This is a genomic window from [Clostridium] polysaccharolyticum, from assembly GCF_900111595.1.
Lineage (GTDB): Bacteria > Bacillota > Clostridia > Lachnospirales > Lachnospiraceae > Clostridium_AI > Clostridium_AI polysaccharolyticum.
In genome coordinates, this window is sequence record NZ_FOHN01000024.1 from 1 (window position 1) to 44,857 (window position 44,857).

At 34.8% G+C, this 44,857-nt stretch carries 37 protein-coding genes, 1 other RNA gene, 1 pseudogene, 1 riboswitch and 2 other annotated features; of the genes and pseudogenes, 24 read left to right on the top strand and 15 right to left on the bottom strand.

Annotated elements, in window-relative coordinates:
* Positions 1–182, top strand: a pseudogene (locus BMY85_RS12380) (transposase); the annotation flags it as partial.
* A gap of 425 nt (positions 183–607) precedes the next feature.
* Here BMY85_RS12380 and BMY85_RS12385 read toward each other — a convergent pair.
* A complete protein-coding gene (locus BMY85_RS12385) occupies positions 608–2,353 on the bottom strand; it encodes a DUF885 domain-containing protein (protein ID WP_092478592.1) in 1,746 nt (581 codons plus the stop codon).
* A 218-nt stretch (positions 2,354–2,571) separates the two neighbouring features.
* Positions 2,572–2,810, top strand: a binding site (T-box leader).
* Between the two features lie 72 nt (positions 2,811–2,882).
* Between BMY85_RS12385 and metG the strand changes: the two genes are divergently transcribed.
* The 4 genes from metG (at position 2,883) to rsmA (ending at position 7,586) form a co-directional block, all read left to right on the top strand.
* Positions 2,883–4,841, top strand: a complete 1,959-nt coding sequence (gene metG, locus BMY85_RS12390) for a methionine--tRNA ligase (RefSeq protein WP_092478593.1) — start codon at positions 2,883–2,885, stop codon at positions 4,839–4,841.
* 193 nt (positions 4,842–5,034) lie between these two features.
* Entirely contained in the window at positions 5,035–5,166 is a 132-nt protein-coding gene (locus BMY85_RS16110; protein WP_278280417.1) for a hypothetical protein, read from the top strand.
* Positions 5,167–5,940: 774 nt separating this feature from the next.
* Positions 5,941–6,708: a TatD family hydrolase gene (locus tag BMY85_RS12395; RefSeq protein WP_092478594.1), complete on the top strand. Its 768-nt coding sequence runs from the start codon at positions 5,941–5,943 to the stop codon at positions 6,706–6,708.
* Positions 6,709–6,722: 14 nt separating this feature from the next.
* On the top strand, positions 6,723–7,586 hold the full coding sequence (gene rsmA, locus BMY85_RS12400; protein WP_092478595.1) for a 16S rRNA (adenine(1518)-N(6)/adenine(1519)-N(6))-dimethyltransferase RsmA: 864 nt from the start codon (positions 6,723–6,725) through the stop codon (positions 7,584–7,586).
* 386 nt (positions 7,587–7,972) lie between these two features.
* On the opposite strand, the gene BMY85_RS12405 is transcribed toward rsmA, so the two are convergent.
* The 3 genes from BMY85_RS12405 to BMY85_RS15940 form a co-directional block, all read right to left on the bottom strand.
* Positions 7,973–8,704, bottom strand: a complete 732-nt coding sequence (locus BMY85_RS12405) for an amino acid ABC transporter ATP-binding protein (RefSeq protein ID WP_092478596.1) — start codon at positions 8,702–8,704, stop codon at positions 7,973–7,975.
* On the bottom strand, positions 8,694–9,350 hold the full coding sequence (locus BMY85_RS15935; RefSeq protein ID WP_242939738.1) for an amino acid ABC transporter permease: 657 nt from the start codon (positions 9,348–9,350) through the stop codon (positions 8,694–8,696). Before BMY85_RS15935 ends, BMY85_RS12405 begins: the two co-directional genes overlap by 11 nt.
* Positions 9,351–9,428: 78 nt before the next feature.
* On the bottom strand, positions 9,429–10,184 hold the full coding sequence (locus BMY85_RS15940; protein WP_242939739.1) for a transporter substrate-binding domain-containing protein: 756 nt from the start codon (positions 10,182–10,184) through the stop codon (positions 9,429–9,431).
* A 178-nt stretch (positions 10,185–10,362) separates the two neighbouring features.
* Between BMY85_RS15940 and BMY85_RS12415 the strand changes: the two genes are divergently transcribed.
* Positions 10,363–11,700: a DUF6128 domain-containing protein gene (locus BMY85_RS12415; RefSeq protein WP_092478597.1), complete on the top strand. Its 1,338-nt coding sequence runs from the start codon at positions 10,363–10,365 to the stop codon at positions 11,698–11,700.
* Between the two features lies 1 nt (position 11,701).
* Here the strand turns inward: BMY85_RS12415 and BMY85_RS12420 are convergent, their stop codons facing one another.
* Positions 11,702–12,256 carry a GNAT family N-acetyltransferase gene (locus BMY85_RS12420; protein WP_092478598.1) on the bottom strand — a complete coding sequence of 185 codons (555 nt, stop codon included), beginning with the start codon at positions 12,254–12,256 and terminating at the stop codon, positions 11,702–11,704.
* A gap of 23 nt (positions 12,257–12,279) precedes the next feature.
* Positions 12,280–12,969, bottom strand: a complete 690-nt coding sequence (locus BMY85_RS12425) for an anaerobic ribonucleoside-triphosphate reductase activating protein (RefSeq protein WP_092478599.1) — start codon at positions 12,967–12,969, stop codon at positions 12,280–12,282.
* Positions 12,970–13,109: 140 nt separating this feature from the next.
* Between BMY85_RS12425 and tadA the strand changes: the two genes are divergently transcribed.
* The 6 genes from tadA to BMY85_RS12455 all read left to right on the top strand — a co-directional run bounded on the left by tadA (position 13,110) and on the right by BMY85_RS12455 (position 20,453).
* Positions 13,110–13,598, top strand: coding sequence for a tRNA adenosine(34) deaminase TadA (gene tadA, locus BMY85_RS12430; RefSeq protein ID WP_092478600.1), 489 nt, complete (start codon positions 13,110–13,112; stop codon positions 13,596–13,598).
* 72 nt (positions 13,599–13,670) lie between these two features.
* Positions 13,671–13,932, top strand: an RNA gene (ffs, locus tag BMY85_RS12435) — signal recognition particle sRNA large type.
* 187 nt (positions 13,933–14,119) lie between these two features.
* Entirely contained in the window at positions 14,120–16,444 is a 2,325-nt protein-coding gene (locus BMY85_RS12440) for a cyclic nucleotide-binding domain-containing protein (protein WP_092478601.1), read from the top strand.
* Between the two features lie 327 nt (positions 16,445–16,771).
* Positions 16,772–17,191 (top strand): hypothetical protein, encoded by a 420-nt coding sequence (locus BMY85_RS12445; protein ID WP_092478602.1) that lies wholly within the window; start codon positions 16,772–16,774, stop codon positions 17,189–17,191.
* A gap of 219 nt (positions 17,192–17,410) precedes the next feature.
* Positions 17,411–18,016 carry an ABC transporter ATP-binding protein gene (locus BMY85_RS12450; RefSeq protein ID WP_177180780.1) on the top strand — a complete coding sequence of 202 codons (606 nt, stop codon included), beginning with the start codon at positions 17,411–17,413 and terminating at the stop codon, positions 18,014–18,016.
* Positions 18,003–20,453, top strand: a complete 2,451-nt coding sequence (locus tag BMY85_RS12455; protein WP_177180781.1) for a hypothetical protein — start codon at positions 18,003–18,005, stop codon at positions 20,451–20,453. Before BMY85_RS12450 ends, BMY85_RS12455 begins: the two co-directional genes overlap by 14 nt.
* Before the next feature lie 83 nt (positions 20,454–20,536).
* Here BMY85_RS12455 and BMY85_RS12460 read toward each other — a convergent pair whose 3' ends face one another.
* The 3 genes from BMY85_RS12460 to BMY85_RS12470 form a co-directional block, all read right to left on the bottom strand.
* Positions 20,537–21,670, bottom strand: a complete 1,134-nt coding sequence (locus tag BMY85_RS12460; protein ID WP_092478605.1) for an MBL fold metallo-hydrolase — start codon at positions 21,668–21,670, stop codon at positions 20,537–20,539.
* Positions 21,671–21,734: 64 nt separating this feature from the next.
* Positions 21,735–22,118: a hypothetical protein gene (locus BMY85_RS12465; protein WP_143066387.1), complete on the bottom strand. Its 384-nt coding sequence runs from the start codon at positions 22,116–22,118 to the stop codon at positions 21,735–21,737.
* 154 nt (positions 22,119–22,272) lie between these two features.
* Positions 22,273–22,848 carry a DJ-1/PfpI family protein gene (locus BMY85_RS12470; protein WP_092478607.1) on the bottom strand — a complete coding sequence of 192 codons (576 nt, stop codon included), beginning with the start codon at positions 22,846–22,848 and terminating at the stop codon, positions 22,273–22,275.
* A gap of 212 nt (positions 22,849–23,060) precedes the next feature.
* On the opposite strand from BMY85_RS12470, the gene BMY85_RS12475 reads away from it, so the two are divergent.
* Both BMY85_RS12475 and BMY85_RS12480 read left to right on the top strand, forming a co-directional pair.
* The gene (locus BMY85_RS12475; RefSeq protein ID WP_092478608.1) at positions 23,061–24,437 is read left to right on the top strand and encodes a tetratricopeptide repeat protein; all 1,377 of its coding nucleotides are present in this window, start codon (positions 23,061–23,063) and stop codon (positions 24,435–24,437) included.
* Between the two features lie 36 nt (positions 24,438–24,473).
* Positions 24,474–26,126 (top strand): putative manganese-dependent inorganic diphosphatase, encoded by a 1,653-nt coding sequence (locus tag BMY85_RS12480; RefSeq protein WP_092478609.1) that lies wholly within the window; start codon positions 24,474–24,476, stop codon positions 26,124–26,126.
* A 12-nt stretch (positions 26,127–26,138) separates the two neighbouring features.
* Here the strand turns inward: BMY85_RS12480 and BMY85_RS12485 are convergent, their stop codons facing one another.
* A complete protein-coding gene (locus BMY85_RS12485; protein WP_092478610.1) occupies positions 26,139–26,501 on the bottom strand; it encodes an Ig-like domain-containing protein in 363 nt (120 codons plus the stop codon).
* A gap of 222 nt (positions 26,502–26,723) precedes the next feature.
* Here BMY85_RS12485 and BMY85_RS12490 point away from each other — a divergent pair, with 222 nt between their 5' ends.
* From BMY85_RS12490 to BMY85_RS12505, 4 genes are all read left to right on the top strand, one after another.
* Positions 26,724–27,314 (top strand): flavin reductase family protein, encoded by a 591-nt coding sequence (locus BMY85_RS12490; protein WP_092478611.1) that lies wholly within the window; start codon positions 26,724–26,726, stop codon positions 27,312–27,314.
* An 86-nt stretch (positions 27,315–27,400) separates the two neighbouring features.
* Complete coding sequence (locus tag BMY85_RS12495; protein ID WP_092478625.1) at positions 27,401–29,266, top strand: ATP-dependent nuclease; 1,866 nt, start codon at positions 27,401–27,403, stop codon at positions 29,264–29,266.
* Positions 29,267–29,764 carry a shikimate kinase gene (locus BMY85_RS12500; RefSeq protein WP_092478612.1) on the top strand — a complete coding sequence of 166 codons (498 nt, stop codon included), beginning with the start codon at positions 29,267–29,269 and terminating at the stop codon, positions 29,762–29,764. It begins immediately after the preceding gene.
* A 122-nt stretch (positions 29,765–29,886) separates the two neighbouring features.
* Entirely contained in the window at positions 29,887–31,185 is a 1,299-nt protein-coding gene (locus tag BMY85_RS12505) for a UDP-N-acetylglucosamine 1-carboxyvinyltransferase (protein WP_092478613.1), read from the top strand.
* Positions 31,186–31,269: 84 nt separating this feature from the next.
* On the opposite strand, the gene BMY85_RS12510 is transcribed toward BMY85_RS12505, so the two are convergent.
* From BMY85_RS12510 to metK, 3 genes are all read right to left on the bottom strand, one after another.
* Positions 31,270–33,090 (bottom strand): Ig-like domain-containing protein, encoded by a 1,821-nt coding sequence (locus BMY85_RS12510; RefSeq protein ID WP_177180782.1) that lies wholly within the window; start codon positions 33,088–33,090, stop codon positions 31,270–31,272.
* A gap of 62 nt (positions 33,091–33,152) precedes the next feature.
* Positions 33,153–34,232 (bottom strand): HD-GYP domain-containing protein, encoded by a 1,080-nt coding sequence (locus tag BMY85_RS12515; RefSeq protein ID WP_092478615.1) that lies wholly within the window; start codon positions 34,230–34,232, stop codon positions 33,153–33,155.
* Between the two features lie 250 nt (positions 34,233–34,482).
* Positions 34,483–35,682: a methionine adenosyltransferase gene (gene metK, locus BMY85_RS12520; protein WP_092478616.1), complete on the bottom strand. Its 1,200-nt coding sequence runs from the start codon at positions 35,680–35,682 to the stop codon at positions 34,483–34,485.
* A gap of 93 nt (positions 35,683–35,775) precedes the next feature.
* A riboswitch (SAM riboswitch) is annotated at positions 35,776–35,872 on the bottom strand.
* A gap of 155 nt (positions 35,873–36,027) precedes the next feature.
* Between metK and BMY85_RS12525 the strand changes: the two genes are divergently transcribed.
* From BMY85_RS12525 to BMY85_RS12545, 5 genes are all read left to right on the top strand, one after another.
* Complete coding sequence (locus tag BMY85_RS12525; RefSeq protein WP_092478617.1) at positions 36,028–37,566, top strand: HAMP domain-containing sensor histidine kinase; 1,539 nt, start codon at positions 36,028–36,030, stop codon at positions 37,564–37,566.
* A 20-nt stretch (positions 37,567–37,586) separates the two neighbouring features.
* Positions 37,587–38,276: a response regulator transcription factor gene (locus BMY85_RS12530; protein WP_092478618.1), complete on the top strand. Its 690-nt coding sequence runs from the start codon at positions 37,587–37,589 to the stop codon at positions 38,274–38,276.
* A gap of 66 nt (positions 38,277–38,342) precedes the next feature.
* Positions 38,343–39,197, top strand: a complete 855-nt coding sequence (locus BMY85_RS12535; protein ID WP_177180783.1) for a class I SAM-dependent methyltransferase — start codon at positions 38,343–38,345, stop codon at positions 39,195–39,197.
* Positions 39,198–39,299: 102 nt separating this feature from the next.
* The gene (locus tag BMY85_RS12540) at positions 39,300–39,998 is read left to right on the top strand and encodes a LiaF transmembrane domain-containing protein (protein WP_177180784.1); all 699 of its coding nucleotides are present in this window, start codon (positions 39,300–39,302) and stop codon (positions 39,996–39,998) included.
* The gene (locus tag BMY85_RS12545; protein ID WP_092478621.1) at positions 39,995–40,870 is read left to right on the top strand and encodes a DUF4097 family beta strand repeat-containing protein; all 876 of its coding nucleotides are present in this window, start codon (positions 39,995–39,997) and stop codon (positions 40,868–40,870) included. The genes BMY85_RS12540 and BMY85_RS12545 overlap by 4 nt, the downstream gene beginning before the upstream one ends.
* Here the strand turns inward: BMY85_RS12545 and BMY85_RS12550 are convergent.
* Together BMY85_RS12550 and BMY85_RS12555 are read right to left on the bottom strand one after the other, a co-directional pair.
* Entirely contained in the window at positions 40,848–41,903 is a 1,056-nt protein-coding gene (locus BMY85_RS12550; protein ID WP_092478622.1) for an AI-2E family transporter, read from the bottom strand. The two genes, BMY85_RS12545 and BMY85_RS12550, sit on opposite strands and share 23 nt — an antisense overlap.
* 105 nt (positions 41,904–42,008) lie before the next feature.
* Complete coding sequence (locus tag BMY85_RS12555) at positions 42,009–42,710, bottom strand: RluA family pseudouridine synthase (RefSeq protein WP_092478623.1); 702 nt, start codon at positions 42,708–42,710, stop codon at positions 42,009–42,011.
* Positions 42,711–42,807: 97 nt separating this feature from the next.
* Positions 42,808–43,050: a binding site (T-box leader), on the top strand.
* 92 nt (positions 43,051–43,142) lie between these two features.
* Between BMY85_RS12555 and proS the strand changes: the two genes are divergently transcribed.
* Entirely contained in the window at positions 43,143–44,579 is a 1,437-nt protein-coding gene (gene proS, locus BMY85_RS12560) for a proline--tRNA ligase (RefSeq protein WP_092478624.1), read from the top strand.
* Positions 44,580–44,857: the final 278 nt, after the last annotated feature.

Consider the following 44,857-nt stretch of genomic DNA (forward strand, 5'->3'; position numbering starts at 1 on the left):
TTTCAGCTGAAATGGTATCCAGAATCACAGACCGTATCCTGCCCGAGATTAAAGAATGGCAGTCAAGACCACTGGAACCTGTTTATCCGTTTATATTTATGGATGCCATTCATTATAAAATGAGGGAAGACGGAAGGATTATAAACCGTACTGCCTATGTTGTCCTTGGTGTAACGCTGGAAGCTTAAAAAGTATCTGTAACGCAAAATATACCGTCGGCAGTAAAAGTATTGACGGAAGAGCATAAAAATATACCCGAGGTCGGGTTTGGGCAGCGCCCAAGAAAAAAGGAAGGACGCTGCCTGTATTTATAATACAAAAAAATAGGACTATTTGAATAAAACAGAAGAAAAGGGATATACTTAAGATAACAGCATAATTCGACAAGGCAAACGTACCTATCTGAATGTTATTAAGATGATGTTCTTGAATTACTAGACACAAAAATAGTTACACCCTCGAAGAATTTTAAATGCAAACTAAAACTGGACACTATAGGAGTAAAACTTTCAAGAGCACTAAGTTTAATAAGGTGTGCTTTAGCCATTTTCAAACCACTAAAGCGCATTCTTTTCTATTTTATGCCATTGCATGTAGTTAGGGCCGATTATATCTGCTCTTTTATCCACTTATCCATATATTTTTCTAGAACTTTAAATTGGCAAGGTCCCATATCTAATACAAACTGATGAAATGCAAGAGCAGAAAATTTATCTCCAAGCTTTTCTTTAGCTTTTTTTTTCAATGCAGTGAGTTCTAAATATCCCAAGGTATATTTTAAATAATTACAAGGCTCCTCAATCATGCTTTCATGAATCTGTTTTGAGATGTTTTTATCAGTAAATCCAAAGGTCTTTAAATAGCTGGTTGTTGTATTTAAATCCCATCCATAATAGTTAATATTTATATCGCATTTGGCATAAATGCATAAGGTTGCAATCTGGTTGTAAGCTAAAACTTTCGCTACGGCATCATCAAGACCTGCAATACTGTAAGAATACATTTCTACATAGGTAGCCCAGCCTTCTGAATAACCATCAAAGTTAAGAAGATAGCGAATTGGTTTTGCATTCTTCTGGCTGTAGTAGCAGTTTTGATATAAATGGCCAGGATAGCCTTCATGAGCAATAGTAGGAAAAATCTGACTTAGATCGTATTTTTTACTCTTGTTAATGTATATACAGTTATTTTTGCAATTATCCAGCTGTGGAGTCAGGTAAAATGCAGGACTAATATGTTCTTCTAAAGACTTATCAACAGTCTTGACCATGCAGTTTACTTCCTTAAGTTTAGGAAAATCTACCTCAATAGCTCTTTGCAAGTAGCTAAGGATTTCCTCGGGATCTGTTAATGGATAATAGTACTGATCCAATTTAGTCTGCATATCAGGATCTGCTGAGATAATGACACCAATATTTTTCAGGCAGTCAGAAATAGTTTCATCTAGAAGTGTATCAATAGCTTTTATAGGACGATCTGAGCCAGTGTTAGTTTTTACAAGATATTTATAATACTCTTTTCCATGTTTAAAATGGCATAGGCCGCCATTATTTTTTCCTGTTCCCTTTAAGTTAGTCAGCTCTTTTATTAAAAGCTGATAAGCAGGAATAACTGATTGAAGCACAGCTTCTTTATTCTGCTGTTTATAAGTTTGCTTTTCGGTTTCGCTTAGTGCTGTATAGGAATCCATTCGATGATTGAAAAGTGTTATCAAGAAATTTTCTTCTGGATTTTTAATAAAGTCCTTACATTGGGAGATAATTGCATTAGCAGATGTATCAGACATAAATAAGCCTGCTTTGGATTTTTCTTTTTCAAAGGCAATAATCTGGGAATAGTAATCTTTCATCTGGTTTAGGCAACTTATATAATTTTCAATGTCTTTTTTATCTAAAAAGTGAAATTCAGCAAGAAGTACAGGCAGCTGAGCCTGTAATCCTGTGGTAGGACTTAGTACTTCGTTATATAAATTGAGTTTATCAGAATGAGCCTGCTCCTTTAAATATTTTAGAATGATATCATAGTTTTTTTTCTGTTCTGTTGATAATGTATCATAATCAAACTGTTCCAGTTTTTTTATGTATTGTTTTGCAGCTTTGTGCCCTCTTTTCATATTTTTTTGAGAATAAGAACCTAAAGTCGGGGTAAACTCTTTAATACCGTAGTTTTCAGGTCTGGCTAACGTATAATTAAGAGTAACGCTATCATTTTTTACTTCATCAAGAAACATTTGATCAATTAAGGGATCAAAGTCAGTACCTGTGTAGATTACTTTCTTTCCCGTTACACAGCCTGTAAGCTGTAAAAGAACGCATAAGGTAAGAATAAGGGAAAACAGTTTTTGGGATTTCATAAAAAATCCTTTCTTAAGGCATTATTAAAATTAGTATATTGTATGTGTACAGTACGAAAAACATGAATTTATATATTGATTGTCTGCCATTTAAAGGAAACATTTAAAGAATTACTATTTTTTGTTAGAAGATTTAAAATCATTCTATCTTGCCAATACTAAAATTAACAATTGCAAAAATTTAATTTAGGCTATATAATAATTAGTATGTTTACAGAAAAAAGGCTATGAAAAGAAGAGTACCTATGTAAGCCGTTTACAGAGAACCCGGCTGCTGAGAAAGGGGATGTTGCAAATATAGGGAAGATGGTCTTGGAGCTTCGCAGTTGAGAGGAAACTTTAGATTGCGACGGATGCACCCGTTATTGTGATAGGCTGTCAGGATGCAGCTGATGAGGCTTTAACTGCGAGGTTAAGGTGAATTTAAAGTGGTACCACGGGAATTCTCGTCTTTAAATAGTGTGAAACTATTTGAGGCGTTTTTTTTTGCCCTAACACAGGGGCTTATATTTTAGGAGGTAATAGAATCATGGCAAAGAAACCATATTATTTGACAACAGCCATTGCCTATACATCAGGCAAACCACACATTGGAAACACATACGAAGCAGTATTAGCAGACAGTATTGTCCGTTTCAAAAGAATGCAGGGCTTTGATGTACGTTTTCAGACAGGAACAGATGAACATGGCCAGAAAATCGAATTAAAAGCACAAGAAGCTGGAATTACACCAAAGCAGTTTGTAGACAACGTATCTGGTGAAATTAAGAATATCTGGGACTTAATGAATACATCTTATGATAGATTTATCCGTACAACAGATGAAGATCATGAAAAACAGGTTCAGAAAATTTTTAAAAAATTATATGAACAAGGCGATATTTACAAAGGATATTATGAAGGAATGTATTGTACACCATGTGAATCCTTTTTTACAGCTTCTCAGCTAGTAGACGGAAAATGTCCTGACTGTGGAAGAGAGTGCCAGCCAGCACAGGAAGAGGCTTATTTCTTAAAATTAAGCAAATATCAGGATCGTTTAATCAAACACATTAACGAGCATCCTGAATTCATTCAGCCAGAATCTCGTAAAAATGAAATGATGAACAACTTCTTATTGCCAGGACTTCAGGATTTATGTGTATCCAGAACATCCTTTAAATGGGGTATCCCAGTTGACTTTGATGACAAACATGTTGTATATGTATGGTTAGACGCACTAAGCAACTACATTACTGGTTTAGGATTTGATGTAGATGGAAATAATAGTGATTTGTATGATAAATTCTGGCCTGCTGATTTACACCTAATCGGTAAGGACATTTTAAGATTCCACACTATTTACTGGCCAATCATGTTAATGGCATTAGATTTGCCGTTACCAAAACAGGTATTTGGACATCCTTGGCTGCTACAAGGTGATGGAAAGATGAGTAAATCCAAAGGTAACGTATTATATGCGGATGAATTAGTTGATTTCTTTGGCGTAGACGCAGTTCGTTATTTTGTATTACACGAAATGCCATTTGAAAGCGATGGTGTCATTACTTGGGAGCTTATGGTAGAACGTTTGAATTCTGAACTTGCGAATACGTTAGGTAATTTAGTAAACAGAACAATCTCTATGAGTAACAAGTATTTTGGCGGTATTGTAAATAATGCAGCAGTAAAAGAAGAAGTAGATGAGGATTTAATTCGTGTCACTTTAGAAACTCCTGACAAGGTAATTGCAAAAATGGATAAATTAAGAGTAGCAGATGCAATTTCTGAAATCTTTATTTTATTTAAACGCTGCAATAAATACATTGATGAAACAATGCCTTGGGCTTTAGCCAAAGAGGAAGACAAGAAGGCAAGATTAGAAACCGTTCTTTATAACTTAGTTGAGAGCATTTCTGTAGGTGCAAGCTTGTTAGAGCCTTTCATGCCTGAAACTTCAGCTAAAATCTTAGGACAGTTAAATGCCGATAAGAGAGAATTAGAAGATATGAAGGAATATGGAAAATATGTTTCTGGCACAAAGGTGGTAGAAAAACCAGAAATTTTATTTGCGAGACTGGATTTGAAAGAGGTATTAGAACAAGTGGAAGAAAAGAAAGCAGCACAGGCAGAAGAAGAACAAGTGGCAAATAACGAACCAGTAATTGATATTGAGCCAAAAGAAGAAATTCAGTATGATGACTTTATGAAAATGCAATTTCAGGTTGGTGAAATCATTGCCTGTGAAGAAGTAAAGAAATCGAAAAAACTTCTTTGCTCACAAGTCAGGATTGGAAGCCAGGTAAAACAGATTGTATCTGGTATCAAACAGCATTATAGTGCAGAAGAAATGGTTGGCAAGAAGGTTATGGTTCTTGTGAACTTAAAACCAGCAAAACTTGCAGGAGTTCTTTCAGAAGGAATGTTATTATGTGCAGAAGATGAAAATGGTGAGTTAGCACTTATGGTTCCAGAAAAGAAAATGCCAGCAGGAGCTGAAATCTGCTAGGGCATAAATATAGGAAATGATTAAGTAGGGTTGGATAAGATTATCTAACCCTATTTTAGTGAAAGAAGGCAACTGTTAGCAATGGGGATTTATATAGTCCTATGGACGATTTCGTATGTGAATATAAATAAGTATATCAAATAAGTATAATAAGTAGGATGAATAAATCTTTAAATTGTGATAAAATAAATACATGCAAAATAATAAAGATGAGGAAACTTATGCTATCTATTCTGTCTGTAATACAAAGCATAATTTAGAAAAGGCAATTCTGCTGGTGGTTTTGCTGGTGGAGGTTCAGGCAGTGGAAGCTGGTAAGTCGTAGTATGGAAAGGAAGTGTAGGAAATGTCAATCTTATCATGGTTATCAGATCTTTTTGGTGGAAGTCATGGCGGTGGTGGAAGCCATAGATTTTAATATTGTACATATTATTAAAAAATGGAGGTGCAAAAATGGTTTCATCTTTAATTTCAGTTATTTCAGGTTTATTTGGAGGCAGCAGTACTCATGTTAGCAGCAGTGGTACTGTTCATGGTGGAGGTGGTGGACATTTTTAGATTTCATTTACCTAATAAAGTATTATAACGGATACATAGAAGGGAGAGCTAATTTAATGTATATTTTTTCTGTTTTTTCGGGTTTATTTGGAGGTGGCAGTTCAGGAGGCTACAGCGGTGGCGGAGGCCATTTTGGAGGTGGCGGAGCTAGCGGAAGCTGGTAGAGACTTCTATATTTATTTAAATGAAATGTAAAAGGAAGTGTTTAAAATGGATATTTTAGGATGGTTATCAGATTTATTTAAACCAGGCCATAGTAGTGGAGGACATAGTTTTTAAAAATCATTATTTAAACCAAAGTAAGAGTTCCTTGCACTTATAAGAGTAACATTACATTAAAGGAACTCAGACTTTGTGACAATATACGAGTGCTACTGTTTTTTACAGGTGTTTTTTTGCTTGTGGGTGTATATTAGCGTCCTGTTCTTTAGGACGCATTTTTATTCTAATTTGTTTTTCCCCTTTTCCTCTTTCTGAATTTTTGCTAGAATAATACTTATTGAAAAAAATATGAATAGAACAAAAGAGGTTATAAGCAATTATGATATTTGAAAGCCATGCTCATTATGAAGATGAGCGATTTAATGAAGATAGAAAACAGCTGTTAAAATCTTTTCCATCCAATGGCATTGGCTATGTAGTAAATGTGGCCTCCAGTCTTGCTACTGTGGATAAGACAATTGCATTGACAAGGGAATATGATTTTATTTATGGTACAGTAGGAGTCCATCCAGAAGAATGCGCCCCCCTTCAGGAATCAGATATGGAGAAGTTTAAAGAACTATGTAAGAATCCAAAGGTGGTTGCCATAGGCGAAATCGGGTTAGACTATTACTGGAATGAGCCAGATAAAGAGATACAGAAAAAGTGGTTTATTCGCCAGTTAGAGCTTGCAAAAGAAGTAAAGCTTCCAGTCATTATCCATAGCAGGGATGCGGCAAAAGATACTATGGATATCATGAAAAAATATCATGCTGAAAAAGCAGGTGGAGTAGTTCACTGTTTTTCTTATTCTGTGGAAATGGCACAGGAATTTGTAAAAATGGGATTTTACATTGGTGTAGGTGGTGTAGTGACATTTAAGAACGGAAAAAAACTAAAAGAAGTAGTAGAACAGATTCCATTGGAACACATTTTACTTGAGACTGACTGCCCATATTTGGCACCAGTTCCACACCGTGGGGAAAGGAATACTTCCTTGAATCTGAAATATATTGCACAAGAGATAGCCAGAATAAAAGGGGTATCCTATGAAACAGTGGTGGAGACCACAAGGGAAAATGCAAAAAGAATGTATCAAATACAGTAACGAGAGGTAATAAAATGGCGACATTAGGGAATCCACAAAATACCATTGCAATTTTAAATAAATATGGGTTTAATTTTCAGAAGAAGTTCGGACAGAACTTCTTAATAGACACCCATGTACTAGAAAAGATTATACGTGCGGCAAATATTACAAAGGATGATTTTATTGTAGAAATAGGACCAGGAATCGGAACTATGACACAGTATTTATGTGAGGCAGCACGTGAGGTTGTAGCAGTAGAAATTGATAAAAATCTAATTCCTATTTTAGAAAATGACACCCTTTCTGCATATGACAATGTAATCGTAATTAATCAGGATATTTTAAAACTGGATTTAAATAAACTTGTTAAGGAACGCAATAATGGCAAGCCAGTAAAGGTAGTTGCCAATTTGCCATATTATATTACAACACCTATTATCATGGGGTTATTTGAAAAGGAAACACCAATTGAGAACATTACCGTTATGGTTCAGAAAGAAGTGGCCCAGCGTATGCAGGTGGGACCTGGAACAAAAGATTATGGCGCATTATCTTTAGCAGTTCAGTACTATGCAGAGCCATATATTGTAGCAAATGTACCACCCAACTGTTTTATGCCACGTCCAAACGTGGGATCAGCAGTAATCCAGCTTACAAAGCATAAGGAAAAGCCAGTTCAGGTAAAAGACGAGAAGTTAATGTTTAAGCTGATTCGTGCATCTTTTAATCAAAGACGTAAGACTTTGCAGAATGGTTTAAATAATTCACCAGAACTTCAATTTTCAAAAGAAGAAATTATAAATGCCATTGAAGAGGCTGGATTTGTTCCTAGTATTCGTGGAGAGGCACTTACATTAGAAGATTTTGCGAGATTAGCAGATATTTTAAGCCAGTAATTAAAGTTTGATATGAAATTAAGTTATTCTATCTTATATTAATAGTTCATTAGCAATGCTTTTGGATAATTCTGTAAAAACAAGAGAAAATAGGAAAGAGCCTGTATAGATTGAGGGTTATACAGGCTCTAGCTGAGGTTGCGTTTTCGTACTTTGAGGAGTCATAAATAAATTATGATGTACGAAAGTTTGAATTAATATAAGTTTAGATACAATACAGCAGGTGTAGGAGCTACTGTATATGTTTATAGTATCACACATATTGTATAAATTTTCTATACGACTTATTTCCTATTTTTAGCCTTAAATAAAAAGAGCAAATTCCTATTACTAATAAAAAAGCAGTATTTGCAAGTAGATTTATTAAAGCAAATACTGTTTTTCTATTATAATACTTTGTTTAGAAAGTCAATTGTTCTAGTATTCTTAGGATTTACCAGGACTTCTTCTGGCGTTCCGTCTTCTACAATGTAGCCACCATCCATAAAAACTACACGGCTGGCAACTTCTCTAGCGAAGCCCATTTCGTGTGTTACGATTACCATAGTCATTCCATCCTTGGCAAGCTGTTTCATAACATTTAAGACTTCTCCAACCATTTCAGGGTCAAGTGCACTGGTAGGTTCATCAAATAACATAATGTCCGGATTCATAGCAAGAGCTCTTGCTATTGCCACACGCTGTTTTTGTCCACCAGAAAGCTGAGATGGATAAAAATCCGCTTTCTGGCGTAAACCTACCTGTTCAAGGAGTTCAAGGGCACGTTTATCCGCTTCTTTTTTGGTCATTTTCTTTAATTCAACAGGAGCTAGAGTAATGTTTTCCTGAACAGTCATGTGTGGAAAAAGATTAAAATGCTGGAATACCATGCCGATATTTTCGCGGATTTTGTTAATGTCATTTTTTTTATCTCTTAGATTCATTCCATCAACAATAACAGTTCCAGAGGTAACCTTTTCAAGACGGTTCAGGCATCTTAGAAAAGTACTTTTACCAGATCCAGAAGGTCCAATAAGACATACAACTTCGCCTTCTTTGATTTCCATATCAATTCCCTTTAATACTTGAAGACTGTGGTAGCTTTTTGTAAGCTTTTCAACATGTACTTTATTTTCCATATGCCGTCTTCCTTTCAATATATCTAGAAATCTTAGTAATTACATAAATGATAATAAAGTAATATAGAGCAACCAGTGACCACATAGCCATGGACTCATAATTTTTTGCAATTACAAGTTTCCCTGCCATAGTAAGTTCACGGATACCAATAATACTTAAAATGGAAGTATCTTTTAATGTAATAATAAACTGATTAATCAGCGAAGGAGTCATGGTACGAAGGGCCTGTGGCAAAATAATTTTACGCATAGCCTTACGGGATGAAAGACCTAAACTTCTAGCAGCTTCCATTTGGCCTTTATCAACGGCTTCAATACCACCACGAATAATTTCAGCCATGTAAGCACCAGCGTTTAAACTGATTGCAATAATTCCTGCAGTCAGTTCGCTCATTCGGATGCCAAAGGCCCCGGGTAAACCAAAGTAGATAATATAGGCTTGCACTAGGAACGGGGTACCACGAATAATGTTGATGTATATGCTAGTAATGATCTTTAAGTATTTGTTCTTGGACACATTAATAATGGCACATACGATACCAATAATGCTTGCGAAAATAATACCAGTAATTGCGAGCTGTAAAGTGACTCCTAAGCCAGAAAGCAAGTCACCACCAAACTCTACTAACAAATCAATTAGTTTCATTTCATCATTCCTTAATTTAAATTACAATAAGTTCTCTCGATTGGGAGCATTGGTTTTTAACAAAAGTACAATGGAAGTTTAGGTTGTATATTTATCCAGAATTTCTTGATAGGTTCCATTTGCTTTGATGTTTTCAAGGCCTGTATTGAATTTTTCAAGTAACTTGGCATTAAGTCCTTTGTTTACAGCAAATCCGTATGAAGAAGTGTTTTCCTGCTTTCCAGCCACTTGTAATGCTAAGCCCTGTTTAATTGCAAATGATACAACAGGAAAGTCTTCAAAACAAGCGATAGAACCGCCAGCAATTACTTCGTCGTACATACCTGAAGAATCCTCAAAAGTCTTTATCTTAAAGCTGTATTTATCCTGAATGGATTCCGCAAATGCAGCACCCTGTGTACCAATTTTAACAGCGACAGACTGTCCACGCAGATCTTCATAAGTTTTCACATTTGTAGTTGTGTTCTTAACAGCCATAGTAACACCAGCTTCATAATAAGCCGTTGAGAAATCATATTTCTGTGCTCTGGCTTTTGTAATGCTCATACCAGCAATTACACCGTCTACCTGTTTGGATTCAAGAGCTGTGATTGCTGCGTTAAAGCCTAATGTCTTCAACTCGTATTGGAAATTCTGATCTTTAGCGATTGCTGCTAAAATATCCATATCGATTCCAGCCATTGTGCCATTGTCTTCATACTCAAATGGCGCAAATGTAGTATCTGTAGCAATTAAGTATTTACCGTTATCAGAAGAACTGTTACAACCAGTAAGTAGTGTAGCCATCATAGAAAAAGCAAGGGCCATAGATAAGAATTTTTTAAATCTTTTCATCCTTTTTTCCTCCAATTCATTACTTCGCTAACTGATTTGAGTATTATCAAGATAATAAATTAGCAAAAATTTATCATTTTATAATTAAACCAGTAAACAAACTATTTTACAATAGGAATATTATGGAACAACAAAGAATATATATAGTTGAATGTATAATTTTTAAGGAGCTGGTGATATGGCAGACTATAAGAGATTAGTTTCATATATATACGATTATGAAGCAGGAATTCGGAAAAGAAATATTGGATTTGGCCGTATAGAGTCAAAAAATGGACAATGCAAAGTAACTATACATATTACAGCAAATATCTCTCCATTGGAACCGCTAAAGGTATATTTATTCCGTAGAAATGGTTCTAAGATAGAAGGAATCCTGTTTGGAACTATGATTTTTAAAAATGGAACAGGTGACTTCCGAGGGGAAACCAGTACCAACGCACTTATGGATACGGAGATTGGACTAGATGACATTTGTGGTATAATTATAGTTTTAAATCAAAATAAATTCTTTGGTTCTGAGTGGGATGATCAGGAGATACGTTTTGAGAATTTTCAGGAGTATTCTGATCAAGGAGAGCGAGAACGTGCAAAGCGTATGGATCGAATGGTGCAGAATATTCATGTACAGACGCAAAACATTACGGATATGTTAATGGAAGAAGACTTAGCAAATCAGATAAGAGAACCAGAACAGGAGTTAAAAGCAGCGCAGCTAGATACTTCTGCAAAAGTAAGTGAGGCAATGGAAACGGTAGTGGATGTGGTACAGTCTCTTTTTCAAGAGCAGAAAAAGGAAGATGGCTCTGCAGAACCAAAAGAAGATTATGTATATCAGGAAGAAGAGGATATTGTTGCTGCACAGGCATCAGAGGAAGTATACTCTGATAAGACAGTGGAGGCTTTTAAGACTCAAGAGGAAGAGGTATATATGGGAGGAGCTTCTGTCAAGGAGGAGCTAGAAGAGGAAGAAAAATTAAAAGAGGATTTAGGTGAAGAACTAGTTGCTGCAGCGGAACTGTCAAAACAGCCATTTTTCGAGGAGCCATTTGCTAGAACTTTTGAATTTGAAAATCAAGGTGCCAATAAAGAGTCTTGTAAAGAAGAGCAAGTAGAGGCAGCAGAAATGGGTGGAAACTGCTGTCACAGTGACAATTATCCTGAATGTGTAAGAAATCTTTTTAAGAGTTTTCCATCATTAAAACCGTTCCCAGACAGTGATGCAAACAACTGGGTTAGAATTGAACCGAAAGATATTGGAATGTTGCCAGTGGAAACATGGGTTCTTGCAAATAATAGTTTTCTTCTTCATGGATATTATAATTATAGACATTTAATTTTTGGAGTTCTCAAGCTGGAGAAGGGAGAACAGTTTGTCATTGGTGTGCCTGGCATTTTACAAAGTACAGAGCAGACCATGGCGGGAATGTTTGGGTTTCATAGATTTCTTTCAGCAAGTAAAGGAGAAAATCAGTACGGAAGTTTTGGATACTGGGTACAGCAGATTGTTTTGTAAATTAGTCAGAATAAGGGGTAATGAGAGAATAACATGCATGATCATGCCAAGAACCGTTTAACCTTGCATAAGAAACTCGAACCCCTTCTCTATGAAAACCTGCCTTTTCAATAAATTTAAGAGAAGGAATATTGTTTACATGAATTAGTGCTTCAATCCGATGTATCTTAAATTTCGTAAACATAAGCATACATGCATACTGGACGGCTTCTAAACAAAAGCCGTTTCGCTTGTATGGATTTGAAATTTTATAACCAAGTGCACAGCTTCTAAAAATACCATGTACAATGTTATGAAAACTTATTGTCCCGATTGGAATATGTGGATTATTTTTTAGAAAGATATAGAAACGTACTTGTGTTCCTTTTTCATATGCAAGAAAATCATAATAAAGCATTCTTCCTTGATATTCTAAGGTATAAAATCCTTTATCTCGATCTGGTTCCCAAGGTTCAAAATAAGTTTTATTTTCTGTGTAAAAATCTAAAACTTCTGGTGCCCAGTTAGGGTCTAACACTTTTAAAATTAAACGTTCTGTGCAGAATTCTGTGTACATAATTCCTCCAATATTTTATGATTTTATATCCCTATAATAGCACATTTCTTAACATAAGGTGTGGCAATATGAAGTAAAATCTGTAATTCTTTTTTGGTATAGCTTGTATAGACAGGATTTATTACTCCAGGAGACTGTATATAGGGCTGAAGATAATAGGCACTGGCACCAGCAATTCTTTGACTGATGGTTTTAATGTCTTCTTTGGTATGTAGTTCCTTCACAACGGTAGTACGAAACTCGTAAGAAACAGGACTGCTCATGATAAGTGAAATAGAATAGTCTATGGCATCTAAGGAAAGAGCAGAGTTTGTGGTTACAGGATATTTTTTTCGTGTATTTTTTATATCCATTGCTACATAATCTAACAAATTGTAATCTAACAGTTCTTTAAGTATATTAGGATTAGAACCATTGGTATCTAATTTTACTTTATAACCAAGATTCTTCACATTATGTATAAATGATGTTAAATCGTGCTGCAAGGTAGGTTCTCCACCTGTAATGCAGACGGCTTCTAATTTTCCATAACGAGACTTTAAAAAGGAAAAAATTTCGTCCTCTGATATATTGGAAAGGTCATTTGGATGAAGGACAAGACTTTTATTGTGGCAAAAAGGACAAGAGAAGTTGCATCCTCCTGTAAAAATAGTAGCAGCCAAATATCCTTTAAAATCCAATAAAGATAGTTTTTGCAAGCCTTTTATATCCATGACAGACTCCTTTTCTATATAAATCTGGTTTATATATGTTTAATCCTAACCTGTTTTTGGTATAATGTCTATAAGAAAATGTATTTGTATGAAAATAAGAAAAATGCTAAAATAGGGCAGGTTTATAACAGGAGATATAAATGGAAGACGAAAAGTTTATGAAAGAAGCATTAAAGCAGGCAAAAAGGGCATACAAACAGGATGAGGTGCCCATTGGCTGTGTTATAGTGCAAAATGGAGAAATTATTGCAAGAGCTTATAATAAGCGTAATAAAAAAAGAAACCCTTTGGCTCATGCGGAGATTCTGGCCATTAATAAGGCTGCCAAAGTAACAGGGGATTGGAGATTAGAGGATTGTGTCATGTATATTACATTAGAACCTTGTCAGATGTGTGCAGGTGCTATTGTGCAGGCACGTATTCCAAAGGTAGTAATTGGAAGTATGAATCCGAAGGCCGGCTGTGCAGGTTCTATTTTGAATTTGCTTCAAGTTCAGGCCTTTAACCACCAGGTGGAACTGGTAAAGGGAGTGATGGAGGAAGAATGCACCAATATGTTACAGGATTTTTTTAAAGAACTTCGAGATAAGAAGAAGGAAGAAAAGAAAAAACTGCAAGAGCAAGCTTGACAGAAAGGGCATTTTTGCGTATACTAAATTTACGCTTTTTTCTAAAGCGCATTTCTTTTGTTAATAATTTTTCCGTGCAGCTGGGGAGTTAGCGGTGCCCTGTACCTGCAATCCGCTACAGCAGGAGTGATGTCATGCCCCGGATTTGTTTTTGTAGAGCTGCCCTTTATAAGTGGCGTTGACGTTCTGGTCTCGCGCAACAGGAATCTGTGAACCGTGTCAGGTCGGGAACGAAGCAGCACTAAGCAGAGTGCCCTGTGTGCCGTGAGGGTGCTGGGACTGAGTTAACTGTAAAGGTAACGTCTGTGGAACTTTTTCAAAGCATGATGCACGGAGTTTATTCATAATAATTCGTATAAACTTTAAAATCAAAGATACAAGTGGCTTTGCTTGTATCTTTTTTTCTTATAAAAAATGGTTTGTTTTTTTAGTATTTACTAAAAATAGGTCTTTTAGTACTTTCTATTAAATCCAACCTTTGGTATAATTAAATTATCGCATGTATGGGGGTGAATGATTTTATGGAAGCGTTAAATAAAAACGCAATGAATCAAGTGCCAGAAGGTACGATTATTTTTAAGGAAGGCGATATTGCCAACTATGTTGGTTTGGTACTTCGTGGAAGAGTGCAGATTGAAAGCAGAGGTTCTAAAGTAACTGCGGGAGCTGGTACATTTATAGGAGTAGCAGATTTTGCTATTGGAAGATACCAGTCAACTTACTATGCAGTAGACAATGTCATTATTTATATATTTGAAATAGCATCTTTTGAAGATTTAAAAAAAGCAGTTTCTGCAAACAGGGATTATGGTGGCTTAATGATAGCTTCCCAGTCAAGATATATAAGGGAACTGGAACGAATACGAGCAGACTTGATGGACCAGGCGAAAAAATTAGAAGCATTTCTAAAGGACACATACAAAGAATTAGTAACGTTTAGTGTAAGGTCTGGCTATCCAACACAAGACATTTCCATGATACAGGATTTAACGCCTAATGAAACTGTTTTAGGAGAAAAACAGGAGGCGGTTGATTATTTTTGTGCATCTAGTGAACTTTCCATTGATCTATGTAAAACTTTTTATTCAGACAGCAGAATTAGTGTCTATACTGCAAAACAGCAGGTGGAAGTCATAAATTTATTAATTGAAGAATGTACACAGACTGCGTGTTATATAGTAGAAGAATTATCTTGTTTATATTCAGAAGAGGATTCCTGTTTGTTAAAGCAGGTTGTAAGACTGATAAAAGACATTTCAGCAGATAAAAACAACAAGGAATTTACTTCTAATTTATTTGATCGCTGTGTAGAGGTAATAAATAAAACAGAAAGCATGCTAAGCCAGAATACAGGTTATGATATAATTCTAGATCGTGAGTATTTAGAAGATGCTTATTATTCCATTATGTCAGGAGATTTTTCAGAAGCTGCGCAGGAAACAAGTGAAGAAGCCGTAATTGATGAAAATACAGTTATGTTTGAAGTGAAAGATGCTTTAAACAAAATTCTTCATTATTCAAGAGAAACAGAAGAAGAAGCAAGGGAGTTTAAACAGCTTTTGATGGAATTTGCACGTCTGGATGATAAATTGTCCTCTGATGATAGTGCTAGGAAAATCAGGAGAAGAATTAGTGAGGCTTATTATCAACTGTATGAAAAAGTATTTTTGGTGGCATATGAAAAGCAGGATAATAATCTGGTAATTGATTTATTCCTGAATTTTGGTTTTGTTGATGAAAACCTGCTGACGAAGGAACAGATTATGGATTTGTGCCGTTTGCGTTTTGATATGGAAAATGCTGCTCCTTGTAGAATTTACTCTATGAAGGACTGGCTGACATGCATTTATGAGCAGAAAAAAGATCCATCTAAAAGTGAGTTTGATTTGGATTATTATGACAACCTGCGTGAAAGAAAGAGAATGGAAAAGCTGACAGAGCGTGAGATTACCGAACTTAGCCAGAATAAGGAATTAAAACTTGAGTATGAAATTAAAAATATGCTCAAATACAATACCCGTATTGCAAGTGGAAGAATATCTACGTATGTGCCATTCCTCCATCAAGAGGTATTCTATGGAAGAGTACAGAAGGCTTTCCATACTGCCAAGCAGATTAATGCAGCAGTGAACAGGCTGCTTTCTGTGGATTATTCGATATTTTATCGTGAACGGGTATATTCTGATTTGGAAAATGGAATTACAAAAGAATATATTATGGAGCAGGTATTTCCTGACATCATTCTTTTGCCAGTCTGTGGTTCCAGAGCAATTATGTGGCAGGAGATAACAGGCCGAAAGAGAAATACGCCTGGAAGATTCTTAATTCCAGCACTTACAGAAGAAAATCTGGAAGAAATGCTAGTAGAATTGTTTGGAAGATTCCGTTGGGAACTTTGCAGAACCATTCAGGGAACAGCATGGAATAATATCCAGTATCCATCCTTAACGTCTGAGTATGTGGATTATATCCAGTTCTATCAGAAAAACCGGGATTTAACTGCAGAAAAGAAAGAAAAATTAAAGGCACAGATTGCCAGAGGACGTGGAAATAACCGAGAAGTATTCTTGATTGATTATATTGCATGGGTTACACGTGAATGTCGAGGAGAAATTCGTCTGAATAAAGTTGCACGTGGCCTGTTAGCTACATATGTACCTTTCCTAAAGGATGTCAGAGAGAAGGTTATTGCCCAGCCAATTTTTGCAGAAGCATATAATAAATTTGAAAGACACAGAACTCATAAGGTTAGAGAAATGGAAATGCGCATACGTGCATTGGAAAAGGACAAAATTGAAGTTCCAGAAGAAGTGATGAATACTTTGGAATTTTATAAGGATAAGTAAAAAAGGGACAGTATGGTTTGGCTTATTTGTAGCATTGAATCTTTTTAGCTGGAAACAGTGGAGATACATATGTTGAGGACTAAAAAGATGTAAAGATACAAATTGCTAAACTATACTGCTCTTTTGTTATCTTGTTTTGTAAGAAGCATTGAAAAGAATGAGCTGTAATAACATAAAAAGTAAGTAATTAGAGATATAAAGAGAAAAATAGATTGTTTTTTTAGAAAAAATATGCTAAAATTTCTATTGGAAAATGAAAAATTAAGTCTAAGTTAGTATGGTTTAGGTTTAAAATTATGAAATCTATGCGTGAAAGGGAATAAAATAATGAAAAAATTAAATAGGGTGGTTGCAATAGCAGGTTTAACAATAATAGTTGCAGGTATATCTATTGAGTTAGGGGCAAGTAAAAAGAGTTTTTCTTTTGAGTTCTCGTCTAGTGTTGTTGGTAGAACAGAGTTTGATTTTAGTGATGGTAAAGCAAAATGCAATGCTCAGGCAGATACGTATCGGTATGGGACAGGAGAAGTGCTAAGAAATAAATATAGATATAAATTAAGTTTGGAAAAAAAATCATTATTTGGTAAGACTTATGCTGGCAATACTATTTATGCTGATGGATGTACACACACAGTGTCATTTCAAAGTATTAAGGAAGGTACATATACAGTAAATATTGGTTCTCCAGACAGTTTGGCTTCAAAGGGAGCAATTATTAAAGGGACAGGGGTTTTATATCAAGAGTAATTATAGAAGAAATAAACAAGTAGACGATTTCATTAGTTCTAATGTAGTCGTCTATTTCTTTGCAATAACTTTTTGGTTTGCCTAAAGGCACTTGTTAATGTCGAGTTAAGAAATATGAATAGAGTAAGGGAGAAGAACGACGTGAATATATTGGATAACATTATATTATCATGTGAACAGGTTTCCAAGTCATATGAAAGTCATTTAATGAGGAAACGTGTGTTAAATCGGATTAGCTTAAACTTTAGTGAAGGTTCAATTAATTTAATCTATGGGAAAAGCGGAAGTGGAAAAACAACATTGCTTAATCTGCTTGCAGGTTTAGACAAACCGACTCAAGGCAGTATTATCTTTCAAGGAAGAAAATATGAATCCATGAAGGAGAAAGAATTAGCAAAGTTAAGAGGAATCAATTATGGATTTGTATTTCAGGCATATCATTTGATTCCACGTATCAGTGTAGAAGAAAATATTTTATGTCCTTCTTATGTAAATGGAAAACAAATAGATATGACGTATTTCCAATTCTTAATAGAAGAACTGGGGATAAAGCCTTTTGTAAAAAAATTACCATGTAAATTGTCAGGTGGGGAGCAGCAACGTGTTGCAATAGCAAGAGCAATGTTGTTAAAACCAAAGATTATTTTTGCAGATGAGCCAACTGGCAATCTTGACAGTGAAAATACAAAAGTGATAACATCTTTATTTCAAAAACTAAATGAGAAATATAGAACTACATTTATTATTGTTACACATGAAGAGAATCTTATAGAACAATGCGAACAGGTGATTCAGCTAAAGGATGGTGAAATTGTTATTGAGTAAAGAAAGAAAGGCATATATAAAATTAGCACAGTTGATAATTTGTAATAACAAAGGGTTGTTCGTACTTTTTACAGTAGCAGCTATTATTGGATTTACCTTTTTATTTACAATTACTTCTTTATCAGAGACAATTATTCAAACAAGACAGGATATTGCAATAGAAAAGTATGGAAAATTTCTTGCTATAATATCAGATGTTAGTGAAACACTGATGAAAGAGGTAAAAGAAAAAAATAGAAAGTTTGATTTTGAATGTTATGGCGTAGGGGGAAATATAGAGAAATCAGGAAAAAGGGTTACATATGGCTCAATGGATCAAAAGATGGGGGATATATTTGGATTTAAGCTATTAGATGGAAAATGGCCTCAAACTTCGAGACAAATTGTGGTAGAAGAATATGTATTGTATTTGTTTGGTATTCAAAATAAAAAATTACCAGTGACTATATCAATGGTAAGAGATGGACAGTCAGTAAAGTATGATGTTGTTGGTATTGTATCAAATTATTCCTATACGCTAGTTGATCGTGTGGATAGTACGCAAAATACAAAAACATATCCTTCTATTATTTTTGCAAAAGGACAATTGAAAAATGAAAAAACCTCATTAGTTATCTTGCAAAAAAAACTGAATTTTAAGACTTATCAAGAGGATATGGATTCTGTTTTAATGAAAGATTATAATGAAGATTTGACAAATGATAATGTTTGTATGAATGGAGACTGGGGAAATGAAGGATATAAGAATAATGAAGATATGATAGAAGCTGGAGTGGTTTATCTTATTTTATTGAATCTTTTGTTGATTCTGGAATTGATTATAATGATTAGAGTAATAATAACCAGAAATAAAAAGACACTTTCCTTGTTTGAAGTTTTTGGGTTATTGGAGAAACAGAGAAAAAAGGTGATTCTGTATGCAATGGGAAAAGTCATAATTATTGGTTTAACTGCTGGAGTTCTACTTTCAATACTGATTGGTTTAATTTATGCAGATAAAGCTTTTTTCCAATATAACAGGTATTATAATAGTGCATTAATAAAAAATGTTATGATTGAGCTTGTTTTGACTGGTTGTATTACCCTAGGCGTATACATTCTATGTGGAAGAAATCAAAAGAGTTCAATTATAGAAAAAATCACGAATACTGGTTTTGATCAAAAGCAAAGGAACTATAAATTTAAGAAAATAGATGGATGCATTGTATGCATGCAGGCTATATGCATGTTTTTTTTCATAGCATCCATGAATTTTACAGAGATGTTTCACTTTGATCAGAACCAGATAGATTACAGTTTATATAGTAAAAGAGTGGAGAGCTATTTGTCGCTAAATGGTTATGATATTGTTCGATACAGGGATAGTTTTTTTCCTTTTCCTTCTCTTGATGAATTTAAAGGGTATGGCGAAAATATTACTCTTACTACGGAGGCAGAAACAAAGCATAGTTTGCTTTTAATTGAAACGGACCGGATTGATCAATATTTTAAAGAATGGTGTGTGACAGAGGATAGAGAGCTATCAAGTGAAAAACAAAGAATGTGGAATCAGATTGCGGATGAGGCTGGAAAATACAGACCCATAGAAGCGTTATCTGCAAATGTCAAAGTGTTACCACAAAAAGAATTTTGTCACTTTTTACAGCAGAAGGGAATTGTAAATAGAACGCTGGAACATAATGAAAAACAAGCTTGTGTTTTGCTATTGCCAGAGTATAAGCAAAAAAGTTCTAAACCATCCCTAAAAGAAAAAGAAAGCTTATATCTTGGCAGGGTTCAAAGTAATAAGGATAAACTGGAATTTGTAAAAGAAGCATTTAAAATTGAAGCAGTGTTAAGCTGTAGCAGTAAAGAAAGTTCTAGTATTAAGATTATTATGAGTGAAACTGTTGCAAAGAGAAGTAAGTTAGTTGTAGGTTATAATACTATAAATATTGTAATGAAACCCAATACACCATTATCTGTACAAAAGGAAATAGAACAGAAGGTTTCTTTATTAATGGCATCTATACAGGGGGGGATGCTTGATTCTTCTGTTTCAAGGAATGAGGAGGACAAGCTGATGGGAAATTATACTTCTTTGCTGAGTAATTCTATTCTGTTGTTTGGGTTTTTAGCAATTTGTATTTATATCATATTTAACAGTTATATTGAATGGGAAAAGTATAGATACGAATATGGTGTGTTAAGAAGTTTTGGAATGAGTTATTCCACATTGCAACATAAGTTGTTTCTAAGATATAGTTATAGTATTATAATTGCAAGTATTATTTCTATTTTGTTAGGAAATCAAGCTTTTCCAAATGGAATGCTAACAATACAGCAAATTATTATTTCATCAGCAAGTACAATTTTAATTACTTATGTTTGTAGAATTGCAGTATATTACTGGAATAGAAATAAGTCGATTAGCAGTATGTTATATTCTTCTATATAAAATAAATTCAATTAGATATAGTTAAATATCAAGCCATTGCTATATATAGTTTCAAAAAATACTTAGCAATGGCTTGATGTTTATTATGGATTACATTTTCCGCATGGATGGTATCCAGCATCTAGTGCTTTTTTTCTTGTTGCAAAGCGGATCTGGTTTTCTTTTTTTGGGAGGGAGGAACAGTTGTGGGTGTGAAAAGTTTTAGAGTTCCTGTTGCCAATAAAGCCTCTTGTATAGGTAATTTTGTCATCTTTTTGGGTAAGGCCATTTTCGTCTGTAACATGTTCTTTTGAACTTTTTACTCCTGCTGTGTTCCAAATAATCTCTTTTCCATTGCTAGTAGCAATTATGGTACCTGACTTATCTGTACGGAACAAAGTGCTTCCTATGTCGTTTAAGCGGCTTAGGATTTCTTTATGAGGATGTCCGTAATCATTTCCAGTTTCAGTACTTATAACGCTGAATTCGGGGTTTACCGCTTTTAAAAATACATAACTGCTAGAAGCACGGCTTCCATGGTGTCCTACTTTTAAGACTTGGGCTTCTAATGGGACTTTTTCCTGTAACATGTCTTTTTCTGCTTCATTTGTAGAATCTCCAGTAAAAAGAAAACTGTTATCACCAAAATCAGCACGAAGAACTAAGGACATGGAATTTAAATCGTCATATTGTGCAACGGGTCCAAGAAAAGTAAATGCTGTTTCGCCAATAAAAAAGTTGTCTCCAGGATGTGGAACCTTTGGAGAAATTTTTTTCCTGTCCAATTCTTTTAACAGTGATTGATATACCTTGGATGCTGATGATTTATTGGTCATATAAACAGTTCCAATATCATAATTTTGTATAATCAAGGAAGCAGAACCAATATGGTCTTCATGAGGATGTGTCAAGACAAAGGTATTTAGTTTTTTTATATTAAGTTTATTAAGATAAGACTGAATAGTAAAAAAATCTGCCCTGTTACCAGCATCAATTAATACGTTTTGTCCTTGGTTCTGTAATAAGATACAGTCTGCCTGTCCAACATCAAGATAATGTACTGTCAATTGGGATGTGGTTTCCTTTGCAATATCAGGAATATTGGATGAACTAGGCTGGTCTGGAGATAAGGTGAAAATGTTTTGGCAGCTCGTTAGTGTTAAGCCAAACAATAAAAAAATAAAAGCGTACAATGTAACGAGTTGTTTTTTGAAAAAGTGTTTTGAAAATTTCTTCATATAGTAGCCTCCTCTATTCTGAAAATATTATATACGAAGAATGCAGCAGATGCAAAATTAGCAATTATGAAATGTGATTTTCCAAAACCAGTTTTCCAAAGTTATCAGCAGCTTCTTTAGCTTCCCCAGGATTGCTGTTATATTGATTTAATTTAAGAGCCAGTTTAGAAATTGATTTATAGTATGCCTGCAGAAGTTTTTTTGGAATGTCAATATTACCTTGTGCCATACTGGTAAGATCTTTTTCCAACTGAGTAAAAGCCAGAGATAACGGGTAATTACCAGAATTAAAGAGTTCTTTGCAAGAACAAAGGGAGGAAATGGTGTCGGCACAATGAAGGTTTGCAGCATCATTTAATAAAGCGGACATCTTTTGGCTAGTGGTCATTTTGTTAAAGTTCCAGTCAATTACAACATCATTTAATAGAAAATACAGTTTGGAGTCCATTTGCTGCTGCTTTAAATTATAAGTATTTTGCAAATAAGAATATTTCTCGCTTAATATAATAGTACATCCTATGAGAATAAGGACAAGTACAAAAGTAGAAAAATGCCATATTCTTTTATGCATATAGAAAAAAGTTTTCATATATACACTCCTTTTATAATTTCACTTTAACTCCCAGAATAGATAAAAATGCTTTAAATATTGAAATATGTGCAGCCCAGGATTGAGAGGTGACTAAGTTTCCGTCTGTTATAGCGACATCTCCTTCTACATCCACAAATTCACCGCCAGCAGCAGTAATTTCAGGGGCAACACTAGGATATGCAGTCAATTTGCGGCCTTTTAGTAAACCAGTAGCAACTAATAACTGTGGACCATGGCATACAGCTCCTATTGGCTTGTTTTCGTTTAAAAAGTAGCAAACTATATCTACAACACGTTTATCTAATCTTAGGTATTCTGGAGAACGTCCACCAGATATGTACAAGCCATCGTATTCTTCTACATTAACTTCATCAAAGGACTTGTTTATCATAAAATTATGTCCTCTTTTTTCGGAATAAGTTTGCTCTCCTTCAAAATCATGGATAGCAGTACAAATCATATCGCCAGCTTTTTTGTCAGGGCAAATGGCATCTACTTGGAAGCCTAGCGTCTGAAGCAGCTGAAATGGAACCATAGTTTCATAATCTTCAGTAAAGTCTCCAGCTAATAATAGTATTTTTTTCATAAAATACTCCTCCTATTTTACTTATTATAAGGATATTATATATCAAATAGATAAAAGAAAAAAGATTTGGTTTATAATAAAAAGGGACATTCATAAAAAAATTGATTCTTGTATTCACTTAGTAGGAATGGTAGAATTGTAAGAAATGATAAAGGTTTGCAATTGAAGATATAAAATATTAATAGGAAAAAAGGAAGAAAGGAGGTTGCAACGTGGGAAAGTACGATTTGGAGATGAAATGTGTACAAATACAGAAATACTTAAAAGAAAAGAAATATAATAAAGCTTATGAAGTATTGCAAACCATTGATGTGACACGAGTAAAAAGTATTATTGATTTGAAGGTATTTTTTGAAGTTTACAAAAATCTTCAAAGATATGATGATGCGAAAGAAATGCTGATTCGTATTTATCAGAGAAATGCTTCCAGACATGTATTGTATCAATTAGTATGTTTAGAGATTAAGGCAGGACAGTTAGAAGAGGCGGAGAACTCTTATGCTGATTTTATTAAGGTCTGCGGGGGAACAGACGATGCATTTATTCTCCGGTATTTAATAGATACTGCAAAACATGCAGATTATGCAGTAAGGATAGAATCCTTAGAACGACTTAAAAAATCAAACTATTATGAAGAATGGGCATATGAACTAGCGAAGATGTATCATAAAGCTGGAGATGCAGATAAGTGTATTAAGGAATGCGAAGACATTATGCTTTGGTTCGGGGAAGGAATTATTGTTGAAAAAGCAAAGATGTTGCATGCATATTACACCAAAGGGGATACGTCTTTCTTAAAGAAACCAGAAATATACAAGGAAAAAGTGGAAAGTGTAGAAAAACCAGAAACTTTGTTATATAATACAACGGATCTTGGCAAGCAGGTTTCAGATATTAGAGCTTTGGAAAAAACAGTTAAACTAAAAAAAGAATTAAAGAAAGAACTTTCTTATACACAGGATATTCAGGAGGCAATCAAACAGGATATTCAGGAGAAGCCGGCAGTTAGTGGACGAGCGGATGAATTTCCGTTAAGTGAGGATACAAAGACATTGAAGTTAGGCACTATTCAGGAAGCACTTCATGAAATTCTGGCAAAGGAAGAAAAGCTGGAAGATCTGATTGTTGGAGAGTGGAATTTAACAGGTGTTTTTGAACAGTATACTAATAATAAAACAATTAGAGCGGAGTTAGAAGACTGTTTTACAAAACTTAAGAACGGGGCAGAACTTGACTATATCTATGTAACTACCGAAAATCCAAACCAGAATCTGGACTTTGTAAAAAAACTTGCAAAAGCCCTTCAAAAAGCTGGCATAGTAAAGAAAAGCCAAGTTGCAAAAATAAAGGGTGAGAATCTGAATTATATTCAGCTTGAACAAAGAGTTGATAAACTAAGAAATAGTGTTTTATTAGTAGAAGGTGTAGATTCCTTATATGTACTAACGGTAAAAGCATTAATACAATTGATGGAGACACTGAAAGGTGAATTGGTCATTGTTTTTGAAGATACTAGAGAAAATGTAAAGATTTTTCAAGAAAAACAATATGATTTAAATAGAGAAAATGCATACACTATAAATATATAAGTTAGACTACACCAGTGAATTTTCAGGAGGTCAAAATTGGAAAACGTACAACAAACTGTGTATGTCGTAGGTCATAAAAATCCAGACACAGATTCTATCTGTGCAGCGATTTCCTATGCGGCATTGAAAAGAAAGGTAACTGGAGAAAAGTATAAGGCAAAGAGAGCAGGACAGGTAAATCCGGAAACCCAATTTGTACTAGATAGATTTGGAGTAGATGCACCAAGTTATGTCTCAGATGTACGAACACAGGTGAAAGATATAGAAATCCGTAAAGTTGATGGTGTATCAAAGTATATTTCCTTAAAGAAAGCGTGGACAATCTTAGGGAAAAACAAAATTGTTACATTGCCTATCGTGCAGGAACACAATGAATTAGAAGGCATTATTACGATTGGTGACATTACAAAGGCCTATATGGATGTGTATGACAGTACAATTTTATCGAAAGCAAAAACATCTTTTTCTAATATAGTAGAAACATTAGAAGGAGAGATGGTAGTTGGAGACAGCGGAGAATGTCTTACTTGCGGGAAGGTGTTAATTGCAGCGGCGAATCCTGATTTAATGGAAAATTATATTGAAAAGGGGGATATCGTAATTCTTGGCAATCGTTACGAATCCCAGTTGTGTGCAATTGAAATGGAAGCAAAATGTATTATTGTATGTGATGGTGCAAAAGTTTCTTATACGATTACAAAATTAGCAGAACAGAGAGGGTGTACTATTATTATTACACCATTTGACACATATACGGTGGCAAGACTGATTAACCAGAGCATGCCAATCGGGTTCTTTATGCGGAAAGACAATATTACAACTTTTACCCAAGATGATTTTATAGATGATATTCGTGGTGTTATGGCCAATAAAAGACATCGAGATTTCCCTATTCTGGATAAGAATGATAAATTAGTCGGCATGATTTCCAGACGTAACTTATTACGTGCTCGTAAAAAGAAACTGATTATGGTGGATCATAATGAATTAACACAAGCTGTAGAAGGAATTGAAGAAGCGGAGATTATGGAGGTCATTGATCATCATAGAATTGGAAATATTGAAACAATGAATCCAGTATATTTCCGTAACCAGCCAGTAGGATGTACGTCTACCATTGTATATCAGATGTATCAGGAAAATAACGTGGAAATTGAGCCAAAAATTGCAGGATTATTGTGTTCGGCAATTTTATCCGATACTTTGGTATTTCGTTCTCCAACATGCACTCCACTTGATAAAGTAGTGGCAGAGAACCTTGCAAAGATTGCAGGAATTGAAATAGAAGAATATGCAAAAGAAATGTTTGCAGCAGGAAGCAATCTGCGTGATAAATCTGCAGAGGAAATTTTTTATCAGGACTTTAAAAAATTTTCAGCAGGCAATGTAACATTTGGTGTTGGACAAATTACTTCTATGAGTACAGAAGAATTAGAGAATATCAAGAATAAGCTTGTTCCGTATATGGAAAAGGCTGCAGGACTTCATGGAGTTCAGATGATTTTCTTTATGCTTACCAATATTTTAGAGGAATCTACAGAACTTTTATATAATGGAGAAGGTTCAGAAGAACTTTTAAAGGAAGCTTTTCATGTTGAAGATCCTGGAAAAAGCCTTCGCTTGAAAGACTTTGTATCCAGGAAAAAACAGCTGATACCAGCTATTGTAGGTTCTCTTCAAAAAGACTAATCCATAAAGTGATTATAGGCGAAATTTAACTTCAATTGGCTCTTTTAGATTCTGGCCACCTAGAGATTGGACTTTAGTTGTTATGTGTAAGATGTAAGACTGTTTTGCATCATATGTATCTAAGGTTTCAATCTCTATTTCACGTGATGCACTATTATAGTGTATGTCTGCTTTTACTGGCAGGCCAGCTGAATTTGTTACATATAAGTTAGAATTGTTTACAGTGCTGGCATCTAGAGGCGTATTAAATTTAACCTTCCATACAAACTTTCCAGTATGGAAGAAGAAATCAGTTGTAATTTTATTTTCCATTCCTGGAGTTGCTTCTTCAATTGTAATAAACCTAGAATGACTTGCCTTGATTTTTTTTCCCATAGAAAAACCTCCCATCAATAACATTATAATATGTGTAATAGAAAAGGTAAAGCAGAGTAGGAGAAGATGTATTGGTAGCTGTATCAAAATACGTATGAAAAGTATTTTGGTGCTTATAAAGAAAAAGGGAATGCAAATAGTTTCTTATTTCACTCTTGTTAATTTCTAAAAAAGTGTTTACAATAAACTATATATTCAGTGGAAAAAAGAAAGGAAACAACAATGGCAAAGCAATTTTGGAAGCCGGGAAATATGCTATATCCAGTTCCGCCAGTTATGGTAAGCTGTCAAAGAGAAAATGAAAAACCTAATATTATTACAGTAGCATGGACAGGAACCGTGAATACGATTGCTCCAATGCTGTCAATTTCCGTACGGCCAAGCAGATATTCGTATGATATTATAAAGGAGACGGGAGAGTTTGTAGTAAATCTGACAACGAGAGATTTAGTTTTTGCAACAGATTACTGTGGAGTCCGTTCTGGAAGAGATGTGGATAAGTTTAAGGAAATGCATCTTACGCCTTGCAAGTCAACTGTTGTGAATGCACCAGGTATTCTGGAAAGTCCAGTGAATATAGAGTGTAAAGTGGCTGAAATAAAAGAGTTAGGTTCACATCATATGTTTATTGCAGATGTTGCAGGTGTGAATGTTGATGAAAAGTATATGGATGAGAAGGGAAAGTTTCATTTAAGTGCGGCAAACTTAATTACCTATTCTCACGGAGAATATTTTGAACTTGGCAGGAAATTAGGAAAGTTTGGTTACTCCGTCCAGAAGAAAAAAAAACATAAAAAGAAAAATAAAAAATAGTATAAATGAGAATTGCATAGAATGTAAACGACACCGTATTAAAGAAGCAGTATTGGAATCATAGAAAAGAAAGGTCGTTGATGCGTATGAGAATCACATCTATTCATATTAAAAATTTTAAGTCAATCAGGGATTTAGAAATTACGGATATTGAAAATGCAATGATTCTAGTTGGGAGAAATAACACAGGTAAGACTGGTGTTATTGATGCAATACGTGTAGTCGCAGGAGAGTATACAGTAAAAGAGCAGAATTTTCTTGATAGTACACACAATATTGAAATTGGAATGAGTGTAGAGTTTACACAGGATGATTTGGAATATCTTCACAATAAGAGGTATGTGAGCAATTACAAAAGGTACGATTTGTGGGAGAAAGATTTTAAGGCAAAGCTTCCTTCCTTTCAAGATGGAAAGCTTACATTTACTTGCATTGTGAATAGAGAAGGGACTAAGAAATATTGTGATGGATATAAAAAGAATAACAACTATATTTCTCAAATATTTCCTAAAATATATTATATTGATCATACAAGAAATATTGATGCGATTCAAAATGAGGTCCTTCGTTTTTATGATAAGGCTTCTATGAATGACATGAAAGAAAATATCTGTATGTTTGACAAGACAAAGAGGTGTAACCGCTGTTTTGAGTGCATTGGAGTTATACATAAAAAGACGCCAGAAGAACTTACAGCATATGAAGCAGAAAAATTAATGGAATATAAGTTGTTCCATTCGAATATAAATGAATTTGGGGAAAAATTAAATCATTATTTTCATTTAAATGGGAGCAAATCACAAGATATTAAGTTTGAGCTATCTTTTCACCCAGAGGAAATGTTTCGCATAGAAACAAAGCTGTATAACAGAGAGAGGGAAACATATGGATCAGCAAAGATGTTAAGCGAGGGATTAAAAAGCATCTATGCTTTATCCATGCTGGAGGCTTATATTGATGAAGACTCAACCATACCTTGTATTATTATGATTGAGGATCCGGAAATATATCTGCATCCACAGCTGCAGAAAGCAGCCAGTGAGATATTATTTCGTTTATCCAAAAAAAATCAGGTTATGTTTTCTACCCATTCGCCCAATATGGTGTTTAACTTTTCATCCAGGCAAATTAAACAGGTTGTACTGGACTCTGATTATTATACTGTGGTCAAAGAAGACACAGATATTGATACTATATTAGATGATTTGGGGTATACAGCCAATGATCTTCTTAATGTTAATTTTATTTTTATCGTAGAAGGGAAACAGGATGCCAATAGGCTGCCGCTTCTGTTACAGAAGTATTACTCAGAAGTGTACGATGAGAATGGAAAGATACAGCGCATTTCAATTATACAGACTAATAGCTGTACCAATATACAGACCTATGCACAGCTGAAATACATAAATAAGCTGTATTTAAAAGATCAGTTTTTGATGATAAGGGATAGTGATGGGAAAAACCCAAAACATCTTACAAAACAGCTCTGTAGTTATTATGCACAGCGTGAAAAGGAACAGGATGTGGGCAATTTGCCAAAAGTAACACCAAAAAATGTATTAATACTAAAATATTACTCCTTTGAAAATTATTTTCTTGACCCGAAAGTCATGGCAAAAATTGGAGTGGTAAAAAGTGAGGATGAATTTTATAATATTCTTTTTAAAAAGTACAAAGACTATTTATATAAATTACCGAGTTTTAAACGGTTAATTAGAACTCATAATATTCGAATAAACACAAAAGAAGATATCAAAAAGAACCTGGAACAGATAAGGATTTATGTCCGTGGACATAACTTGTACGATATCTTTTACAGCAGATACCGTAATGATGCAGAGCAGGAGATTTTACAGCGTTATATTGATGAAGCACCACCTGAGACATTTGTAGATATCTTACAGGCAATAGACTCTTTTGTGTATTTTGAAAACAGACGGAGGAACGACTAGTTGAAAAATGTTGTATTAGTGGGAATGCCGGGTGCAGGAAAAAGCACAATTGGCGTTGTATTGGCAAAAGTTTTAGGCTTTGAATTTATTGATTCAGATATTGTAATACAAAAACAGGAAAAAAAATTACTAAGAGAAATTATTGAAGAAAATGGATTAGATGGATTCATTGAAATCGAAGGAAATATCAATGCCAGCCTAAATGGTGAAAATACAGTCATTGCCACAGGTGGAAGTGCTGTTTATCATGATGAGGCAATGAAGCATTTTCAAAAAACAGCAAAAATTGTATACATAAAGCTAAGTTATGAAACATTAGTTTCGAGGCTTGGTGATTTAAAAAGAAGGGGGGTAGTTTTAAGAGAAGGACAGACATTTAAGGAACTTTACAACGAACGTCATCCGCTTTATGAATCCTACGCAGATATTATTGTGGATGGAGAAGAAAAAACAGTAGAAGAATTAATGGTTGCAATTAAAGAAAAATTAAATTACTAATTTACAATTATGCGCAATGTGGTATAATAGATAAGAAATGCAAAAATATGTACAAATTGAGTTATTTTATTATGTGCAATTTCACGAAATAAAATAATTACCTAATTTATTTGAGGTGTACGATGGAACAATATATTATAAAAGGTGGTAAACCCTTACGTGGGGATGTTGTAATAAGTGGAGCAAAGAATGCTGCACTTGGAATTTTAGCAGCAGCTATTATGGCAGATGAGACAGTGACAATTGATAACTTGCCAAATGTTCGTGACATTAATGTATTATTACAGGCAATTGAGGGAATTGGAGCAAAGGTTGATCGTATTAGTGATCATGTCGTTAAAATTAATGGAAAAGGAATCGCTTCTGTCGATATTGATTATGAATATATTCGAAAAATTAGAGCGTCTTATTATTTATTAGGGGCGTTATTGGGAAAATATAAAAAATCACATGTTGCATTGCCAGGCGGGTGCAACATTGGAAGCCGTCCAATTGACCAGCATATTAAAGGCTTTAAAGCTTTAGGTGCTGATGTGAAAATTGAGCAGGGGATGATCTCTACTTGTGCGGAACATTTAGTGGGAAATCATATTTACATGGATGTTGTCAGTGTTGGTGCTACGATTAATATTATGTTAGCTTCCTGTTTAGCAGAAGGCAAGACAATTATTGAAAATGCAGCAAAAGAACCTCATATTGTAGATGTTGCGAACTTCTTAAACAGTATGGGAGCCAATATTAAAGGTGCTGGAACGGATGTAATCCGTATTGTAGGCGTAGATAAGTTACATGGAAGTGAATATTCCATTATTCCAGATCAGATTGAAGCAGGAACTTTTATGATGGCCGCAGCGGCTACGAGGGGTGATGTTCTTGTGAAAAATGTCATTCCAAAACATTTAGAAGCAATTACAGCTAAACTTGTTGAAATTGGTGCGACAGTGGAAGAATTAGACGATTCAGTAAGAGTAATTGGGGATAAGAGACTGGCAAATACTCATGTCAAGACGCTTCCTTATCCAGGCTTTCCAACGGATATGCAGCCTCAGATAACTGCTTTATTAGCATTATCGAAGGGAACGAGTGTTGTTACAGAAAGTATATTTGAAAATCGTTTTAAGTATGTGGATGAGTTAAATCGTATGGGTGCAAACATAATGGTAGAAGGCAATTCTGCAATTATTGATGGCGTAGAAGGATTTACTGGGGCTATGGTAAGTGCACCTGATTTAAGAGCTGGAGCGGCTTTAGTAATTGCAGCTTTAGTAGCAGAAGGATTTACGATAATAGATCACATTCATTTTGTAGAACGGGGATATGAAGCTTTTGAAGAAAAAATGGAGAAGCTTGGAGCCTGCATGGATAAAATTGATGTGGAAGACGAAAAAGCGGTTCAAAAGTTTAAATTAAAAGTTGGGTAAAGAAGAATAAAAAAAGATGGTACAAAAAAGTACCATCTTTTTTTATTCCGTATTTATTAGAGCTGTTCTTAGCCATCCACGCACCTAACTGCGTGGACTAGGGCTAGGAGCAATACCTGAAACGACTACGGTAACGGTGGTGTATTTCGAACCTGCATAAACCTTATAGGTATAAGTTCCAGGTGCAATGCCAACGTTATGGAATGTAATTGTTGGATAGCTGCAAGTGTAGTAAACAGAAGAGTTACTATTTACTTCTGCTGCAGACACAAAGTTTGTTGGAGCAGAAGTACATTCTAGAAAACAGGAAACAGCAGAGGTATCATTTATCGTATTATTGTATTGATCCTTGGCAGTTACCGTTATTGTTTCACTAGAACTGTCAGGGGTATTGACCAAAGGAATCATGCTTTTTGATAAAGCAATACTGGTCAGTTCTGACGGTTTGGTTACTGTTACAGGGAAGGTAGCAACTGTATAACCACTGGAATCCTTCATGTATATATATGTACTGCCAATGCTTACAGGGTATAAACCTATATATTTAACAGAATTGCTGATGGAGTTATCCTGAAGGATTAAAATGCTGGTATTGGCTGAACTAAAGGTGTATTTGCTATAATCTGTAATTTCCTTTTTAGATGAAGTCTGTACATTAAAGTGTGCGTAATAGTCTGTTGCGTTGTTTGGAAGTAAAGTTTTACAAATGGAGTCATCAGTAAATGTATAATCAGTAGTATTGGTAATTGTACATCTATACTGTGCTGAAACCATTTCAGGATCATATGCTGATATCGTTACATTTCCTGAATCTGCCGTAATAGTATTAGAAGACTTGCAGGATATTCTTGCCAGGGCAGTTCCATTTGGCACTGTAAAGTTTAATTTTTTACTAGAATTTAAATAACTAGATGAAACAGTAAATGTGATATTAGGATAAGTTATGCCGTATTCGTATTCACCTAGCTGGATTCCCTTATTATCAAAAGCATAAGCAACGACGGGTGTTTCAGTATTAATCGGAACCTTTGTAGACATAAATTCAAATTTACGGATTATGCCGTCGGATGCAGAAAAATTGTATTTGCTAGTCTTATAGGTGACAGTGTAAACTTTTCCGTCAGACAGGCTTTGATTTATGCCTAAAATTGCTTGATTTCCTTGTGTAGCAATATTAGATACTGTGATCGGATGTCCGTTTTGATCTTTAATAGAAAAGTCTGTTCTTTTTAAGCTAGAAGGCAGCTGTGAAAATCCAACTTGAACCTCATTTAACGTTATTTGCTTAGCACTGGTTAAGGAACTGTATACTTTTACAGGAATATGTACTTTTCGATTGGAACTATCCTGATTAGATGTTTTAATATCTGCTTTTGAGCAGGCATAAATAGATGCAGTTCCTATAGTTAGAGCAGTTATTTTTCCAGTACAAGAGTCAACCTTTGCAACCTTTGTATTGCTTGAATAGTAACGGATAACGTCAGTAGAATTTCTTGGGGATTTTCGGACAGAAAGTTTGTGAGTTTGTCCCATTACAAGAGTCAGGCTTTTACGTGAGGGAACAATGTAGTCGGATCTTCGTCTTATGGTAAATGTCTTCTTGCAAATAAGTCTTGAACTTCCTCTTTTTAGAGCCTTAATTGTTACGGAACCAGGTTCTTTTACTAAAAGTTTTCCAGTCTTTTTGCCAATCTCAACTAGTCCTGGCTTGCTAGAATAAAAGTAAACGGACTGTCCTTTTACCCTTAATGTATAGGAATAGCCAGCATATAGGATATCTGGAGCGGACTTTCCATTAGAAAGGTAAAAGCCAGAGGAAGCATATACATTAGTGTAAAATATTGGTGTAATTAAAGAAAAAATAAAAAGCATAATGCCAATTAACTTATATTTTCGTAATTTCATGATAATCTCCTTTTGAATATGGTACTGCAGGCAAACTTTAAAGTTTGCCTGCAGCTTTTGCATTATACAATTCTTGCGATGCTTAGAAATGTTTCTTTTGATAAGTCGTGAAATTCATTTCCAACGGAAACAATAGGTTTGGATAGGGAATTGCTGTTAATCATAACAACCTTTCCTTCCTGTCCGTTATTAAGAATTACATTACTGTGTATATAGGTTTCTGCCATTTCATGTAAGAAGGTAAGCAAAATATGTGGATCATATTTATGAAGCCCTTCTGTTTCAAAGATATTGATTACTTCAAATGGACACATAGGTGCACGGTAAGCACGGGCTGAAGTCATGGCATCATAGGTATCTGCTATGGCAACAATTTTAGCAAATTCAATGATTTCGTCACCCTTTAACTGGTTTGGATAGCCACTTCCATCACAGCGTTCATGATGCATAAGAGCACAAAGCTTAATACGCATATCAATGGGCTGATCTTTCATAATATCGTAGCCTTTGTAGGAGTGTGTCTTGATTACTTTATATTCAGCAGCTGTTAAAGCAGTTGGTTTCTGAATAATTTCATGTGGAACGAGAAGTTTCCCAATATCATGTAATAAACCACACATTAGTAAAGAATGCAAATCACTTTCATTATAATGTAACCAGGTTCCAATAGTATAACATATAAGAGCAACATTTACAGAGTGCACATACGTTATATCATCTAAATCACGCATACACTGAAGCATGTGAAATACATGGGTTCCATTTCTGCTTGCAGATATAAGTTCTTCGATAGCTGCAGATAAAGCATCTAAGTCTAATTTGCTAGTTGCTTTATTGACAAAACTGAAAAGAGAATCCTTCAGGGTAGAGACTGTTTCGGAATGTTTGTCAGCAAATTCCTGATATTCAGAAGTCTGCTTTATTTCTTCCGTAAAGGAAATCTTTGTTTCGATAGGTCCCATGTTTACAACGTCAACATGAATTTTTATATCAGTAATGGAGTAAAATTTTAACCTGGTAATTGCACGGTTGGTAAGCATGGTATCTTTTGCAATGATAAGCTGGTTGTTATACGTATAAACGTCTTCTGCAATTACCATACCAGGTTTTGCCCGGCTTGTAAGTATTCGCTTTGTTTTCATTTTATCCCCCTTTTTTATTAGAAAAATACACTTAAAAATGTATGCTTTTATTTATTTTAGTATACGATTTTTAGATAGTAACTGTCAATATTATTCAGCCATAAACTATAAAAAAACAAACAAAAAAGGGTACTTATTTTGTTTGTTGGAAGCATATGTGTAGTGGCAGATCAAAAAAGACTGCCTGACAAGGCAGTCTTTGACCTGATGTTCTATTTTGTAAAATTAAATTTTTTATTTATCTTTTAAATTATAAATACAATTTTAAGCTATCTGCTTTATCAGTTGCTTCCCAAGGAAGATTTAAATCCAAACGTCCAAAATGGCCATAAGCAGCTGTTTGTTTATAAATAGGCCTTCTAAGATTTAGCATCTGGATAATTCCAGCTGGTCTTAAATCGAAGTTTGCACGAATGATTTCGACTAATTTTTCGTTGCTGATTTTACCAGTTCCGAATGTATCAACCATAATAGAAGTTGGCTGTGCAACACCGATAGCATAAGATAACTGGATTTCACATTTATCAGCTAACCCAGCAGCAACAATGTTCTTTGCAACGTAACGTGCAGCGTAAGCAGCAGAACGGTCTACCTTAGTGCAGTCTTTGCCAGAGAAAGCTCCACCGCCATGGCGAGCATAGCCACCGTAAGTATCCACAATAATTTTACGTCCTGTTAAACCACTGTCTCCATTAGGACCGCCAATTACGAAACGTCCAGTAGGATTGATATAGATTTTAGTGTCTTTTGTAATCATTTCAGCAGGAACAACTGCATCAATTACATATTTTTTAATATCTGCATGGATTTGTTCCTGTGTTACGCTTTCAGCGTGCTGAGAAGAGATAACAATTGCATCAATATGTTTTGGACAGCCTTTTTCGTCATATTCTACACTGACTTGGGATTTACCATCAGCACGTAAGTAATCAAGTGTTCCATTTTTTCTTACTTCAGTAAGCTTACGTGTTAATTTATGAGCCAGAGCAATTGGATATGGCATAAACTCAGGTGTTTCGTTTGTAGCATATCCAAACATCATACCTTGATCTCCAGCACCAATTGCTTCAATTTCTTCGTTGCTTAATGTGCTGGCTTCTGTACCTTCTTTTGCTTCCAGTGCTTTGTCAACGCCCATTGCAATATCAGTAGATTGTTTGTCAAGAGCTACAATGACACCACAAGTATTGCAGTCAAAACCCTTTTCAGAGGAATCATAGCCGATTTCTTTAATTGTGTTACGAACGATTGCCTGAATATCAATGTTTGCTTTAGTTGTAATTTCGCCCATAACCAAAACTAATCCTGTTGTAATTGCTGTTTCACAAGCAACACGGCTCATTGGATCCTGTTCTAATAATGCATCCAATACTGAATCAGAAATCTGGTCACAGATTTTATCTGGATGCCCTTCCGTAACTGATTCAGAAGTAAATAATAATTTTTCCATCTTATTCTCCTTATTTTTATATTTTGTTAATGAGTAAAATTTACAAATAAAAAAATCCACTGAGTAAGCGGATTTGAAAAACACGATCAAATCCTCTTATTGCTCGATTTCTCGCTTAGATTGGCACCTTCCTGTGCAGGGGTTGCCGTGATTTCCCAGAGCCTTAACTCTCCATCACTCTTAATAAGAGATTGATTTTTTTATTCGATTATCTTTATAATAAATGTTTTAGGGAAAAATGTCAAGAAAAATTTGAAAATGAAATAAATTGTTTATACTTCTTTCATTTTTTTAATGGGTGAGGTGTGCTATAATTTAGAATAAGTTAAATATTAGGAGAAAACTATGAAAATAAGAAATAAGCTTATTATGGCTTTTTTAATAATGATCGGGTTGCCCGTTATTTTAATTACGGCTACGGCAGGTACTATTTTCTACTATACTATTACAACGGTAAATAATTACTATAATGTAGAAACTACATCAACTAAAATTTTAACCAATCCCAATTACTTTATTTTGGATGGTACGAAAAGTGTGTATAATGAGGTAAAGGAAATGATAAAGGAAGATCCAGAAAGACTCCTTGATAGGGATTATGCAGATAGTATAAACCAAAAGTTTTCTAAGAAATCTTCCTTCTTAGTTGTGTCTAAGGACAATCAGCTTGTATATGCAGGAGACGAAAAACGTTTTGAACAGATACAAAAACAGTTTCCGCAGATGTCCTTGTATAACACTCAGGAAGACAGTGGATTGTATTTTGATGATAACCAGCCATTTCTTGTTAGAAAGACAGATTTCAATTATCTAAATGGACAGGCTGGAAGTGTACTGGTTATTACAAACATAGAGGCTTTTTTGCCACAAGTAAAGAAATCCCTTGTGAGTCTGATAATCTGTGTTCTGGCGACAATATGTTTTACAGCATTTTTTCTGGTGCTCTGGATTTATCAAGGAATGATTTGTCCATTAAATATCTTGAGAAATGGTATATACAGAATGAAGAACGGAGATCTGGATTTTGAAATAAGAGCAGACAACGATGATGAAATTGGCAGAATATGTGATGATTTTGAGGATATGCGCCAGCAGGTGAAGAGTCTGATGGAAGAACGCCTTGAGTATGAGGAGCAGATGAAAATGCTTATAAGTAACATTTCACATGATCTTAAGACACCGATTACCGCTATTAAAGGTTATTCGGAAGGCATACTAGATGGAGTAGCAGATACTCCAGAAAAATTAGATAAATATCTGAAAATAATTTATGCAAAGGCAAATGATATGACATATCTAGTAGATGAACTTTCATTTTATTCTAAAATTGATAACAATCGTATACCGTATAATTTTACGAGGGTAAATTTGAATCAGTACTTTACTGACTGCTTTGATGATTTGATTCTTGATCTGGAATTGAAACAGATTGAGTTAAGCTACAAGAATTATGTGGCGAAGGATGCTGAGGTTTTTGTGGATGTGGAACAGTTAAAAAGGGTAATTAATAATATTGTTGGAAATTCAGTAAAGTATATGGATAAAGAGAAGGGACTAATTGAAGTAGTTGTCAAAGAAAAAGCGGATATGGTCTGTGTTTCATTTACGGACAATGGAGAAGGTGTGCCTAAGGAGGATTTAAACAGAATATTTGAGAGATTTTACAGAACAGATCAGTCGCGAAATTCTTCAAGGGCTGGAAGTGGCTTGGGACTAGCAATTGCAAAAAAGATTGTTAAAGAACATGGTGGAGAAATCTGGGCAGATGGAAAAGAAGGAGAAGGGCTTAGTATAAGCTTTACTTTAAGAATTGCCAAGGAATCAGAAGAAGCTGTTTATAGAGTTGAAAAGAGACATTCTGCTGAATCAAAAATAAAAATGTAGTGCATAGGAGAGCAAAATTTATGAATAAAGTTTTAATTATTGAAGATGATGTGGCTATTGCAGAGCTGGAAAAGGATTATTTAGAATTGAGTGGATTTGAAGTAAGCATAAAAGATAGTGGAGATAGTGGATTATCCTCGGCTTTAGAAGAGGAATTTGATTTAGTTGTACTGGATTTAATGCTGCCAAATATAGATGGGTTTGAAATATGTAACGAGATAAGGAACCAAAAAGATATTCCTATTATCATGGTTTCTGCTAAAAAAGATGATATTGATAAAATAAGGGGATTAGGGTCAGGGGCAGATGATTATATGACAAAACCTTTTAGTCCTAGTGAATTAGTTGCGAGAGTTAAGGCACACCTGTCTAGATATGAAAGACTGGTAGGTGCTTCTCATAGAGAAAATGATGTAATAGAAATCCGAGGAATCCGTATCGATATAACAGATAGAAGGGTGTATATAAATGGCGAAGAAAAAATGTTTACGACCAAAGAATTTGATCTTTTGACATTTCTTGCCCAAAATCCGAATCATGTATATTCAAAAGAAGAACTGTTTAAGGAAATATGGGATATGGACTCCATAGGTGACATTGCGACAGTTACCGTGCACATAAAAAAGATACGGGAAAAGATAGAAGTGAATACATCAAAACCTCAGTATATTGAAACTATCTGGGGTGTAGGGTATAGATTTAAAGTATAAAATATATTGTGAAATTTTGATTTCACAAGAGAAGTTATGATTAAACTGAGAAAGGAGCTGTTATTAATGAAATGTAGAATATGTAGAGGTGAACTAAGATTTATTCATAGTGGTACACGTGATAGAGAGGATGTTGATGTATATGAGTGCATAGATTGTCATACCAAGCAATTAAATGTATTTGGAGAAAATGATTATGCTTCTGGATTTATGAACGGTAAATCAAGTATGTCATCAGAAGAAATAAAAAAACGTTTATCCAATTGCAGTAAAGATGATACTCGGCGTGCTGATTATATGCTTCCTAAAATTGGTGATAAGAAAGTCTTGGATTTTGGGTGTGGATATGGAGGATTTTTAAATAAAATACGAAATAATGTTAGTACTTGTATGGGAATAGAGCTTAGTAGTAGTGAAAGGCATTATTTAAAATCCTTAAATATTGAATGCTATAAAGATTTGTCTGAAATAAGTACTTGCTTTGATTATATTACGATGTTTCATGTGTTTGAACATTTAGAGGAACCAGAGAAATATTTGAAAAAATTGTATAAATATCTAGAAAAAGATGGAAAAATTATAATTGAGATCCCTAATGGTAATGATGCATTATTATCTATATATCAATGTGATGCTTTTGCAGATTTTACATATTGGAGTGCACATTTGTTTTTGTATACTATAGAAAGCTTTAAATTATTATTGTCACATGTTGGTTTGTATGAAATAGAAAGTGTAGAACAAATACAAAGATATCCATTAGTTAATCATTTGTATTGGCTTTCTCAGCAAAAACCAGGTGGACAGGAAAAATGGGAATATCTTCTTGATGATGAAATGGATAAACTGTATAAAAATGTTCTTGCAAAAAGAAATGCGTGTGATACGTTATTGTTTACATTGAAAAAAGCAAAACAGTAACTTATTACAACTGCTACAAGAAAAAAGTGACAAATGTAACTACTTCCATTGTTTGTAAACGAATATAATATAATTAGTGGAAACAAAATGGAGGAGTTGCTTATGAAAAATCGTATTTCAAGCTTTGTCTGGGGAGCTTTATTTATAGTAGCAGGAGTGGGGTTTGTTGGTAATGCATTCTGGAACTGGAACTTCCAAATTTTTTTTGATGGATGGTGGACTTTATTTCTTATTGTTCCAAGTGCAGTTTCAATCTTTCGAAATGGACCAAAGCCATTTGCTGTGACAATGTTTATTATCGGTGTATTAATTATGCTGTCCAGTTTAGGGTATTTTGATTATACCGTAATTGAGAAGTTAATCTTGCCAATTATCTTTATTGTTTTAGGAGTCAGTATTATAAGTAAAGGTGGAATGGAGCATTATAGCAGGAATTTTCCTATTTTAGATAGAGAAATGCCTAAAAGCAAGTACAAACAAGAGTATGCAGCGGTATTTTCCACACAGACAATTACGTATAATGAAAATGACATTTTAGAGGGAATCGTATTAAATTCTATTTTTGGAGGAATGGAGCTGGATTTAAGATCCTGTATTATAAACAGGGATGTAGTTATTGACTGTACTGCAGTTTTTGGAGGAATGGATATCTATGTACCAGATGATATAAATGTAAGGGTTGCAAGCACACCTATATTCGGGGGAGTAAGCAATAAAAAATATCAGAAGGGATATATGCCTGGGGTTCCAACCGTATATATTAATGCTATCTGTATGTTTGGAGGTGTTGATATAAAATGAGTCCGACGCAAAAGGGGATTAAGTATGTGGCTATGTTTCTTGCAGTATGCTTAACCATTAGTATTATTGCAACAATTGTGAAAGTTGGAGTAGGGGTAATGGGGGCGTTTATACCTTCTCAAGACATTCACCATCAATATAATGAAAGAGGGAAAAAGGAGATATTAGAAGGAAAAGAAATTGTAGAAAATTTTAGTGGTGTAGAAAATTTAAAGTTTGACAGTGGGATTTATAAGGTGACATTCAAAGCAGATAGAGAAAAGAAAGATATAAAGGTAGCAATGCATAATATTTCATCTTCGTATAGTTTAAAATATGATACAGAATCAAAGACTTTAGTGGGGAAAAGCCATAGCTGGTTCTCAAAATTTTTGAAAAAGGAAGAAGATGCTAATGGAAAAATAATAGTGCATATACCAAGGAATCAGAAATTGGCTAAAGTGGAAATAGATATGGGAGTAGGTGCAGTTTTTCTGAAAAAGTTAGAGGTAGAGCAGTTAAAAATCCAGTGTGGGGTAGGTGCATTAGTCTGTGAAGACATTAAGGCAGATCAGGTTAAAGTGGATGGTGGCGTAGGTAATATTGATTTTAAAGATGTCGATTTTAAAGATACAGAATTGACTGGTGGAGTAGGCAATGTAAAACTTGTAGGAAAGCTGGAAGAAAAAACGCAGATTTCTGCTGGCATGGGGAATCTGAATATAAAAATAAATGGGCAGAGGCAGAACTATAACTGCAAAGTGGAAACTGGCTTAGGTGCAATCTATATTGATGGCAAAAAGACATCAGAAATGGAATATTACAATAATAACCAGCCTAATCTTCTTGATATAGAAGGAGGCGTAGGAACTATTCATGTTGATTTCTTTTAGCAGCAGGTTTATAGAGATTATAGAGGGTTCTGATAAATAGTACGCTAAAAGGACCTAGAATGATGCCAGTTACACCATAAAACTCTATGCCAATAAATAATGACATAACAAAATAGATGGGAGCAAGCCCTAAGGTATCACCTAATAGTCTGGATTCAAGAAACTGTCTTGTAATCTGGCATATTAAGTAGGTAGACATTAAGATGGCTGCTCCTATTATATTGTGTGAGAATAATTTTATAATAGCCCAGGGAACTAGAATTGTTCCACTTCCAAAAAGAGGAAGTGCATCTAGTAATGCTATCAAAATTCCAAGAAGCAAAGGATAGGAACTTTGAGATAAAAAAAGGCCTAGGGTGCATTGTACCGCAATTACAGACATTATAATAAACTGCATTTTCATGTAAGTAAGCCCAGTTTTAGAAAGCTGTTTTAGGATCTGCTCTACATCCTCATAAAGAAACCAGTAATGATACGTGTTTTTCAGCTTTGTATGATCCTGCATAATTAAGATGGCACTAAGAACTATAATGCTAAACTGTATAAAAAGACGAATGGTCTGAAACATAAATGAAACAGTCTGTCTAGTAACACTAGAAAATATAGCACCTCCTTTTTGAAAGAGACTATCTATATAAGAAAAAATATAACCGACAGAGGTTCCGTCATTTAATTTAAAGAACTTATCGCAGCAGCTACACATATTAGTTAAGTTAGACTGAATGCTTATACGGTAGGATGGAAAATGTTCTATAAGCAGATTTAGCTGTTGTATAAGAGAAATTGCCAGAAGGTATAAAATAGTTCCTAGTACAATTAAAATCAACGATAATGTAATAATATTACTTAAGATTCTTGGAAAGCGAAACTTTTCATGAAGAAAGAAAGCGATAGGTATGGCACATTTAGCAAGCCAATAGGCAAAAAGAAAAGTAATAAAATAGGGGAAGATGTATTTCACGCTTAAAATAACAATAATGGATATTATAACAAGAAATAGAAGACATCTTATTTTAGAGCAATTATTTTTCATATTTTTTCGCCTCACATGCAAATGATTTAAGCAAGGAGAAAGAATATTTAGAAGCCTTTCTGCTTTGCTTTTATTTAGATTTAGTATAAGCAGAAGGGCTTTAAATTATCTTATTGAAAATTTGGAAAACATATCATATGCGGGTACATTTTTAAAAGTCATTTCTTTCTTGCTGACTGGATGCTGAAAGGTAAGCTGATAAGAGTATAAACATAGGGTTGTGAGCCTTTTAGAAGACTGAAACTGAGGATTGTATTTTTTATCACCCCATATTCCACCTAAATGGGCAGCAGCCTGTACCCGTATCTGATGATGGCGGCCAGTAATCAAAGCTATGTCAATAAGAGAAACTATCTGGCCGTTAATCAAAGCGGTATCCAGAACTGTGTAAGAAAGTTCGGCTCTCTTACTCTCCTTTGTCTTGGAAGAGACAATGGAAGAAGTATTCTCTTTTTTATTCTGAATCATTTCATCAATTAAAGTAACTGTTTTCCCTTTTTCCAAACCTAAGTCACTGGTAACAATGGCTAAATAGTGTTTCCTGAAGTTGTTGTTCTGGAGCTGAAGACTTAGATCTTTTGCAGCTTGAGGAGTTTTTGCAAACACCATAATTCCGCCTACTGGCTGGTCAAGCCGATGGATAAGTCCCAAGTAAGGTTCTCTGTTTTGGGGAAAATTTTTTGCTAATTCATTTTTTAAGATGCTTACCATATCTTTTGCATATAGGCTTTTGCTCTGGGCTGGTGTACCTGCAGGTTTTTCGCAGACAATGATGTGAGCATCTTGGTATAGGATATTTAGCTGCATAATTGTCCTCCTATTTTATTATAATGTTTTTCCTATTATAATAGAAAATCTCACCTCTTGACAATCCCTAAAAATCCTTGTAATATTTGCTTATATGGCGATTGCGTTGAGAAGGACTAGTACATTACGGGAAGTATGCAGAGAGGAAGTCATCTGGTGTGAGATTTCTATACGGAAGGAATGGAACCTGCCTTGGAGCACTGTATGAAAATACAGCGTATATCTGGCGTTAACAGATACATAGCATTGCAAATAAGAATATCTTGATTGTAATCTATATGAGGAGAACTTATTTTTAAGTTAATTAGGGTGGTACCGCCGAAGTCTTTCGGTCCCTTGTGGACAGAGGGCTTATTTTTTTTACGCATTTTTAAATAAAGTCAATAAGTCCAGCTGCCGGATAAAGAAGGAAAATCTGAGAGGAGAATGAAAATGGCTAAAGAAAAAAAGCTAGTAGAAGCGATTACATCTATGGATGTTGATTTCGCACAGTGGTATACAGATGTTGTAAAGAAAGCAGAATTGATTGATTATTCAAGCGTAAGAGGATGTATGATTTTGCGGCCTAACGGATATGCAATCTGGGAAAATATTCAGAAAGAATTGGATAAAAGATTTAAAGAGACAGGTGTGGAGAATGTGTATATGCCAATGTTCATTCCTGAAAGCCTTCTGCAGAAGGAAAAAGATCACGTAGAAGGTTTTGCACCAGAAGTAGCTTGGGTTACACATGGTGGATTAGAACCATTGCAGGAAAGACTTTGCGTTCGTCCTACTTCCGAAACATTATTCTGCGATTTATATTCTAATATTGTGCAGTCTTATCGTGATTTGCCTAAATTATACAATCAGTGGTGTTCCGTTGTACGTTGGGAAAAGACAACAAGACCTTTTTTACGTTCTATGGAATTTTTATGGCAGGAAGGACATACTGCACATGCAACTGCAGAGGAAGCAGAAGCTAGGACCGTTCAGATGTTAAATGTATATGCGGATTTCTGTGAAAATGTTTTAGCTATTCCAATGATTAAAGGAAGAAAAACGGATAAAGAAAAGTTTGCAGGTGCGCATTCTACTTATACAATTGAAGCATTAATGCATGATGGAAAGGCTTTACAGTCAGGAACAAGCCATAACTTTGGAGATGGATTTGCTCACGCATTTAATATTCAGTATACAGATAAAGAAAACAAATTACAGTATGTACATCAGACTTCGTGGGGGATGTCTACACGTATTATTGGTGCTATTATTATGGTGCATGGTGATGATTCAGGACTTGTTTTACCACCAAGAATTGCACCAGTACAAGTAATGATTATTCCTATTGCACAGCATAAGGAAGGTGTATTAGAAAAAGCATATGAATTACAAGGAAAATTAGTAAGCAGCTTCAGAGTAAAAGTAGATGATTCTGATAAGAGTCCAGGATGGAAATTCAGTGAGCAGGAAATGCGAGGAATTCCTGTTCGTATTGAGATTGGACCAAAGGATATGGAAGCAAATCAGGCAGTTGTTGTTCGCCGTGATACCAGAGAAAAAATTGTAGTATCTTTAGATGAATTAGAAACAAAGGTTCAGGAAATACTAGACACTATGCAAAAAGATATGTTAGAACGTGCAAGAGCCCATAGAGATGCACACACATATGAAGCAAGAACTTATGAAGAATTTAAAAATACTGTTGCGAATAAACCAGGTTTCGTAAAAGCAATGTGGTGTGGCGAACTTGATTGTGAAATGAAGATTAAAGAAGATACAACAGCAACTTCTCGCTGTATGCCATTTGAACAAGAAAAATTATCTGATACATGTGTATGTTGTGGAAAACCAGCTAAGACTATGGTTTATTGGGGAAGAGCCTATTAGGAATAAAGAAAAAGGGAGGGGAAACAAGAGATTTTGTTTCCCCTTTTTACATGTGCGCCTTGCGGCGCACGTTTCTAATGGGTGAAAGTCGTGTGTTCTGCAAGCTGTCAACAGCTTGCCAGTGAAAGTCTGGTCGGAGTAATCACCAGTGAGCTCCGTAGCAAGCATCCAGTGCTTTTGGGTGACCGATTGTGCTGAAGCGATGTATGCCTATGTGAAATAGGTGCAAGTTAGTAGTCCGTAACATTAAGTGAATCCTGTAGCATCGTTACCTTAGA

What these genes read in the sequence shown, in the direction of transcription:
- BMY85_RS12385 (WP_092478592.1), bottom strand. Translation starts at nt 2,353, where the DNA reads ATGAAATCCCAAAAACTGTTTTCCCTTATTCTTACCTTATGCGTTCTT.
- metG (WP_092478593.1), top strand. Translation starts at nt 2,883, where the DNA reads ATGGCAAAGAAACCATATTATTTGACAACAGCCATTGCCTATACATCA.
- BMY85_RS16110 (WP_278280417.1), top strand. Translation starts at nt 5,035, where the DNA reads ATGCAAAATAATAAAGATGAGGAAACTTATGCTATCTATTCTGTCTGT.
- BMY85_RS12395 (WP_092478594.1), top strand. Translation starts at nt 5,941, where the DNA reads ATGATATTTGAAAGCCATGCTCATTATGAAGATGAGCGATTTAATGAA.
- rsmA (WP_092478595.1), top strand. Translation starts at nt 6,723, where the DNA reads ATGGCGACATTAGGGAATCCACAAAATACCATTGCAATTTTAAATAAA.
- BMY85_RS12405 (WP_092478596.1), bottom strand. Translation starts at nt 8,704, where the DNA reads ATGGAAAATAAAGTACATGTTGAAAAGCTTACAAAAAGCTACCACAGT.
- BMY85_RS15935 (WP_242939738.1), bottom strand. Translation starts at nt 9,350, where the DNA reads ATGAAACTAATTGATTTGTTAGTAGAGTTTGGTGGTGACTTGCTTTCT.
- BMY85_RS15940 (WP_242939739.1), bottom strand. Translation starts at nt 10,184, where the DNA reads ATGAAAAGATTTAAAAAATTCTTATCTATGGCCCTTGCTTTTTCTATG.
- BMY85_RS12415 (WP_092478597.1), top strand. Translation starts at nt 10,363, where the DNA reads ATGGCAGACTATAAGAGATTAGTTTCATATATATACGATTATGAAGCA.
- BMY85_RS12420 (WP_092478598.1), bottom strand. Translation starts at nt 12,256, where the DNA reads ATGTACACAGAATTCTGCACAGAACGTTTAATTTTAAAAGTGTTAGAC.
- BMY85_RS12425 (WP_092478599.1), bottom strand. Translation starts at nt 12,969, where the DNA reads ATGGATATAAAAGGCTTGCAAAAACTATCTTTATTGGATTTTAAAGGA.
- tadA (WP_092478600.1), top strand. Translation starts at nt 13,110, where the DNA reads ATGGAAGACGAAAAGTTTATGAAAGAAGCATTAAAGCAGGCAAAAAGG.
- BMY85_RS12440 (WP_092478601.1), top strand. Translation starts at nt 14,120, where the DNA reads ATGGAAGCGTTAAATAAAAACGCAATGAATCAAGTGCCAGAAGGTACG.
- BMY85_RS12445 (WP_092478602.1), top strand. Translation starts at nt 16,772, where the DNA reads ATGAAAAAATTAAATAGGGTGGTTGCAATAGCAGGTTTAACAATAATA.
- BMY85_RS12460 (WP_092478605.1), bottom strand. Translation starts at nt 21,670, where the DNA reads ATGAAGAAATTTTCAAAACACTTTTTCAAAAAACAACTCGTTACATTG.
- BMY85_RS12465 (WP_143066387.1), bottom strand. Translation starts at nt 22,118, where the DNA reads ATGGACTCCAAACTGTATTTTCTATTAAATGATGTTGTAATTGACTGG.
- BMY85_RS12470 (WP_092478607.1), bottom strand. Translation starts at nt 22,848, where the DNA reads ATGAAAAAAATACTATTATTAGCTGGAGACTTTACTGAAGATTATGAA.
- BMY85_RS12485 (WP_092478610.1), bottom strand. Translation starts at nt 26,501, where the DNA reads ATGGGAAAAAAAATCAAGGCAAGTCATTCTAGGTTTATTACAATTGAA.
- BMY85_RS12490 (WP_092478611.1), top strand. Translation starts at nt 26,724, where the DNA reads ATGGCAAAGCAATTTTGGAAGCCGGGAAATATGCTATATCCAGTTCCG.
- BMY85_RS12495 (WP_092478625.1), top strand. Translation starts at nt 27,401, where the DNA reads ATGAGAATCACATCTATTCATATTAAAAATTTTAAGTCAATCAGGGAT.
- BMY85_RS12505 (WP_092478613.1), top strand. Translation starts at nt 29,887, where the DNA reads ATGGAACAATATATTATAAAAGGTGGTAAACCCTTACGTGGGGATGTT.
- BMY85_RS12510 (WP_177180782.1), bottom strand. Translation starts at nt 33,090, where the DNA reads ATGAAATTACGAAAATATAAGTTAATTGGCATTATGCTTTTTATTTTT.
- BMY85_RS12515 (WP_092478615.1), bottom strand. Translation starts at nt 34,232, where the DNA reads ATGAAAACAAAGCGAATACTTACAAGCCGGGCAAAACCTGGTATGGTA.
- metK (WP_092478616.1), bottom strand. Translation starts at nt 35,682, where the DNA reads ATGGAAAAATTATTATTTACTTCTGAATCAGTTACGGAAGGGCATCCA.
- BMY85_RS12525 (WP_092478617.1), top strand. Translation starts at nt 36,028, where the DNA reads ATGAAAATAAGAAATAAGCTTATTATGGCTTTTTTAATAATGATCGGG.
- BMY85_RS12530 (WP_092478618.1), top strand. Translation starts at nt 37,587, where the DNA reads ATGAATAAAGTTTTAATTATTGAAGATGATGTGGCTATTGCAGAGCTG.
- BMY85_RS12535 (WP_177180783.1), top strand. Translation starts at nt 38,343, where the DNA reads ATGAAATGTAGAATATGTAGAGGTGAACTAAGATTTATTCATAGTGGT.
- BMY85_RS12540 (WP_177180784.1), top strand. Translation starts at nt 39,300, where the DNA reads ATGAAAAATCGTATTTCAAGCTTTGTCTGGGGAGCTTTATTTATAGTA.
- BMY85_RS12545 (WP_092478621.1), top strand. Translation starts at nt 39,995, where the DNA reads ATGAGTCCGACGCAAAAGGGGATTAAGTATGTGGCTATGTTTCTTGCA.
- BMY85_RS12550 (WP_092478622.1), bottom strand. Translation starts at nt 41,903, where the DNA reads ATGAAAAATAATTGCTCTAAAATAAGATGTCTTCTATTTCTTGTTATA.
- BMY85_RS12555 (WP_092478623.1), bottom strand. Translation starts at nt 42,710, where the DNA reads ATGCAGCTAAATATCCTATACCAAGATGCTCACATCATTGTCTGCGAA.
- proS (WP_092478624.1), top strand. Translation starts at nt 43,143, where the DNA reads ATGGCTAAAGAAAAAAAGCTAGTAGAAGCGATTACATCTATGGATGTT.